Annotated in this window: 56 protein-coding genes (1 of these 56 running past the window's edge); 33 read left to right on the forward strand and 23 right to left on the reverse strand. The window is 66.7% G+C overall.

The window, feature by feature from the left end:
- Positions 1 to 21: 21 nt before the first annotated feature.
- Positions 22 to 390, reverse strand: a complete 369-nt coding sequence (locus HBE63_RS09965) for an XRE family transcriptional regulator (RefSeq protein WP_166904607.1) — start codon at positions 388 to 390, stop codon at positions 22 to 24.
- Between the two features lie 136 nt (positions 391 to 526).
- Between HBE63_RS09965 and HBE63_RS09970 the strand changes: the two genes are divergently transcribed.
- Positions 527 to 1093 carry a hypothetical protein gene (locus HBE63_RS09970; protein WP_166904608.1) on the forward strand — a complete coding sequence of 189 codons (567 nt, stop codon included), beginning with the start codon at positions 527 to 529 and terminating at the stop codon, positions 1091 to 1093.
- 288 nt (positions 1094 to 1381) lie between these two features.
- Complete coding sequence (gene ileS / locus HBE63_RS09975; protein ID WP_166904609.1) at positions 1382 to 4549, forward strand: isoleucine--tRNA ligase; 3168 nt, start codon at positions 1382 to 1384, stop codon at positions 4547 to 4549.
- Between the two features lie 10 nt (positions 4550 to 4559).
- On the opposite strand, the gene HBE63_RS09980 is transcribed toward ileS, so the two are convergent.
- Positions 4560 to 4778 (reverse strand): RNA-binding S4 domain-containing protein, encoded by a 219-nt coding sequence (locus HBE63_RS09980; protein WP_166904610.1) that lies wholly within the window; start codon positions 4776 to 4778, stop codon positions 4560 to 4562.
- 72 nt (positions 4779 to 4850) lie between these two features.
- Between HBE63_RS09980 and HBE63_RS09985 the strand changes: the two genes are divergently transcribed.
- Positions 4851 to 6194, forward strand: coding sequence for a DNA polymerase IV (locus HBE63_RS09985; protein ID WP_166909604.1), 1344 nt, complete (start codon positions 4851 to 4853; stop codon positions 6192 to 6194).
- Here HBE63_RS09985 and HBE63_RS09990 read toward each other — a convergent pair.
- From HBE63_RS09990 to HBE63_RS10000, 3 genes are read right to left on the reverse strand one after another with little or no spacing between them, the layout of a single operon-like run.
- Positions 6176 to 6622: a hypothetical protein gene (locus HBE63_RS09990; protein ID WP_371814944.1), complete on the reverse strand. Its 447-nt coding sequence runs from the start codon at positions 6620 to 6622 to the stop codon at positions 6176 to 6178. The genes HBE63_RS09985 and HBE63_RS09990 overlap by 19 nt on opposite strands.
- Before the next feature lie 54 nt (positions 6623 to 6676).
- On the reverse strand, positions 6677 to 7147 hold the full coding sequence (locus HBE63_RS09995) for a hypothetical protein (protein ID WP_371814945.1): 471 nt from the start codon (positions 7145 to 7147) through the stop codon (positions 6677 to 6679).
- Between the two features lie 23 nt (positions 7148 to 7170).
- Complete coding sequence (locus tag HBE63_RS10000) at positions 7171 to 8139, reverse strand: asparaginase (RefSeq protein ID WP_208301337.1); 969 nt, start codon at positions 8137 to 8139, stop codon at positions 7171 to 7173.
- 56 nt (positions 8140 to 8195) lie between these two features.
- On the opposite strand from HBE63_RS10000, the gene lspA reads away from it, so the two are divergent.
- The 5 genes from lspA (at position 8196) to dnaE (ending at position 15263) form a co-directional block, all read left to right on the forward strand.
- Positions 8196 to 8897, forward strand: coding sequence for a signal peptidase II (gene lspA / locus HBE63_RS10005; RefSeq protein ID WP_166904612.1), 702 nt, complete (start codon positions 8196 to 8198; stop codon positions 8895 to 8897).
- Positions 8897 to 9820 (forward strand): RluA family pseudouridine synthase, encoded by a 924-nt coding sequence (locus HBE63_RS10010; protein WP_166904613.1) that lies wholly within the window; start codon positions 8897 to 8899, stop codon positions 9818 to 9820. The genes lspA and HBE63_RS10010 overlap by 1 nt, the downstream gene beginning before the upstream one ends.
- 50 nt (positions 9821 to 9870) lie before the next feature.
- Entirely contained in the window at positions 9871 to 10770 is a 900-nt protein-coding gene (gene rarD / locus HBE63_RS10015) for an EamA family transporter RarD (protein ID WP_166909610.1), read from the forward strand.
- A 209-nt stretch (positions 10771 to 10979) separates the two neighbouring features.
- Positions 10980 to 11624 (forward strand): TetR/AcrR family transcriptional regulator, encoded by a 645-nt coding sequence (locus HBE63_RS10020; protein WP_166904614.1) that lies wholly within the window; start codon positions 10980 to 10982, stop codon positions 11622 to 11624.
- Positions 11625 to 11702: 78 nt separating this feature from the next.
- Positions 11703 to 15263: a DNA polymerase III subunit alpha gene (gene dnaE / locus HBE63_RS10025; protein ID WP_166904615.1), complete on the forward strand. Its 3561-nt coding sequence runs from the start codon at positions 11703 to 11705 to the stop codon at positions 15261 to 15263.
- On the opposite strand, the gene HBE63_RS10030 is transcribed toward dnaE, so the two are convergent.
- Positions 15260 to 15733 carry a PPOX class F420-dependent oxidoreductase gene (locus tag HBE63_RS10030; RefSeq protein ID WP_166904616.1) on the reverse strand — a complete coding sequence of 158 codons (474 nt, stop codon included), beginning with the start codon at positions 15731 to 15733 and terminating at the stop codon, positions 15260 to 15262. The genes dnaE and HBE63_RS10030 overlap by 4 nt on opposite strands.
- A gap of 55 nt (positions 15734 to 15788) precedes the next feature.
- On the opposite strand from HBE63_RS10030, the gene HBE63_RS10035 reads away from it, so the two are divergent.
- Complete coding sequence (locus HBE63_RS10035) at positions 15789 to 16178, forward strand: MerR family transcriptional regulator (protein ID WP_166904617.1); 390 nt, start codon at positions 15789 to 15791, stop codon at positions 16176 to 16178.
- Positions 16179 to 16190: 12 nt separating this feature from the next.
- Here HBE63_RS10035 and HBE63_RS10040 read toward each other — a convergent pair whose 3' ends face one another.
- Positions 16191 to 17024: a class I SAM-dependent methyltransferase gene (locus HBE63_RS10040; protein WP_208301338.1), complete on the reverse strand. Its 834-nt coding sequence runs from the start codon at positions 17022 to 17024 to the stop codon at positions 16191 to 16193.
- A gap of 137 nt (positions 17025 to 17161) precedes the next feature.
- Here HBE63_RS10040 and HBE63_RS10045 point away from each other — a divergent pair, with 137 nt between their 5' ends.
- Complete coding sequence (locus HBE63_RS10045) at positions 17162 to 17566, forward strand: SRPBCC family protein (RefSeq protein ID WP_166904619.1); 405 nt, start codon at positions 17162 to 17164, stop codon at positions 17564 to 17566.
- Here the strand turns inward: HBE63_RS10045 and HBE63_RS10050 are convergent.
- Positions 17560 to 17790, reverse strand: a complete 231-nt coding sequence (locus HBE63_RS10050) for a hypothetical protein (RefSeq protein WP_166904620.1) — start codon at positions 17788 to 17790, stop codon at positions 17560 to 17562. The two genes, HBE63_RS10045 and HBE63_RS10050, sit on opposite strands and share 7 nt — an antisense overlap.
- Positions 17791 to 17870: 80 nt before the next feature.
- Entirely contained in the window at positions 17871 to 18308 is a 438-nt protein-coding gene (locus HBE63_RS10055) for a lipoprotein LpqH (RefSeq protein ID WP_166904621.1), read from the reverse strand.
- Between the two features lie 138 nt (positions 18309 to 18446).
- Here HBE63_RS10055 and ilvA point away from each other — a divergent pair, with 138 nt between their 5' ends.
- A complete protein-coding gene (gene ilvA, locus HBE63_RS10060) occupies positions 18447 to 19739 on the forward strand; it encodes a threonine ammonia-lyase IlvA (RefSeq protein WP_166904622.1) in 1293 nt (430 codons plus the stop codon).
- Positions 19740 to 19764: 25 nt separating this feature from the next.
- Here ilvA and HBE63_RS10065 read toward each other — a convergent pair whose 3' ends face one another.
- Both HBE63_RS10065 and HBE63_RS10070 read right to left on the reverse strand, forming a co-directional pair.
- The gene (locus HBE63_RS10065) at positions 19765 to 21429 is read right to left on the reverse strand and encodes a M4 family metallopeptidase (protein WP_166904623.1); all 1665 of its coding nucleotides are present in this window, start codon (positions 21427 to 21429) and stop codon (positions 19765 to 19767) included.
- A 216-nt stretch (positions 21430 to 21645) separates the two neighbouring features.
- Positions 21646 to 22809, reverse strand: a complete 1164-nt coding sequence (locus tag HBE63_RS10070; protein WP_166904624.1) for an MFS transporter — start codon at positions 22807 to 22809, stop codon at positions 21646 to 21648.
- 82 nt (positions 22810 to 22891) lie between these two features.
- On the opposite strand from HBE63_RS10070, the gene HBE63_RS10075 reads away from it, so the two are divergent.
- On the forward strand, positions 22892 to 23350 hold the full coding sequence (locus tag HBE63_RS10075; protein WP_243858592.1) for a helix-turn-helix domain-containing protein: 459 nt from the start codon (positions 22892 to 22894) through the stop codon (positions 23348 to 23350).
- On the opposite strand, the gene treZ is transcribed toward HBE63_RS10075, so the two are convergent.
- From treZ to HBE63_RS10095, 4 genes are all read right to left on the reverse strand, one after another.
- Positions 23344 to 25077 (reverse strand): malto-oligosyltrehalose trehalohydrolase, encoded by a 1734-nt coding sequence (gene treZ / locus HBE63_RS10080; RefSeq protein ID WP_166904625.1) that lies wholly within the window; start codon positions 25075 to 25077, stop codon positions 23344 to 23346. The genes HBE63_RS10075 and treZ overlap by 7 nt on opposite strands.
- Positions 25070 to 27337, reverse strand: coding sequence for a malto-oligosyltrehalose synthase (treY, locus tag HBE63_RS10085; protein ID WP_166904626.1), 2268 nt, complete (start codon positions 27335 to 27337; stop codon positions 25070 to 25072). Before treY ends, treZ begins: the two co-directional genes overlap by 8 nt.
- A gap of 1 nt (position 27338) precedes the next feature.
- Positions 27339 to 29462 (reverse strand): glycogen debranching protein GlgX, encoded by a 2124-nt coding sequence (glgX, locus tag HBE63_RS10090; protein WP_166909613.1) that lies wholly within the window; start codon positions 29460 to 29462, stop codon positions 27339 to 27341.
- Between the two features lie 61 nt (positions 29463 to 29523).
- On the reverse strand, positions 29524 to 31695 hold the full coding sequence (locus HBE63_RS10095; protein WP_166904627.1) for an acyltransferase family protein: 2172 nt from the start codon (positions 31693 to 31695) through the stop codon (positions 29524 to 29526).
- 91 nt (positions 31696 to 31786) lie between these two features.
- Between HBE63_RS10095 and HBE63_RS10100 the strand changes: the two genes are divergently transcribed.
- From HBE63_RS10100 to HBE63_RS10115, 4 genes are read left to right on the forward strand one after another with little or no spacing between them, the layout of a single operon-like run.
- Positions 31787 to 33085: an adenosylmethionine--8-amino-7-oxononanoate transaminase gene (locus HBE63_RS10100; protein ID WP_166904628.1), complete on the forward strand. Its 1299-nt coding sequence runs from the start codon at positions 31787 to 31789 to the stop codon at positions 33083 to 33085.
- A 10-nt stretch (positions 33086 to 33095) separates the two neighbouring features.
- Complete coding sequence (locus HBE63_RS10105) at positions 33096 to 34295, forward strand: 8-amino-7-oxononanoate synthase (protein WP_166904629.1); 1200 nt, start codon at positions 33096 to 33098, stop codon at positions 34293 to 34295.
- Positions 34292 to 34969 (forward strand): dethiobiotin synthase, encoded by a 678-nt coding sequence (bioD, locus tag HBE63_RS10110; protein WP_166904630.1) that lies wholly within the window; start codon positions 34292 to 34294, stop codon positions 34967 to 34969. The genes HBE63_RS10105 and bioD overlap by 4 nt, the downstream gene beginning before the upstream one ends.
- A gap of 1 nt (position 34970) precedes the next feature.
- Positions 34971 to 35480 (forward strand): 2'-5' RNA ligase family protein, encoded by a 510-nt coding sequence (locus HBE63_RS10115; RefSeq protein ID WP_166904631.1) that lies wholly within the window; start codon positions 34971 to 34973, stop codon positions 35478 to 35480.
- Positions 35481 to 35489: 9 nt separating this feature from the next.
- Here the strand turns inward: HBE63_RS10115 and HBE63_RS10120 are convergent, their stop codons facing one another.
- Positions 35490 to 36107 (reverse strand): TetR family transcriptional regulator, encoded by a 618-nt coding sequence (locus HBE63_RS10120; RefSeq protein ID WP_166904632.1) that lies wholly within the window; start codon positions 36105 to 36107, stop codon positions 35490 to 35492.
- Between the two features lie 97 nt (positions 36108 to 36204).
- Here HBE63_RS10120 and bioB point away from each other — a divergent pair, with 97 nt between their 5' ends.
- The 3 genes from bioB to HBE63_RS10135 all read left to right on the forward strand — a co-directional run bounded on the left by bioB (position 36205) and on the right by HBE63_RS10135 (position 38200).
- Complete coding sequence (gene bioB / locus HBE63_RS10125; protein ID WP_166904633.1) at positions 36205 to 37212, forward strand: biotin synthase BioB; 1008 nt, start codon at positions 36205 to 36207, stop codon at positions 37210 to 37212.
- Between the two features lie 11 nt (positions 37213 to 37223).
- Positions 37224 to 37463, forward strand: coding sequence for a hypothetical protein (locus tag HBE63_RS10130; protein WP_166904634.1), 240 nt, complete (start codon positions 37224 to 37226; stop codon positions 37461 to 37463).
- Positions 37464 to 37627: 164 nt separating this feature from the next.
- On the forward strand, positions 37628 to 38200 hold the full coding sequence (locus HBE63_RS10135) for a DUF2567 domain-containing protein (protein ID WP_243858710.1): 573 nt from the start codon (positions 37628 to 37630) through the stop codon (positions 38198 to 38200).
- 31 nt (positions 38201 to 38231) lie between these two features.
- Here HBE63_RS10135 and HBE63_RS10140 read toward each other — a convergent pair whose 3' ends face one another.
- Complete coding sequence (locus tag HBE63_RS10140) at positions 38232 to 39566, reverse strand: lipase family protein (RefSeq protein WP_243858711.1); 1335 nt, start codon at positions 39564 to 39566, stop codon at positions 38232 to 38234.
- 39 nt (positions 39567 to 39605) lie between these two features.
- Positions 39606 to 40298 (reverse strand): NUDIX domain-containing protein, encoded by a 693-nt coding sequence (locus HBE63_RS10145; protein ID WP_166904636.1) that lies wholly within the window; start codon positions 40296 to 40298, stop codon positions 39606 to 39608.
- A 46-nt stretch (positions 40299 to 40344) separates the two neighbouring features.
- On the opposite strand from HBE63_RS10145, the gene nadA reads away from it, so the two are divergent.
- Genes nadA through nadC form a run of 3 tightly spaced genes read left to right on the forward strand, consistent with a single transcriptional unit; the run spans position 40345 to position 43843 of the window.
- Positions 40345 to 41388 carry a quinolinate synthase NadA gene (gene nadA, locus HBE63_RS10150; protein ID WP_166904637.1) on the forward strand — a complete coding sequence of 348 codons (1044 nt, stop codon included), beginning with the start codon at positions 40345 to 40347 and terminating at the stop codon, positions 41386 to 41388.
- A complete protein-coding gene (locus HBE63_RS10155) occupies positions 41385 to 42986 on the forward strand; it encodes an L-aspartate oxidase (RefSeq protein WP_166904638.1) in 1602 nt (533 codons plus the stop codon). Before nadA ends, HBE63_RS10155 begins: the two co-directional genes overlap by 4 nt.
- The gene (gene nadC, locus HBE63_RS10160) at positions 42986 to 43843 is read left to right on the forward strand and encodes a carboxylating nicotinate-nucleotide diphosphorylase (protein WP_166904639.1); all 858 of its coding nucleotides are present in this window, start codon (positions 42986 to 42988) and stop codon (positions 43841 to 43843) included. The genes HBE63_RS10155 and nadC overlap by 1 nt, the downstream gene beginning before the upstream one ends.
- Positions 43844 to 44090: 247 nt before the next feature.
- Here nadC and rhtB read toward each other — a convergent pair whose 3' ends face one another.
- Positions 44091 to 44726, reverse strand: coding sequence for a homoserine/homoserine lactone efflux protein (rhtB, locus tag HBE63_RS10165; RefSeq protein ID WP_166904640.1), 636 nt, complete (start codon positions 44724 to 44726; stop codon positions 44091 to 44093).
- A 21-nt stretch (positions 44727 to 44747) separates the two neighbouring features.
- On the reverse strand, positions 44748 to 45158 hold the full coding sequence (locus tag HBE63_RS10170; protein WP_166904641.1) for a nitroreductase family deazaflavin-dependent oxidoreductase: 411 nt from the start codon (positions 45156 to 45158) through the stop codon (positions 44748 to 44750).
- Positions 45159 to 45263: 105 nt separating this feature from the next.
- Between HBE63_RS10170 and hisD the strand changes: the two genes are divergently transcribed.
- Genes hisD through hisI form a run of 8 tightly spaced genes read left to right on the forward strand, consistent with a single transcriptional unit; the run spans position 45264 to position 51631 of the window.
- Positions 45264 to 46592: a histidinol dehydrogenase gene (gene hisD, locus HBE63_RS10175; RefSeq protein ID WP_166904642.1), complete on the forward strand. Its 1329-nt coding sequence runs from the start codon at positions 45264 to 45266 to the stop codon at positions 46590 to 46592.
- Positions 46592 to 47731, forward strand: coding sequence for a histidinol-phosphate transaminase (locus HBE63_RS10180; RefSeq protein WP_166904643.1), 1140 nt, complete (start codon positions 46592 to 46594; stop codon positions 47729 to 47731). The genes hisD and HBE63_RS10180 overlap by 1 nt, the downstream gene beginning before the upstream one ends.
- The gene (gene hisB / locus HBE63_RS10185; protein WP_077739389.1) at positions 47728 to 48336 is read left to right on the forward strand and encodes an imidazoleglycerol-phosphate dehydratase HisB; all 609 of its coding nucleotides are present in this window, start codon (positions 47728 to 47730) and stop codon (positions 48334 to 48336) included. Before HBE63_RS10180 ends, hisB begins: the two co-directional genes overlap by 4 nt.
- On the forward strand, positions 48333 to 48950 hold the full coding sequence (gene hisH / locus HBE63_RS10190; protein ID WP_166904644.1) for an imidazole glycerol phosphate synthase subunit HisH: 618 nt from the start codon (positions 48333 to 48335) through the stop codon (positions 48948 to 48950). The genes hisB and hisH overlap by 4 nt, the downstream gene beginning before the upstream one ends.
- Positions 48947 to 49681, forward strand: coding sequence for a bifunctional 1-(5-phosphoribosyl)-5-((5-phosphoribosylamino)methylideneamino)imidazole-4-carboxamide isomerase/phosphoribosylanthranilate isomerase PriA (gene priA, locus HBE63_RS10195; protein WP_064887213.1), 735 nt, complete (start codon positions 48947 to 48949; stop codon positions 49679 to 49681). Before hisH ends, priA begins: the two co-directional genes overlap by 4 nt.
- A complete protein-coding gene (locus HBE63_RS10200; protein WP_166909617.1) occupies positions 49678 to 50508 on the forward strand; it encodes an inositol monophosphatase in 831 nt (276 codons plus the stop codon). Before priA ends, HBE63_RS10200 begins: the two co-directional genes overlap by 4 nt.
- Positions 50505 to 51290 (forward strand): imidazole glycerol phosphate synthase subunit HisF, encoded by a 786-nt coding sequence (gene hisF / locus HBE63_RS10205; protein WP_166904645.1) that lies wholly within the window; start codon positions 50505 to 50507, stop codon positions 51288 to 51290. Before HBE63_RS10200 ends, hisF begins: the two co-directional genes overlap by 4 nt.
- Positions 51287 to 51631 carry a phosphoribosyl-AMP cyclohydrolase gene (gene hisI, locus HBE63_RS10210; RefSeq protein WP_166904646.1) on the forward strand — a complete coding sequence of 115 codons (345 nt, stop codon included), beginning with the start codon at positions 51287 to 51289 and terminating at the stop codon, positions 51629 to 51631. The genes hisF and hisI overlap by 4 nt, the downstream gene beginning before the upstream one ends.
- Positions 51632 to 51714: 83 nt before the next feature.
- On the opposite strand, the gene HBE63_RS10215 is transcribed toward hisI, so the two are convergent.
- Complete coding sequence (locus tag HBE63_RS10215) at positions 51715 to 52497, reverse strand: MBL fold metallo-hydrolase (RefSeq protein ID WP_166904647.1); 783 nt, start codon at positions 52495 to 52497, stop codon at positions 51715 to 51717.
- A 92-nt stretch (positions 52498 to 52589) separates the two neighbouring features.
- Here HBE63_RS10215 and HBE63_RS10220 point away from each other — a divergent pair, with 92 nt between their 5' ends.
- The 3 genes from HBE63_RS10220 to HBE63_RS10230 are packed head-to-tail and all read left to right on the forward strand — an operon-like array spanning position 52590 to position 55886.
- Entirely contained in the window at positions 52590 to 53192 is a 603-nt protein-coding gene (locus HBE63_RS10220) for a TetR/AcrR family transcriptional regulator (RefSeq protein WP_166904648.1), read from the forward strand.
- Between the two features lie 35 nt (positions 53193 to 53227).
- Positions 53228 to 54889, forward strand: coding sequence for an N-6 DNA methylase (locus HBE63_RS10225; protein ID WP_208301339.1), 1662 nt, complete (start codon positions 53228 to 53230; stop codon positions 54887 to 54889).
- Positions 54879 to 55886, forward strand: coding sequence for a hypothetical protein (locus tag HBE63_RS10230; protein ID WP_166904649.1), 1008 nt, complete (start codon positions 54879 to 54881; stop codon positions 55884 to 55886). The genes HBE63_RS10225 and HBE63_RS10230 overlap by 11 nt, the downstream gene beginning before the upstream one ends.
- Here the strand turns inward: HBE63_RS10230 and HBE63_RS10235 are convergent.
- Positions 55883 to 56680: an ABC transporter ATP-binding protein gene (locus HBE63_RS10235; protein ID WP_166904650.1), complete on the reverse strand. Its 798-nt coding sequence runs from the start codon at positions 56678 to 56680 to the stop codon at positions 55883 to 55885. The two genes, HBE63_RS10230 and HBE63_RS10235, sit on opposite strands and share 4 nt — an antisense overlap.
- Positions 56677 to 56944, reverse strand: the final stretch of a protein-coding gene (locus HBE63_RS10240; RefSeq protein WP_166904651.1) for a FadR/GntR family transcriptional regulator. The gene runs 404 nt beyond the window's last position; the window shows 268 of its 672 coding nt (coding positions 405–672); the start codon falls outside the window, past its right edge; its stop codon occupies positions 56677 to 56679. The genes HBE63_RS10235 and HBE63_RS10240 overlap by 4 nt, the downstream gene beginning before the upstream one ends.

Genomic DNA, 56944 nt, shown 5'->3' on the forward strand with positions numbered 1-56944 from the left:
GTTCAGCTGTGGTGCGGTTGCTTACAGCGGGGGAGCGTCGGAACGTAGGGTCAGTTCGGACATTCTCCTGGGCCGGTGAACGGCCGGTCGGACACGGGTGGCCGTGTCGGCGGGAGCCACCGTCACCGGCGACGATTCCATGTAGTGCCAGACCTCCTGACGGCTCATCAGCCCGAACCGGATCTGCAGGTCGGGGTAGCTGAGATGGAAGCGGTCGGCCACCTGCCGCAATTCTTCGGCATTCGGATAGTCGGCTTCTTTCACCCGCCGGTAATACGTGCTGCTGGACACGCCCAGCGCGCTGTACACGGCCTTGGCGTCGACCTCGCCATCCAGTAGGTAGTCGAGCAGGGCCTTGAGCTGCCTGCCGTTCTCGTCGGTTCGCGGCATCAGAACACCATAGACCCCTGACCCGGACGCGGTCACGACGAACCGCAGCAAAGCCAGCAACGGCGTTATTGACAATGGTGTCAGACTTTTGGCACAGCTCTCCCATTTTTGGGACTCACTGGCTACCGTTACATATATGTCTGTTTCCGTCCTGCCCGACACATATGCCACGAGTTCGTGGATTGCCGACTACGGCACCGCCGGACCTCCCGTCGCCGCAGATATGGCAACGGTCTCCAGTTCGCTGGACGAGGTGTTGTCCGCGGAACTGCGTGAAGCCCAGATCGCGATCGGTTGCAGCGTCGAGGAGCTGCTGTTGGCCGCACTGGGCCGGGCGGTCGCTCGCACGATCGGCGACGGGGTGCTGGTCATCGACGTCGTGAGCGGTCCCGAGCGGGTCGGACATCGCCGCATCGGCGTGGCCTGCATGTCGCATCGTGGACTGTCGGGGGCCGAATTGCTCGACGCGGCACGTGCGGGAGTCGACGGCGGTGACCATCCGTCGGCGGACATGGGCTTCGCCCATGGCGAGGAGACGCGCGCCGGCCAGCGTGAACATCCGCTCGCACTCCACATCCATCACGACAGCGCGACCACCATGCGTCTGGATTGGCGGTTCGACAGTCGCGGGTTCGACCATTGCACGGTTGACGAGCTGGCCGAGCAGTTCCCGCTGGCACTCATCGAGGTCACCTCCGGTTAGGTGTGGTTTCCAACGATTTGCAGTGCTCATTAGACTGGGCGCATCGGCGCTGATCCGGCCATCACCGGGGAGCCTTCGGAAGAACAGCTGCAGGATTCGAATGCATGAGATCCGCAGTCCAGTAGAACCGGACGGTTGGGCCCGTGATCGCCTGAAAGTTGAGCGGCGCGCTGCGGTGCAGCGCGCAAGCGGGGTGGTACCGCGGCGCTTGCGCAACCCGCGCGACGTCGTCCCCGTGCCTTGAGCGTGTTGAGCTGTTGAACTCGGCACCGGCACAGGAGACGAGACGTGAGCGCCTATCCCAAGCCCGCCGCACCGAATTTTCCGGAGCGCGAACTTGAGGTGCTGGACTACTGGGCCAGCGACGACACCTTCCGGGCCAGTATCGCGCGCCGTGAGGATGCCGAGGAATACGTCTTCTATGACGGGCCGCCGTTCGCCAACGGCCTGCCGCACTACGGCCACCTGCTGACCGGTTACGTCAAGGACATCGTGCCGCGCTACCGCACCATGCGCGGCTACAAGGTGGAGCGCCGGTTCGGGTGGGACACCCACGGTCTGCCCGCCGAACTCGAGGTGCAGCGCCAGCTCGGCATCGCGGACAAGGCCCAGATCGAAGAGATGGGCATCGAGAAGTTCAATGCGGCCTGCCGTGCCTCGGTGCTGAAGTACACCGATGAATGGCGTGACTACGTCACCCGGCAGGCCCGTTGGGTGGACTTCGACAACGACTACAAGACTCTCGACCCGACCTTCATGGAGTCGGTGATCTGGGCCTTCAAGCAGTTGTGGGACAAGGGTCTGGCCTACGAGGGCAACCGGGTGTTGCCGTATTGCTGGAACGACGAGACCCCGTTGTCCAACCACGAGCTGCGGATGGACGACGACGTCTACCAGAGCCGCCAGGATCCGGCGGTCACGGTCGGCTTCACTGTCACCGAAGGCCCGCTCAAGGGCGCGCACCTGCTGATCTGGACCACGACGCCGTGGACCCTGCCGTCCAACCAGGCCGTCGCGGTCAACCCGGACATCGACTACGTCCTGGTGCGGGGTGCCGACGGGCGGCGTTACGTGTTGGCCCAGGCCCGGCTCGCGTCCTACGCCCGTGAGCTCGGGGAGGAACCCGAGGTTCTCGGCAGTTACGCCGGCCGCGATCTGCTCGGGACGCACTACCTACCGCCGTTCGCGTATTTCATGGACGCGCCCAACTCGTTCCAGGTGCTGGCCGCCGATTTCGTCAGCACCGAGGACGGCACCGGCATCGTGCACATGGCCCCCGCCTACGGCGAGGACGACAAGGCCACCGCCGATACCGCCGACATCGTCGCGGTCACCCCGGTGGACTCGAAGGGCCGCTTCGATGCGACCGTGCCCGATTACGCCGGTCAGCATGTCTTCGAGGCCAACTCGCAGATCATCCGCGACCTCAAGAACGGCGACGGAGCTGCGGCAGCCAACGGTGCGGTGCTGCTGCGCCACGAAACCTACGAGCACTCGTATCCGCACTGCTGGCGGTGCCGCAACCCGTTGATCTACCGCGCGGTGTCGTCGTGGTTCATCAAGGTCACCGACTTCCGGGACCGGATGGTCGAGCTCAACCAGCAGATCACCTGGTATCCCGAACATGTCAAGGACGGGCAGTTCGGTAAGTGGCTCTCCAATGCACGCGACTGGTCGGTGTCGCGAAACCGATACTGGGGCAGCCCGATCCCGGTGTGGAAGTCCGACGATCCGGCCTATCCGCGGATCGACGTCTACGGCAGCCTCGACGAACTCGAACGCGATTTCGGCGTGCGGCCGACCGATCTGCACCGGCCGTTCATCGACGAACTGACCCGGCCGAACCCCGACGACCCGACCGGCAAGTCGACGATGCGCCGGATCGAGGACGTCTTCGACGTGTGGTTCGACTCCGGGTCGATGCCCTATGCCCAGGTGCATTATCCGTTCGAGAACCAGGAGTGGTTCGACGGCACCGTCGGCGGTGCCGACAGTCCGACTGGGGTCGGTGCTGACGCCCATTTCCCTGGCGACTTCATCGTCGAGTACATCGGCCAGACCCGCGGCTGGTTCTACACCATGCACGTACTGGCCACCGCGCTGTTCGACAAGCCGGCCTTCAAAACCTGTGTGGCGCATGGGATTGTGCTGGGCAACGACGGCCAGAAGATGAGCAAGTCGCTGCGCAACTATCCCGATGTCAGCGAGGTGTTCGACCGCGACGGCTCCGACGCCATGCGCTGGTTCCTGATGGCTTCGCCGATCCTGCGCGGCGGCAACCTGATCGTCACCGAGCAGGGCATCCGTGAAGGCGTGCGCCAGGTGCTGCTGCCGTTGTGGAACGCCTACAGCTTCCTGGCGCTGTACGCGCCGAAGAAGGGCGTCTGGCGGACCGATTCGGACAATGTGCTCGACCGCTACATCCTGGCCAAGCTCGCCCAGCTGCGCGACGATCTCACCGTCTCGTTGGACACCTGCGACATCTCCGGGGCCTGCGACGAACTGCGGCAGTTCACCGAGGCATTGACGAACTGGTATGTGCGCCGGTCACGTTCGCGCTTCTGGGAAGAGGACTCCAACGCCATCGACACCTTGCACACCGTGCTCGAGGTGACCTGCAGGCTGGCTGCACCCCTGTTGCCGTTGGCCACCGAGGTGATCTGGCGGGGCCTGACCGGTGAGCGCTCGGTGCATCTGACCGACTGGCCCGAAGCCGACGTGCTGCCCAAGGACGCCGATCTGGTGGCGGCGATGGACCAGGTGCGCGAGGTGTGCTCGGTCGGGTCGTCGCTGCGCAAGGCCAAGAAGCTGCGGGTGCGCCTTCCCCTGCCGAAGCTGACTGTGGCTTTGGACAAGTCGGTGAATCCGTCCGCCCTCGCGCCGTTCGCAGATCTGATTGCAGACGAACTCAACGTCAAGGCCGTTGAGTTGACCGACGACATCGATACCTATGGCAAGTTCGACCTGGCCGTCAACGCCCGCGTCGCCGGCCCGCGGATCGGCAAGGACGTGCAGGCCGCGATCAAGGCCGTCAAGTCAGGAGACGGCGTCGTCAACCCCGACGGCACCTTGACCGCGGGCCCGGTGGTGCTGCAACCCGAGGAGTACACCGCCAAACTGGTTGCGGCCGACCCGGAATGGACTGCGGCCCTGCCCGACGGTGCGGGCCTGGTGGTGCTCGACGGCACGGTCACCGAGGAACTCGAGGCCGAGGGCTGGGCCAAGGACCGCATCCGCGAACTGCAGGAACTGCGCAAGTCGAGCGGCCTTGAAGTGTCCGATCGGATCGTCGTGCAGATCTCGGTGCCGGCTCAGTACGAGCCGTGGGCCCAGACCCACCGGGTACTCATCGCCGGCGAAATCCTGGCCACCAGTTTCGAATTCGTCGATTCGGCCGCGCTCTCCGACGGCACAGTGATCGGGGACGGGGTACGGGTCGCGATCGCAAGGGCGTGAGGCGGCCGGTTCAGGGTCCGGCCACCCGCGCGGTGCGGCCGGCGAGCGTGACAATGTCGCCTGGGCGTAGCTGGCGGCCGCGGCGGAGTTCGACCTCGCCGTTGACACTGACCAGACCGTCGGCGATGACGGACTTGGCGTCGGCGCCGCTGTCGATCAGGGATGCCAGCTTGAGAAACTGTCCCAGGCGAATCGACTCGTCCCTGATCGGTACGTCATCCGGCGTCATGCTGGTCAGGCTAGCGCCATAGCATCAGCAGCTATGAACGGCGCCGAGGTCAAGGGCGCGGGCGGACGCTGGGTGCTGCACCTGGACATGGACGCGTTCTTCGCGTCGGTCGAGCAGTTGACCCGTCCCACCCTGCGCGGCCGGCCCGTCTTGGTCGGAGGACTGGGCGGGCGCGGCGTGGTGGCCGGGGCAAGCTACGAGGCGCGCCGGTGGGGCGCACGTTCTGCGATGCCGATGCACCAGGCCCGACGGCTCGTTGGCGCCCCGGCGGTGGTGCTGCCGCCCCGCGGGGCGGTCTACGGAGTGGCGAGCCGTCGCGCCCTGGATACCGTGCGCAGCGTCGTCCCGGTGCTCGAGCAGCTGTCTTTCGACGAGGCCTTCGGCGAACCGGTTGAACTGGCCGGCGCCACCGCGGCCGATGTCGAGGACTTCTGCCAGCAGTTGCGGGCCAAGGTGCTCGAGCGGACCGGGCTGGTGGCCTCCGTGGGTGCCGGATCCGGAAAGCAGATCGCCAAGATCGCCTCCGGGCTGGCCAAGCCCGACGGGATCCGGGTCGTCCGCCGCGACGAGGAGGCGCTGTTGCTCGACAGTCTCCCCGTGCGCAAGTTGTGGGGGATCGGGCCGGTGGCCGAGGAGAAGCTGCACCGGCTCGGCATCGAGACGGTGGGCGCGCTGGCCGCGTTGTCGGATGCCGAAGCCGCCAGTGTGCTGGGAACTGCGGTCGGTGCCGCGCTGCATCGTCTGGCTCGCGGAATCGATGACCGCCCGGTGACCGAGCGGGCGGAGGCCAAGCAGATCAGCGCGGAATCGACTTTTCCGGAGGATCTCACCACGCTTCGCCAGTTGCAGGATGCGATCGGCCCGATCGGCGAGCATGCACATCGGCGCCTGGAGAAGGACGGTCGCGGCGCTCGCACCGTGACGGTCAAGCTGAAAAAGTCGGATATGAGCACGCTGACTCGGTCGGCCACGCTGGCCTACGCCACCACCGAGGCCGCCATCCTGATCGGCGCCGCACGCCGGCTTCTGCTCGACCCCGTGGAGATAGGTCCCATTCGCCTTGTCGGCGTGGGGTTTTCGGGACTGTCCGACAGCAGGCAGGAATCTTTGTTTCCGGACCTGGAGCAACCTGACGAAAGCTTCGACTCCCACCATCAGGCCACGGAAGGCGTCCAGGTCACCCAAAGCGGTTGGCGCATCGGCGACGACGTGGCGCACCCCGAGCACGGTCACGGCTGGGTTCAGGGCGCTGGGCACGGCGTAATGACCGTGCGTTTCGAAACCCGGGCCAGCGGACCCGGCCCGGCCCGCACGTTTCCCGACGACACGCCCGGTTTCAGCCGGGCTGATCCGATCGCCAGCCTGGACTGGGGTGACTATCTGAGCGGATTGGCGGACTACCAGAGCACGCCATAGGTGGCGTTGAGGATGAAGCCGTGCTCGCCGTAGGTCTTGCACGTCACGGTGCCCTGATAGCCGACCCCGCAGCTGGCGCCCCAGTTTTCCAACCGATGCCCCTCGGGCAGCACGTCGACGTCGCGGGTGAACGACGCGGTGTCAGAGTGCCGGTAGGCGGCGGGTCCACCACTGTTGACGAAGATCTGGTTACTGCCCGGCGGTGCGTCGATCGGCACTGCGTCACAACCCACCGGACCGCCGTTGGGGCCGATACCGCAATGGCGACCATCCGGGGTCCGGAAGAACACGCCGTAGAAGTCGGTGGGCGAGCTGTAATGACCCTCCGCTTTGGGATAGCTGTCGATGTCGTCGGCGCCCGGCGGTGGCTCCGCCGTAGCCGTCGGCGCGGCGCCCAGCGCCAATAGGCCAACGGTGGCAACTGCCATGAAGTGATGGCGCATAGCTTCCATTGAACCGACGACGTCAACCCCCGCGGCCGACTACCAGAGCACACCAGACGCGGCGTCGAGCGAAAAGCCGTGCCGGCCGGACGTTTTGCAAGTCAGTGTGCCCTCGTGGGTGACAGCGCAGGCGGCTTCCCAGTTCTCCAGCCGATAGCCCGCGGGCAGCACGTCGACATCTCGGGTGAACAGTTTGCTCCCCGAATATCGGTAGGAAGCCGGTGCCCCGGCCTCGACGAAGGTCTGGTTCATGCCCTCGGGCGCATCCGCGGGCACCGCGTCGCAACCGACCGGACCGCGGTTGGGCAGGATTCCGCAGAACCGACCGTCCGGAGTCTGGAAATACAGCCCGTAGAAATCGGTGGGCGAAGTGTAGTTGCCCTCGGCGATCGGGTAGCCGTTGATGTCCTCGATACCAGGTGGCGGTGGCCACGGCCAAGCCTGCGCGGTCGGAAGCGGGCCGAACACCGATAGGCCGACGGCAGCTGCCGCCACAATGTGGAAACGCACGTTCTCTATTTCAGCACAGGCCGTCAACCCCAGGCGTCGATGACCTCCGAGACGGGCCGCGCGGCAGCCAGTGCGGCCATCAACAGGACCCGGGCCTGCGCCGGGCGCAGAGAGGGGGCCACGATGGCGCCGGCGTCGACCAGCCGCCGGCCCGGTCCATACTGCGCGGCGATCGGGCCGTCGGGAACCCGCGTCGATATCGCGATGACGATGCCGTTGCGGCAGTGCCTGCGGACCCCGTCGATCAGAGCGGTTCCCGCATTGCCCGAACCCATCGCCTGGAGCACCACGGCGCGCGCCCCGGCGGCGACGCAGGCGTCCAGGGCGGTCGCATCACCTCCCGGATACGCCGCGACGATGTCGACGCGCGGGGCCGACGCCGCGGCCAGAGCGCCGAGAAAAACACGGCCTTTGGCCGCAGTGATCTCACACCGCCCGTCGGTGGTAGTCCCGAGCGCGTGGCCGGTGAAGGCGTTCAACTCATGGGTGTGCCGCTTGCGCAGGCCGCGGGGCTGCCACACGGTGCCGGCGAAGCACACCGCCACCCCGAGACCCCTGGCCTGCGGACTGGCCGCGACGGCGACGGCGTTGCGGAGGTTGCCCGGGCCGTCGGCGTCCGGCGCGTCCGCGCTGCGTTGCGACCCGGTCAGCACCACGGGCACAGCTCCGGCGTAAGTGAGGTCAAGCCACAGCGCGGTTTCCTCCATGCTGTCGGTGCCGTGGGTGATGACGACGCCGTCGGCCCGGGCTGCGGCGGCGCCGACTGCCGCACCGATCTCATCCCAGTCCGCGGGTGTCAGCAGGGCGCTGTCGGTCGCCAGCACATCGACGATCTCGATGTCCGCGTCAAAGGCCAGCCCGGCCGTCAGCTCGGCCCCGGAGCGCGTCGGACGCCGGATTCCGGTGTCGTCGGTGCTGGTCGAGATGGTGCCGCCGGTGGTAATCACGACGATGCGGCTGGCCGGCACCACATGCCGTGTCACGGTCTCCATCACGGTCCAGATTGTCCCGCAATTGTCCCGGATCGACTGTTTGGGATGATGGGGGAGTGACTGATGAAACGTCAGGCCCGGTAGAGCCGGTGACCGACGCAACCGGGGATGCCAAACCGTCCCCTGTAACCGCTGCTCCGCCCCGGCGGCGGCTGCGTCTGCTGCTCACTGTCGCCGCGGTCGTGCTGTTCATCGACGTGGTGACCAAAGTGCTCGCGGTGCGCCTGCTGACCCCCGGACAGCCGGTGTCGATCGTCGGTGACACCGTGACCTGGACGCTGGTACGCAACTCCGGCGCGGCATTTTCGATGGCAACCGGATACACGTGGGTGTTGACGCTCGTCGCGACCGGCGTGGTGATCGGAATCGTCTGGATGGGTCGCCGATTGGTGTCTCCGTGGTGGGCGATCGGGCTCGGCATGATCCTGGGCGGCGCGACCGGAAACCTGATCGACCGTTTCTTTCGCGCGCCCGGGCCGCTGCGCGGTCACGTGGTGGACTTTTTCTCGGTCGGATGGTGGCCGGTGTTCAACGTGGCTGATCCGGCTGTGGTCGGCGGCGCAATCCTGTTGGTGGCGCTGTCGTTGTTCGGGTTCGACTTCGATACCGTCGGCCGGCGCCAGCCGGGCGACGAGACTGCTGGGGTCGGCCGGCGCCAGCCGGCCGACGACGATCAGGTCGCAGAAGCCGGTGACACCGAGCCGGCGACCCCATCGGACGAGCCGCGTGCGGTCGGCCGCCAGTCCGAGACGCCATAGTGGCCACCCGGTCGATGCCAGTGCCCGAGGGCCTGGCGGGAATGCGAGTCGACGCCGGCCTGGCCCGGCTGCTCGGGCTGTCGCGCACGGCGGTGGCAGCCATGGCCGAGGACGGCGGTGTCGATATCGACGGCGCGCCGGCAGCGAAGTCCGACAAGCTCGTCGCAGGGGCCTGGCTGGAGGTTCGGCTGCCGGCGGCGCCCGCCCCGGTCGAGAACACCCCGGTCGACATCGAGGGTATGGGCATCCTCTACTCCGACGACGACATCGTGGCGGTGGACAAGCCGCCGGGGGTGGCCGCGCACGCCACGGTGGGCTGGCACGGTCCGACGGTGCTGGGCGGGCTGGCGGCTGCCGGGTTCCGGATCAGCACCTCGGGAATCCACGAACGCCAGGGCATCGTGCACCGACTCGACGTCGGCACCTCCGGAGTGATGGTGGTGGCGTTGTCGGAGCGGGCATACACGGTGCTCAAACGGGCGTTCAAGGAACGCACCGTGGACAAGCGCTATCACGCGCTGGTGCAGGGGCACCCCGATCCGTCGAGCGGAACCATCGATGCCCCGATCGGGCGGCATCGTGGTCACGATTGGAAGTTCGCGGTCGTCGACGGCGGACGGCACAGCATCACCCACTACGACACCGTTGAGGCGTTCCAGGCTGCCAGTCTGCTGGACGTAGAGCTGGAGACCGGCCGGACGCATCAGATCCGCGTGCATTTCGCCGCACTACATCACCCGTGCTGCGGCGACATGACCTACGGAGCCGACCCCACGTTGGCGAAAAAGCTTGGGCTGGAACGTCAATGGTTGCATGCTCGCTCACTGGCCTTCGCCCATCCGGCTGACGGTCGGCGCGTCGAGATCACCAGTCCCTATCCGGCTGACCTGCAGGCCGCCCTCGACGTGCTGCGCCGCCACTAGCTGTGGGTGTGCAGACACCTGCGCCGCAGACCGGTGCCAGCCGCGCCGGGGTGCTCTACGGCGCGGGTGCCTACATCTGGTGGGGGTTGTGCCCCGGCTTCTTTCTGCTGTTGCTCCCGGCAGCGGCGCCGGAGGTGCTGGCCCACCGCATCGTGTGGAGCGCGCTGTTTCTCCTGCTGGTGCTTGCGGTCGCCCGACGCCTCGGCGACCTGCGCAGCTTGACGCTCAAAACCTGGTTACAACTGCTGGTAGCCGCGATATTGATCTCCCTCAACTGGGGGACCTACATCTACGCCGTCACCACGGGTCACGTCGTGGATGCGGCACTCGGCTACTTCATCAATCCCCTGGTGAGCGTGCTGTTGGGCGTGCTGGTGTTCCGCGAGCGGATCACCCGATGGCAGGCGGTCGCGTTGGTGCTCGCCTTCGTCTCGGTGGCGATCCTGACCATCGAGGTGGGCGCACCGCCGTACATCGCGGTCGTGCTCGCACTGTCCTTTGGCGTGTACGGCTTGATCAAGAAAGTCGTGCAGGCCGACCCACGGGTGAGCGTGGCCACCGAAACGTTGGTGGCACTTCCTCTGGCGGCCGGCTATGTGATCACGCTGGAGGTGCTGGGCCGGGGAAACTTCCTCAACCACGGCACTTGGCACGCGTTGCTCTTGTTGCTCGCCGGTCCGGTCACCGCGGTGCCGCTGCTGCTGTTCGCCGCGGCCGCACAGCGACTCCCGATGGTGACGCTGGGCCTGCTGTTCTATCTCAATCCCGGGTTGCAGATGGCCTGGGGCGTGTTCATCGGTCACGAGCCGATGCCGGTGGGCCGCTGGATCGGGTTCGCCCTGATCTGGGTGGCGTTGGTGATCATGACCGTCGGTGCGTTGCGCAGAAAGCCGGCCGAACTCCCGGCCAACTTTGTCGATCAGGTGGAACCGGAATCGTCATCACGGTGACAGGCTGAAAATCGAAACCGGGAAGGGCCGCGGCACACCGCCGCGCCATCGATTTGACCACCGACAATGCGGTCTGGGCGTACCTGTGCGGACGTCTGGCGAGTCTGCAATCGACCGGCCGTGCCGGACAGGGGCCGTGACCCGACCCGCGTGGATATTTGCAGACTCATCTTTTGACCTCATTCTGGCAATGCCATAGTGTTTGCTGAATGACTGGGCGTAGCAGGTCTCGGGCCGCTCGGCGGCCAGGTAGGCCGGTTGGCGCCGATGCTGCGCAAACCCGTGAGCGCATCGTGCAGGCGGCCTACGAAGTCATCAACGAACGCGGTTACGCGGCGACGACCTTCCAGGAGATCGCCAAGCGCAGCGGTCTGAGCCGTCCGACGCTGAACTACTACTTCGCCAGTCGTGAGGAGCTCTACTGCGCGCTGCTCAAGCAGGCGCACGACGTCGTCAGTTCGTGTATTCGCGTGGCGAAACAGCATGATGGAACGTTGGATCGGTTGCACGCCTATATCGATGCCGTGGTGGCGGTGTGGCATCGGGACCGTGCGGTCGTCGGGTTCCTGGCCAACGCGCGGCTGGAGGCCTACCGCCATCCGGATCTGCCCGCCGCTACCGTCGTGGCCACCCGCGGCTTCCTCGGCGAGGTGGTCACCGAGGCGATCGTCCGGCGCGAGCTGCCGCTGCACACCGAGCACGCCACGCTGGTCGAACTGTTGTACGCGATGCTGTGGGGAGTGGGTGCCTACAGTGGTTGCCAGCGCGGGCCTGTTGATGTACCGGAGATTGCCAAGCAACTACACCTCGTGATCGCGAACGGGTTGCTGTCGATCGTCGACCGTGGTCGCTGAAACACCGACAGAGACACGGGTAGCGACACGCCGGGAAGTACGAGAAGTGTCGGTGGGGCGCCATAGACTGGCACCCCTATGAGCGGTTCATCTTCGGGGTCCTCAGGATCTTTTGTTCACCTGCACAACCACACCGAGTACTCGATGCTCGACGGGGCCGCGAAGATCACGCCGATGCTGGCCGAGGCCCAGCGGCTGGGCATGTCTGCGATAGGTATGACCGACCACGGCAACATGTTCGGCGCCAGCGAGTTCTACAACTCCGCGACCAAGGCCGGTATCAAACCGATCATCGGCATCGAGGCGTACATCGCGCCGGTGTCGCGCTTCGACACCAAACGGACCCAGTGGGGCGACCCGAGCCAGAAGAGTGACGACGTTTCGGGTAGCGGCGCCTACACCCATATGACGATGGTCGCCGAGAATGCCACCGGTCTGCGCAACCTCTTCAAGCTGTCCTCGCTGGCGTCGTTCGAAGGCCAGCTCGGCAAGTGGTCGCGGATGGATGCCGAGATCATCGCCGAGCATGCCGAAGGCATCATCGCGACCACCGGTTGCCCGTCCGGCGAGGTGCAGACCCGGCTGCGGCTCGGCCACCGCCAGGAGGCGTTGGAGGCCGCCGCCAAATGGCGCGACATCTTCGGCCCCGACAACTTCTTCCTCGAGCTGATGGACCACGGCCTGGATATCGAGCGCCGCGTCCGGGAGGGCCTGCTGGAGGTCGGGCAGAAGCTCGGCATCCCACCGTTGGCCACCAACGACTGTCACTACGTCACGCGTGAGGCGTCACAGAATCACGAGGCGCTGCTGTGTATTCAGACGGGCAAGACGCTGTCGGACCCGAACCGGTTCAAGTTCGACGGCGACGGCTACTTCCTGAAGTCGGCCGACGAGATGAGGGCCCTGTGGGATTCCCAGGTGCCGGGCGCGTGCGATTCCACCGTGCTCATCGGCGAGCGGGTGCAGTCCTACGCCGACGTCTGGACGCCCACCGATCGCATGCCGGTGTTCCCGGTTCCCGACGGGCACGACCAGGGCTCGTGGCTGACCCATGAGGTCCAGGCCGGCCTGGAGGAGCGCAGGTTTCGCGGCGCGACTGTCCCAGCTGAGTACACCGACCGCGCGGCCTACGAGATCAAGGTCATCTGCGACAAGGGCTTTCCGTCCTACTTCCTGATCGTGGCCGACCTGATCAACTACGCCCGGTCGGTCGGGATCCGCGTGGGGCCGGGCCGTGGGTCGGCCGCCGGGTCACTGGTGGCCTACGCGCTGGGCATCACCAACATCGATCCGATCCCGCACGGGCTGCTGTTCGAACGGTTCCTCAACCCGGAACGGCCGTCGGCCCCCGATATCGACATCGACTTCGACGACCGTCGCCGCGGGGAGATGCTGCGGTACGCGGCCAACAAGTGGGGCAGCGACCGGGTGGCCCAGGTGATCACCTTCGGCACCATCAAAACCAAAGCGGCGCTGAAGGACTCGGCCCGCGTGCATTACGGTCAGCCCGGCTTCGCTATCGCCGACCGGATCACCAAGGCGCTGCCGCCGCCCATCATGGCCAAGGACATCCCGGTGTCGGGGATCACCGATCCCAACCACGAGCGGTACAAGGAAGCCGCCGAGGTCCGCGCCCTGATCGACACCGATCCGGATGTGCGGACCATCTTCGAGACCGCGCGTGGCCTGGAAGGCCTGGTGCGCAACGCGGGCGTGCACGCCTGTGCGGTGATCATGAGCTCCGAACCGCTCATCGACGCGATCCCGCTCTGGAGGCGGCCCCAGGACGGCGCGGTCATCACCGGTTGGGACTATCCGTCGTGTGAGGCCATCGGCCTGCTGAAGATGGACTTCCTCGGATTGCGGAACCTGACGATCATCGGTGACTGCCTGGAGAACCTCAAGGCCAACCGGGGGATCGACCTGGATCTGGACACGCTGCCGTTCGACGATCCGGCCGCCTACGAGCTTCTCGGCCGCGGAGACACCCTGGGCGTGTTCCAGCTCGACGGCAGCGCGATGCGTGACCTGCTCCGGCGTATGCAGCCCACCGGATTCAACGACATCGTGGCGGTGCTCGCGCTGTACCGTCCCGGTCCGATGGGCATGAACGCCCACAACGACTATGCCGACCGCAAGAACGGCCGTCAGGCGATCAAGCCCATCCACCCCGAGCTCGAGGAACCGCTCAAAGAGATCCTGGCCGAGACCTACGGCCTGATCGTCTACCAAGAGCAGATCATGTTCATCGCGCAGAAGGTCGCCTCCTACACCATGGGTAAGGCCGATGCGCTCCGTAAGGCCATGGGTAAGAAGAAGCTCGAAGTGCTCGAGGCCGAGTACAAGGGCTTCAAGGAAGGCATGACCGCCAACGGGTTCTCCGAGGCTGCGGTGAAAGCCTTGTGGGACACCATCCTTCCGTTCGCCGGGTACGCGTTCAACAAGTCGCACGCGGCCGGGTACGGGCTGGTGTCCTACTGGACGGCCTACCTCAAGGCGAACTACCCAGCCGAATACATGGCAGGACTGCTTACCTCGGTCGGTGACGACAAGGACAAGGCCGCGGTCTATCTGGCCGATTGCCGTCGGCTCGGCATCACCGTCCTGCCGCCCGACGTCAACGAATCGGTGCAGAACTTCGCCTCGGTGGGCGACGACATCCGGTTCGGTCTGGGCGCCATCCGCAACGTCGGCGCGAATGTCGTTGCATCGCTGATCGGTACGCGGACCGAGAAGGGCAAATACGCCGACTTCTCCGACTATCTCAACAAGATCGACATCGCGGCCTGCAACAAGAAGGTCACCGAATCCCTGGTGAAGGCAGGCGCATTCGACTCGCTCGGCCACCCGCGCAAGGGGCTGTTCCTGGTACACACCGATGCTGTCGACTCGGTGCTCGGCACCAAGAAGGCCGAGGCGATGGGCCAGTTCGACCTGTTCGGCGGCGCCGACGACGGGGGTGGCACTGACGCGGTGTTCACCATCCGGATTCCCGAAGAGGAGTGGGAGGACAAGCACAAGCTCGCGCTCGAACGCGAGATGCTGGGGCTGTACGTGTCCGGGCATCCCCTCAACGGGGTTGCCCACCTTCTCGCCAACCAGGTCGACACCCAGATCCCGGCGATTCTCGACGGAGATGTCGCCAACGATGCGCAGGTGGTGGTCGGCGGCATCCTGGCCTCGGTGAACCGCCGGGTGAACAAGAATGGCTTGCCGTGGGCGTCAGCCCAATTGGAAGACCTCACCGGCGGTATCGAGGTGCTGTTCTTCCCGCAGACCTATTCGCTGTTCGGCCATGAGATTGCCGACGACGTCGTGGTGCTGGTCAAGGCGAAGGTTGCCGCCCGCGATGACCGGATCTCACTGATCGCGCACGAATTGGTCGTGCCCGACTTCAGTAGCGCGCAAGCCGATCGCCCGCTGGCGGTCAGCCTGCCCACCCGCCAATGCACGATCGACAAGGTGAGTGCGCTCAAGCAGGTGCTGGCCAACCATCCCGGTACCTCCCAGGTGCATCTGCGGCTGATCAGCGGTGAGCGGATCACCACGCTGGAACTGGACCAGTCGCTGCGGGTGACACCGTCCTCGGCGTTGATGGGTGACCTCAAGGCACTGCTCGGCCCGGGGTGCCTGGGCTAGCTGTCCGCATCGGGTCCGGCGGCGTCCAGGTCGATCTTCACGATCGCGCTGTCGGGCCACAGCGCCCGATCCCGCGCCCGGCGTAGCTTTTCCCGCAATGGCAGGTCGGGGTGCACGTTGGTGACGCCGGGGATCTTCAGCAGCGGCACGATGTTCCACTGCCAGCCGTAGCGCCGGTGCAGTGCGCGGTTGGCTTGTTGGGCGTCCTCACCGCCCAGGACCGTCGCTCGGCCGTTCAGCCAGGTGTTGCCGGTGATTCGTCCCTTGTAGTCGCAGACCACCAGTTCGACGTCGGGCCGGGCGGTGAGTCGGCGGGTTTTCGGTCCGATCTTTGTGCGGAACACGGCCGTTGGGCCGTCGAGGAGGAACCAGATCGGGGTGTCGACAGCGGTGCCGTCGCGGCGAAAGCTGCGCAACAGGGCGTAAGAGGAGCGGCCGAGGGTTTCGAGTGTGGTGTCGGTATCCGGCATGTGGCCAGTCAACGACTTATAGTTGACTCTAAGTCAAGCTCGGCGAGGAGGGCAGATGGCCGCGACGCTGACCATTGGAGACGTCACGCAGCGGAGTGGGGTCGCCCAGACCGCGCTCCGCTACTACGAGCAGGTCGGGCTGTTGCCCCCGCCGCAGCGCCTGGGCGGGCAGCGTCGCTATCAGGAGTCGGTCCTGATGCGTCTGGAGGTGATCAGGTTGTGCAAGGCCGCCGGCTTCTCGCTGGCCGAGATCGGACTGCTACTCAAGGACGACACCCCGGGCCGGCCGGTGGCTCGTGAGCTGGGGCAGACCAAGCTTGCCGAGATCGATGCACAAATGGAGGCGCTGACCCAGGCGCGGGCCATCATCGAGTGGGGTATGCGGTGTAAATGTCCGTCAATCGAGTTGTGCACATGCGGAATTCATCACGAACTCCCGGCCTGACGCAGGAGCGGTTCAGAACCGGTACCGCAGGATGCGCGCCTTGCGGGCCGTGGCCTTACTGAGGCCGCTGGCTCGCGTGGCGATCCGCAGTACACCGGGGAAGAGGTCGACCTCGGGCTGGTGGGTCAGGCTGGACTCCTCGACGAGGTGCAGTTGCTGGTTCCAGGATTCTGGATGGTGGGCGTCCTTGAAACCCGGGTAACCCCACTGACTTCCGACGTCTTTGAACATCTTGGCCGGAAAGAACTTCAGCGCCGCCCTACTCATCCAGCCGATGCGGCCGTAGTCGTTGAACGCCAGTTCGCCGGCACCGAAGTGTTCGGTGATCGTCCGAAAGATGCCGGCGATCGTCGGTTCGGTGAGGAATGCGAACAGTCCGTCGGCCACCAACATGGTGGGGCGATCGGAGGGGATCGGGTCGGTCCAGTCCGGGTCGGCCAACGACGCGGATACGGTGTGCGCCTGGGGGAGTGAGGGCATCACCCGATCGCGCAGTTCGCTGATCCCGGGTAGGTCGACGCTGTACCAGTCGACCGTGGCCGGTGGGGCAATGCGGTGAACGCCGCTGTCGAGACCTCCGCCGAGGTCGACCACGACGGCGTCGGGATGGCCGGCGACAAACGCCCGGATCCGGTCGTCGAGCATCTTGGCGCGCAACGCCGACTGGCACGCCACGCTGGTCTGCACACCCAGACCGGCGAAGTCGTAGTCGAGTCTGGCCACCGTCTCGTCGGCCATCGTGTCGCCGAGGATGGGGCGCGCCCACCGGCTGTCGAGTGCCCTGGCATACAGGGTCAGGAATGCGGTCTCCTCCACAGGCGTCAGGCCTGTTGTTGCAATACCCACATGCCCGACGGTACACCCGGCCTGCGGCTGAACAGTTGGGCGAAAACGTTTACCGCCCTTTGGATCACGTGACATTGAAGCCGTGCCGGGGGGATGAGGGGTGGGCAGTGTGTCGTCGTCAGCCTACGGTGGGACCCATGCGCAGCACGCATGTGAGCGTCTGGATCGAGGTTGCCGCCGACGCGGTGTACGCCTATGCAGCGGATCCGCGGCATATGGCGAATTGGGCGGCGGGCCTGGCCAAGGGCGGGTTACGGCTCACTCCGCGAGGTTGGCTCGCAGATTCCCCGATGGGCGAGGTCGCCGTCGAGTTCGCTGCGCCGAACACGCTGGGAGTGCTCGATCACGTGGTGCATCTGCCCTCGGGTGACGCCGTTTACAACCCGATGCGGGTTGTTCCGGCAGGGGTCGACGGATCGTCGTGCGAAGTCGTGTTCACCGTCCGGCAGTGGCCAGGGGTGACCGACGAAGAGTTCGAGGCCGACGTGGCCGCGGTGACCGCCGATCTAGAGACGTTGCGGCAGCTGCTAGAAGGTCACTGATCAGCGGGTGAAATGTGGCCCAGTCCCAGCCACGTCACAATGGCGGCCGCGGCAGCCGAGAGCACTGCCGGCGCGGTGCTCATGGTTGCCACGCCGACGATCACCAAGACCAGGGCGCCGATCGCCAGGGCGATCAGCTTGTAGGTCGGCCAGGGCACCCCGGCGATGTCGACCCGATGATCGGCCCGGGAGGTGCCGCTACGAAAGTTCCCGGCGGTGGTCATGTATTGACGATAGCTCGTAACCATGATTTCGGCCACCCGAAACCTTAGATGTGGCGTGTCGCTTTATCGGTCCACAGTGCTCAACAGCGGGCTTCCACGCGGTACTGGACCTCGGCGGGTCTGCTGGGACGGTCCGCGAACGAGCCGCGCGCCGTGCCGCTGATATGGAACGTGGTGCCCTCGACGCCGGCATTGGCAGGAGATGCCACATTGGCCGAGCCCCCGGTGAACCCTTCTAAGTCGGTCAGGCGCATCACCTTCGGTTCGATGGTGGCGCCGGTCTGGATGATGGCCGCGAAGCCGGGCGCTTTCGGCTGTGTTTCGATGGTCCACAGCCAGGACTGTTGTGTGCACAGCACCGTGAACGTGGTCGGTATCTGCTGGCCGTTGATGAAGATCCGCGCCGTATACGCATCGGCCGGGACATTGGTGGCAGCCGCGCAGGCCGATGTTGCCAGCGCACCTACCAGAACGGCGTGCGCCGCCACCCGCCGCACCCGCTGCTGGATGTGCCGCATGACGGTTGTTTTCCCAGTTCGGGGTCCCTTCAACCCCGCGAAGTGGATTTCTTCGGTTCGGGGGCGCAGGTGGCGAGATCCCGGTGTGTGTCCCCACCCAGCTGCGGAGAAACGCCTGGCCAGTGGCACCATTGAACGGTGACTGCCGATCTGAGCAAGGGCTCCCGAGTCTCCCCGCTGGCTGCGCCGCTTTCCGCGGCCGACATCGACGAGGCCGCCAAGCGAATTTCCGGGGTGGTCACGCGCAGCCCGCTGCAGTTCAACGAGCGACTCTCGGAAGCCACCGGAGCCAACGTGTACCTCAAACGTGAGGACCTGCAGGCGGTGCGTTCCTACAAGGTGCGCGGGGCGTTCAACCTGATGGCGCAGCTCTCGCCCGAGGAGTTGGCAGCCGGCGTGGTGTGCTCCTCGGCAGGCAACCACGCCCAGGGCTTCGCCATGGCCTGCCGGTCGATGCGGACCCACGGCCGCGTGTATGTGCCGGCCAAGACTCCCAAGCAGAAGCGGGATCGCATCCGGTACCACGGCCGCGAGTTCATCGAGCTCATCGCGGTCGGGTCCACCTACGATCTGGCCGCTGCCGCGGCGCTCGACGATGTCGCGCGGACCGGGGCGACCCTGGTACCCCCGTACGACGATGTGCGGACGATGGCGGGCCAAGGCACCATCGCCGCCGAGCTGCTCGACCAACTCGACGGCGAGCCGGACCTGGTGATCGTCCCCGTCGGGGGCGGCGGCTGTATTTCCGGCATCACCACATATCTCGCCGAGCGCGCCTCGGACACCTCGGTACTCGGCGTCGAGCCGGCGGGTGCGGCCTCGATGATCGCCGCGCTGGCCGCGGGCGAGCCGGTCACCCTGGATCACGTCGACCAGTTCGTCGACGGTGCGGCCGTGGCGCGGGCCGGGGCGCTGCCCTACGCCGCGCTGGCCGCCGCCGGCGACATGGTCGCCCTCACCACGGTCGACGAGGGTGCGGTCTGCACCGCGATGCTCGACCTGTACCAGAACGACGGGATCATCGCCGAGCCCGCCGGGGCGCTGTCGGTGGCGGCACTGCTCGAAGCCGACATCGAGCAGGGTTCCACTGTGGTGTGTCTGATCTCCGGCGGAAACAACGACGTGTCCCGCTACAACGAGGTGGTCGAGCGCTCACTGGTGCACCTGGGGCTCAAGCACTACTTCCTGGTCGACTTCCCGCAGGAACCCGGGGCGCTGCGCCGGTTCCTCGATGACGTGCTCGGGCCGGGTGACGACATCACGCTTTTCGAGTACGTCAAGCGCAACAACCGTGAAACCGGTGAGGCACTGTGCGGTGTCGAGTTGAGCGCAGCGACCGACCTCGAAGGCCTGCTGGCGCGGATGGCGGACTCCGACATCCACGTGGAGTTGCTCGAACCCGGGTCGCCGACGTACCGGTACCTGACCTGAGAAACCGGATCTGAGGGTCGGGCCCTCAGGCGCTGATTCCGGTCGCCTCGTAACCTGCGCTCACCGCAGCGACTTTCTCATCCCGAACGCTTTCGGAGTCCCCGCGGAACAGGGACTTGGCGACCAGCTCGACGGCTCGGCGGCTGTCACTGAAGCCAGATGTTCGCGAAAGGTGAAGTGTCAGTGCGAGATAGAACAGGGCCGCCGCATCCTGCGGTGTGAAGAGGTGACCCTGGCCGTTCTTCGCGCTGATGATGTTGAACGCCGCCTTGTTGTGGATGCCGCTGTTGGTGTGCACACCGCCGTTGTCCCGGGTGGTGTGGACGTAGTCGCGCATGTGTGCGGGCTGGCCGAGCCGAGCCGGATCGCTCAGATCCCGCAGCGGCACCCCGGTGCCGTCGAGTTCTTCGCCCATCTCCCAGTTCCAGCTGTCGATGTCGGGTTTCTGGGAATTGGCGATGATGGTCCCCATGATGTCCGAAAAGGACTCGTTGAGTGCGCCGGACTCGTCCTTGTACTCGAGGCGGGCCGTGTTGTCCGTCAGTCCGTGCGTCATCTCATGGGCCACAACGTCCATGGCCACCGCATACGACCGCAGCTCGCCGCCGACGCTACGCTGGCCGTACACCATCTGGGTGCCGATCCAGGCGGCGTTGCGCCATTCCCCGGGCATCGGATCCTGGATGGACGTGCAGTTGATCGACGAGATGAACGGGCCGCCCTGGTTGTCGAGGCCGTTGCGCTGCAACGTGTTCACCAGATAGTCGGCGACCTCCTGGGCGTTGGCATGGGCGCTGATCGCGGCCGGGCTCCAAGGTGCCGGTGGATTGGAGATCGGCGCCGCGCCAGGTAGTGAGCGGAACTGCGATTCGATCTTGCGGAACCCGAAATCGTAGGTCTCGATGCGCCGGGTGGGGTCCACCAGTCGCTTGTTGTCGTTCTCATCGCGTTCGGCGCGGATACGCCGAGTCTGGCCGAGGGCATCGGTGGAGTCCAGTTCTTCCAGTGTCCACGAAATCGTCTGGGTGCGGGGAAGTTTGGCGACCAGGTCACCAGAATGAGCGTCGACGACGTAGTCGAAGAGCTCCGGCAGCGTTGCCGGGTGGCCGTCGGAGGTGCGCTTGCGGTGACGCTGTACGTTCTTGGCGATGTAGACCAGGCGCCACATCCCGGGGTCTGAGCTCTTGTCGAAGTAGAAATACAACCGGGGTGGCTCCGGCAATGGCAATGCATCTTTGCCTGCGTCCTTGACGATCGCATCCTGGGCTTGCGCCGGCGATATGGTCGCGACCGCGTCGACACCCTCGGGATTGCCGATCGCGGAATTGACGGCCAGCATGTTGTTCGCGTCATCCAACTCGATCGTGACCAGCGACCCGTATACGGGGATGCGTTGGCGGTATTGGGCGAACTTGACGACGGTGGAGTCGGTCAGCGGAATGGTTTCGGTGCCGAGGGCCAGGTACTCGGTCCCCGGACCCGCGCTGCTGTCGGTGATCGACGGCACCTCCGGGCTGGTGATCATCTGGTTGAGGTAGCGGCGCGCAGCCGATTCCGGATCGAGCGTCGCCACTTCGACCGCCGGCGCTGCGCCGGGCACGATTGCTTCGTCATTGATGGCCTGCACTGCCGGGCCCTGGAACTTGTCCGCACTGTGCAGTGCAAAGCTGTCTAACCCGTTGTCGTTCATCAGTTCTCACATCTCCTGCTCCGATGGGCTGGGCTGTCCGCCTCGGACCGGCCGGGTGTCGGCACCGTGGCATGGCCTGATCATGCGTCGAGAGCGACGCAGTTTGCGTGCGTAGTGACCTACTCGAATATCCCGACGATCGGGAGTCGCGGTGCCCGTGCGGTGCCGACACGGGGGCACGCGTTGTTCGCCTCGGCGCCGAACACAGGTAGTGATCTACGCGATGGCGTTCGCCGGTCGGCTGACGGCCCAGACGATGAGAGCGCACGCGGCGAAGGTAGCGCCGAGGACGCTGGATCCCGTCCAGCCCGCGGCCGAGAACGCAGCGGTCGTGGCGGTTGCCCCGAGGGCCGAGCCGAGTGAGTAGAAGAACATGTAGCCGCCGATAACGCTGCTGGTGCGGTGCGGGTGGGCTGTGGTGAGCAGATGTTGGTTGCTCACGTGTACGGCCTGCACCGCGAAGTCGAGCACGACGACACCGACGACGATCGGCAGCAGCGACCATGACACGTGCCCGATGGCCAGCCACGATACGGCCAGTAGTGCGAGCGCCCCGCCGGTGACCGTACTTGCGAACCCGGCGTCAGCCCAGTGTCCGGCCCGGGCGGCGCCGAGTGCGCCTGCGAGGCCGGCGATTCCGAAGAGTCCGATCTGAGCTGTGCTCAGATGCCACGGATCCGCTGCGAGTGGCAGCGCCAGGCCGCTCCACAGCGTTCCGAAGGAGGCGAACAGGAAGAACGCGATCAGTCCGCGTGAGACGAACAGGCGGTCACCGAACAGTTGGCCCAACGATGTCAGCACCTCGACGTAGGTGGTGTGCGCACGGGGCGGGTCGGGTGGCAGGAGTCGCGGGACGAGACATGCCAGCGTCAGCAACAGCACCGCCAGCGCCAGATAGACGCTGCGCCAACCCCAGGCCGCGGCAACGGCGCCCGCCGCCACGCGGGATCCGAGGATGCCGATGACGACTCCGGAGGTCACCACGCCGAGGGTGCGGCCGCGTTGTTCGGGTGTGGACAGGGCCGCAGCGTAGGCGACGGTGGTCTGAACGACGACCGCGAACAGGCCGGCGACCGCCAGGCCGGCGAGCAGCAGCCAGGACTGTGCGGCCGTCGCGGCCAGTGCCACGCCCACGGCGGCCAACAACAGGTGCCCGGTGATGAGGCTGCGGCGATCGACCATGTCGCCGAGCGGGACGAGAACGACCAACCCCACCAGATAACCCAGTTGTCCGGCGGTGACGATCGATCCCAGCTCGGCATCGGGCACGCCCAGGTCGTGGCCGATCAGGGCCAGCACCGGCTGTGCCGCATAGATCGTTGCGACGGCCACTGCGCACACGGTGGCGAGAAGTATCTTCAGGCCGACGGGCGGTTTCATCTACCCTCCAATTGGTTGCAAATTGCAACTGAACCGACGCTACGGCAGACTGGTTTCATTCAGCAACTCTTCAGGGAGAGTGATGGGCAAGGCGATGCCGCACAGCGATGACGTGACCTGGACCGATCCCGCATGTCCGGTGGCGCGGACCCTCGACCTGGTGGGGGATCGCTGGAGCCTGTTGATCGTGCGTGACGCCATGGACGGAGCCCGCGCCTTCACCGATTTTCAGCAGCGCACCGGCATCGCGCGCAACATCCTGACCGACCGCCTGCGCCGACTGGTCGACCGCGGCATCCTTGACCGGGAGACGGCCGCGTCGGGCCGGCGGCAGGTATACACGCTGACCCAGACCGGTCGTGACCTCTTCACGGTGGTGGTGGCGCTGCGCCAGTGGGGTGAGCGGCACGCGTTCGCAGCGGGTGAGTCGCATTCGGTACTGGTGGACCAGCGCGGTGAGCAGCTTTCCGAACTGCGGCCGACCAGCTCGCGCGGCGCCGCATTGGATCTCGACGGCACGTCCGTGCGGAAGGACTACTGATCCCGCTCGCTGCGCAGGACCGCGAAAGAATGCCCGGCCAATATCGTGGTGTCGGTGCCGACGTCGGGGTGATCCCAACCTAGGAGCAGCTCACCGGAGGCCGGTACCGCCAGCGCCCCGGGGCCCAGATTGCAGGCGATGGACACCGCGCCCCGATGCATAACGATCCAGCGCTGTTCTTCGTCGAAGTCGATCGACAAGTGGTCGAGCCAAGGGTCGGCGAGGTCGGGTTCGCTGCGCCGCAACGCGATCAGCGCGCGATAGGTGCGGTGGAGCCGACCATGATCACCCTCGGTGACCTCGCCCCAGTTCAGTTTGGAGCGCTGGAAGGTCGCTGGGTCCTGCGGATCGGGGATCTCGTCGGCGTCCCAGCCATGCTCGGCGAACTCGGCTTTGCGCCCCTCGGCAGTGGCGCGGGCAAGGTCCGGCTCGGGGTGTGAACTGAAGAACTGGAACGGCGAGGAAGATCCCCACTCTTCACCCATGAAAACCATTGCCGTATACGGTGACCCGAGTGCCAGTGCGGCCTTGACGGCCAGTTGGCCGAAAGTCAGGCGTTGCGACGGCCGGTCGCCCACAGCGCGGTTGCCGACCTGATCGTGGGTGAGCGTGTACGCCAGCAGTCGGGTGGCCGGAATGGTGGCGGTGTCCAACGGGCGACCATGCCGGCGTTGCCGGAACGACGAATAGGTGCCGGCGTGGAAGTAGCCGTGCTTCAACGTCTGCGCCAACGTCGACAACGATCCGAAATCGGCGTAGTAGCCCTGCCGCTCACCGGATACCGCGGTATGGATGGCGTGGTGGATATCGTCGTCCCACTGTGCGGTCAGGCCGTACCCGCCGCGGTCCCGCGGGGTGATCAGCCGGGGATCGTTGAGGTCACTTTCGGCGATGAGCGACAGTGGTCGGCCGAGTTCCTCAGCGAGGGCGTCGGTTTCGGCTGCCAATTCCTCGAGTAGATGGATCGCGGTGTTGTCGACGAGTGCGTGCACCGCATCCAGACGCAGCCCGTCGGCGTGGAAATCGCGCATCCAGCGCAAGGCGCAATCGATGATGTAGGTACGCACGGCATCGGCGTCGGCATCGGACAGGTTGATCGAACTGCCCCACGGATTGTGGCCGGACGACAGGTACGGGCCGAACCTCGGAAGGTAATTGCCGGACGGTCCGAGGTGGTTGAACACCGCGTCGATCAGCACGCCGAGACCACGTGCGTGGCACGCGTCGATGAGCCGAATGAGGCCGTCGGGACCGCCGTACGGCTCATGTACCGCGTACCAGAGCACCCCGTCATAACCCCAGCCGTGGGGCCCGTTGAATGCGTTGACCGGCATCAGTTCCACGAAATCGACACCGAGATCCACCAAATGGTCGAGCTTGTCGATGGCGGCGTCGAATGTGCCCTCGGGCGTGAAGGTTCCGGTGTGCAGTTCGTAGATCACCCCACCGCAAGTGGACCGGCCGGTCCAGGTGGTGTCGGTCCACGCATCGGCTGCGGGAGCCCACAGTTGCGAGCGGGCATGCACGCCGTCGGGCTGACGCGGTGAACGAGGATCTGGCAAGACCTCGGGATCCTCGTCGAGGACGAACCCGTACCTGGCGTCGGTGCGGCAGGCGACCTCGGCGCGCCACCATCCGTCTCCGGAACGCGCCATGTCGTGCAACGTTCCGTCCACGTCGACGCGCACCCGGTCCGGTAGGGGCGACCACACCTCGAATTCAGCCATCGGTGCGCTCCAACAAGGCCACCGGCGAATCGGCGAGCAGTTCGGACAGCTGCACCAGACCGGACCAGCGCCGTCCATTCAGCCGGTCCAGCCACTGGCCCTCGGGCAAGGGCAATGCCGTTTCTGCCCAGCCGGTTTCGGCGAGTTTCACAGTCCACCGGCACGCGGCCACCACCACATCCTGACCGCGCAGGTACGACACCAGATGTGTCGCGGCGCTACCGGTGGCCGGCAGCGGGGTGTAGCTGCCGGTCAGGAATGTGGACGGTCGGGCACGGCGCAGTGCCAGCGCAGTGGTGGTTACCCGTAGCTTCGCATCGTCGCCGCGTTCCAAGGCATCGCGCAGCGCCGCATAGTCGACCGGGCGCCTGTTGTCCGGATCGACCAGACTGTCCTCAGTCGTTTCGGTGCCCTGATAGATATCGGGAATGCCGGGGGCCGTCAGCTGGATGAGTTTCTGCCCCAGGCTGTCATTGCGGGCATGCGGGTCGAGCCGACTGACCAGCGCGGTCAGTTCGGCAGCGACCGGTCCGTCGAGTACGCGGTCCAGCCAGCCGTGTACTTCGTCCTCGAAGTCGTGGGTCGGATCATGCCAGGAGGTAGCGGTGGCGGCTTCCCGGATCGCCTTCTCGGTGTAGTCGTGTAGCCGGGTGCGAAGTTCGTCGGTGACGCTGCCGCAGACCGGCCAGACACCGAAGATGTTCTGCCACAGGAACAGTGCGGTGTCGCGGTCAGGGGGAGCGGAGGTTGCCGTCCACCGCTCGACGGACTCCGCCCACGTGTCCGGTACCTGGGACAACAGCCCGATACGGGCGCGAACGTCCTCGCTGCGCTTGGTGTCATGGGTCGACAGCGTGGTCATCGTCGACGGCCAGGCGCGCATCCGCGTCGTCGCCCGTTGGTGGAACTCGGCCGTCGTGACCCCGAACAACTCGGGTGCGCCGCCGACCTCGTTGAGTGAGACCAACCGGGCGTCGCGGTAGAACAGGCAGTCCTCGACAGCTTTGGCAGTCGCGGCGCCGCACAGTTGGTTGAACCGGGACCCCACCTCGGCGCTGTTGGACACGGCCACCGCGATCGTGGCCAGTGTATCGGTGAGTTCCGGTGCAGCGCAGGCAGTTTCCTGTAGCGCCACCGGCAGGACCGCGGCCAGCGCCGGATAGTCAGTGCGGTACACGCCGATCCCGCTGATCAGCGTGGCCACCGCCGCAGGCAACCGAGGGTCGTGCTGCGCGGTCACTGCGGCGATGGATCGGCACAGCCGGCCCAATTCGCTGGCGAGGGTGTCGACCACGGCGGCTGACTTGAGCGCGGATTCGGACCCGGGATCGGGACGGCCACTCACCGCGGTGAGTGCAGCCTCGCTGTCCGGGGCGATGAACAGTCCACCGACCTCGCGCAGCGTGTCATATCCGGTGGTGCCGTCGACCGGAAGTGACGGGTCGAGGGACTCGTCGGCGGCCAGGATCTTCTCCACCACGATCCAGGCGTCGGGGCCGGTGAGCTCACGTAACCACCGCAGATAGCCTGCCGGGTCCGTCAATCCGTCCGGATGATCGATACGCAGGCCGTCCACCAGCCCCTCGTCGAACCAGCGTTTGATCTCGACGTGGCTGCCGTCGAAAACGGCCCGGTCTTCCTGTCGCAGCGCCGCCAGGGAGGTGATCGAGAAGAAGCGACGGTAACCGCAGATCCCGCTGCGCCAGCCGGTCAACCGGTAATGCTGGCGGTCATGCACCTGGCCGCCGTTGCCCGTGCCTGTTCCGGGTGCGACGGGGAAGGCGAGATCGCCCAGTCTCAGCACGTCTCTCTCGACCACAAGGTCGGCCACGTCGTCGTCGGAACCCAGGACCGGCAACACAATCCGGCCGTCATCGAGTTCCCAGTCGATGTCGAAGTATTCGGCGTATGCAGACGCCCTGCCGTGCCGCAGCAGGTCCCACCACCAGGGGTTCTGTTCGGGGTGGGCGACCCCGACGTGGTTGGGCACGATGTCAACGATGAGACCTATGCCTCGGGATCGGGCGGCCTCGGAGAGCCGCCGCAACCCGTCCGGGCCGCCGAGGGCGGCCGACACCGTGGTGGGATCGGTGACGTCGTACCCGTGCGTGGATCCGTCTACGGCGGTCAGGATCGGGGACAGATACAGGTGTGACACCCCGAGGCGGTCGAGATAGTCCAGCAGGTTCACGGCGTCGTCGAATGTGCAGCAGTCGCCGCGCATCTGGAGCCGATACGTGGAAAGGACCGGGCGCGGCATGTCAGGCCGTCTTGCGCAGCACGAGCAAGGAGCGGGCTTGCAGCGAGATCTTCTCACCCGCGGCCACGATGAGATCGGAATCGCCTGTCGGACTGGCGGTATCGAGGTCGCCGGTCCACTCGGTGGCGTAGTCGCCGTTCGGGGTGACGAAATCCTGCTCGTGGTCGTTGGCGTTGAAGCACAACAAGAACGTGTCGTCGACGACGCGCTCGCCCCGGGCGTTGGGGGCCGGGATGGAGTCGCCGTTGAAGAACACGGCGACACACGTACCCAAACCCGTACCCCAGTCCTCCGGGGTCATCTCGGTACCCGCCGGGGTCAGCCAGGCGATGTCGCGAACCTGATCGCCGCTGCGGATCGGTTTGCCCTCGAAGAACCGGCGGCGCCGAAATGCCGCATGCCGCTTACGGAATGCCAGCACCTTGCGGGTGAACTCCAGGTGGTCGGCATTGGTCTCCAGCCGCGACCAGTCCATCCAGGACAGTTCGGAATCCTGGCAGTACACATTGTTGTTGCCCAGCTGGGTTCGGCCGATCTCGTCGCCGTGGGCGATCATCGGGGTGCCCTGGGACAGCATCAACGTCCCGGTGATGTTGCGCATCTGCTGGGCGCGCAGTGCCAGGATCTCCGGATCGTCGGTCGGCCCCTCGGCGCCACAGTTCCAGGACCGGTTGTGGCTCTCGCCGTCTCGGTTGTCCTCACCGTTGGCCTCGTTGTGCTTCTCGTTGTAGGACACCAGGTCGTTGAGGGTGAACCCGTCGTGACACGTGACGAAGTTGATGCTGGCGCCGGGGCGGCGCCCGGTGGCCTCGTAGAGGTCGGAGGACCCGGTCAGCCGAGACGCGAACTCGCCAAGTGTCGACGGCTCGCCGCGCCAGTAGTCACGCACGGTGTCGCGGTACTTGCCGTTCCACTCGGTCCACAGGCCGGGGAAATTGCCGACCTGATAGCCACCCTCACCGATATCCCACGGCTCGGCGATCAGCTTCACCTGGCTGACCACCGGGTCCTGCTGGACCAGGTCGAAGAACGCCGAAAGCCGGTCGACATCATAGAATTCGCGCGCGAGGGTGGATGCCAGGTCAAACCGGAACCCGTCGACGTGCATCTCCAGCACCCAGTACCGCAGCGAATCCATGATCAACTGCAGGGTGTGCGGGTGCCGGGCGTTGAGGCTGTTGCCGGTTCCGGTGAAATCCTTGTAGTACTCGGGTTGGCCGTCGAGCAGCCGGTAGTAGGCGGCATTGTCGATCCCGCGGAAATTGATGGTCGGACCGAGGTGGTTGCCCTCGGCGGTGTGGTTGTAGACCACGTCCAGGATCACCTCGATACCCGCATCGTGGAATGCCTTGACCATGGTCTTGAACTCGGCCACCGCGCCGCCGGCATGCCGGGTGGCCGCGTACTGAAAGTGCGGGGCGAAAAAGCCGACGGTGTTGTAGCCCCAGTAGTTTCGCAGCCCGAGGTCCAGCAGTCGGTGGTCGTGCATGAACTGGTGCACCGGCATCAGCTCGATAGCGGTGATGTTCAGCGACTGGAGATATTCGATGACCACCGGATGACTCAGCCCCGCGTACGTACCCCGGAGTTCCTCAGGGATACCGGGGTGAGTCTGGGTCATTCCCTTGACGTGTGCCTCGTAGATCACGGTGTCGTGATACGGCGTCTTGGGCGCCCGGTCCGAGCCCCATTGGAAGAACGGGTTGATCACCACGCTGGTCATGGTGTGGCCCAGAGAGTCGACTTCGGGCGGCGTGCCGGTTCCGGGCGGTTCGGCGGTCAGGTCATAGGAGAACAGGGCCTGACTGAAGTCGAAGTCGCCGTGAAACGACTTGCCGTACGGGTCCAGCAGCAGCTTGCTGGGGTCGCACCGATGTCCGGCACCGGGATCCCACGGGCCGTACACGCGATATCCGTAGCGCTGACCGGGTGTGACCGTGGGCAGATAAGCGTGCCAGACGTAGCCGTCGACCTCTTCGAGATTGATCCGATGCTCGGTGCCGTCCTTGGCGATGAGGCACAGTTCGACGCGTTCGGCGACTTCGGAGAATAGCGAGAAGTTGGTACCGGCACCGTCATAGGTCGCGCCGAGCGGGTAGGGCTCACCCGGCCAGACCGTCGACATCGGTGTTGGTGTCGGCGGCGGCACCGGAGACGACGGTGTTGGTGACGATGACGTCATGGTTTCACCACCAACCGGTGGCAACCGCCATCTGACGGCCGAGTTCACCTGTCATCGTGCGCATGTAGGTCGTGGAGAGATGGTGGGAATCGTGGTACAGCAACACATTTCCCTCCACCACGCGGCAATAGTCCTTACGGCACACTGCATTGCTCATGTCGAGTGGCTTGAGCAGAGGAAACCTCCCGACGAAATCCAGTGTGGGATTGTGGTCGGAGAGTACCTTGGACCGGTCGATGCCGCAGGAGATGGCATCGCCACCATTGGCCAGACAGTCGTACGGGAAGTACGGCTTGCCGTTTCGGGTGAGCCACGGGGTGTCGCGCATCGCCAGGATGGGAATGTTGTTCTCGGAGAGGGCTTCCCAGATTCCGATGTAGGTGCCGGGCATCACGTCACCAGGCTTGATGTTCCATGGGCGGGTGGAGGTGGTGAACACGAAGTTGGGGCGATCGGCGATGAGCTGGGACATCACCTTTCCGTTCCACTCACGGCATTTCGGGTACGGGCGGTTGTCGCCCATCACCAGCGGGTTTTCCTCTGTGGTCAGCGGACAACCCATCTTGAGGTAGGTGACCACCTTGAAGTTGTGCAGGCGACCCAGCAGATCCAGCGCGGTGATCCAGTGTTCGGCATGCGAACCTCCGGCCACCGCGATCGTCCGCGGCGAGTCCTTGTCGCCGTAGGTGCAGTTGATCACGTCGGTGTTGCCGAAATCGCTGATGCAGCCGTCGGTCGTGGACGCGGGCAGATCGTCCTTGGCCTCCAAAACCGTCGGACGCATCGGCAGCTTGGGCACCCGGGCGTGGTCGATGAGCGCGCGGGCTCCCGGATAGTCGCGGGCCGACAGCCCGGACAGTTCCTTGCCGTTGGCGCGCTGCACGGTGACGTGCTCGCGCCAGGTGAACGAGGTGGCCGTCAACGCGATGCCCAGCAGCCCGACGATGGAGCCGAGGACGATGGTGGGTCGACGCAGCCGGACCCGCCACGGAACGGCAGGTGCGGCGGTGGTGGCGGCCTTGGCCTTCTGCGAGCGCAGCGGCTCCTCGATGTAGCGCGTGGTGAGCCAGGCCAGGACCCCTGAGATCAGCAGCACGATGGTGCCCTCGAGGAAGTTGGCGTGGGCGTGGCCCGAGTAGGACAGCCAGAAGATCAGCAGCGGCCAGTGCCACAGGTACAGGGAATAGGCCATCGAGCCCAGCGACACAAACGGCTTTGTCGCCAGCATCCGGTTGGGTGCGGGCAACCGTTCGGCCGAGCTAGGGTCGTCTGTCCGGTTGGCGGCGGTCAGGATGAAGATGACGGTGGCTCCGACCGGCACCAGTGTCCACGGCCCGGGGAATTCCTTGACTCCGTCGATCAACCAGCCGCACGACACAATCGCGGCCAATGACACCGTCGCCAGGATGGTCCGCAGCCACATCGGCCAGCGCACCGCCGGGACCAATGCGCCGGCGAGTGCACCCAGCATCAGCTCCCAGCCGCGCGCAAAGCTGTTGTAGTAAGCGGTGGCCTGATCGGTGTTGTGGGCGATGATCGCGTACACGAAGGACGCGATGGTCAGGGCGCTCAGTAAAACGATGAACGCGGTGCGCAGGTGCCGTCCGAAGATCCGGCGGCCGAACAAGGCGAACCCGAAGACCACTGCCAGGAACGCCACATAGAACTGTCCCTGAACCGACATCGACCAGATGTGCTGCAGTGGACTGACCGCCTCACCGGCGCGAAGGTAGTCCGCGGCGGTGTTGGCCAGTTCCCAGTTCTGGTAGTAGCCGAGGCTTGCCAGGCTTTGGTCAGCAAACGTTTCCCAGCGGGTTTCGGGCTGCACGAGGATGGTCAGCACCGCACCGGCGGCAAGCACCACGACCAAGGCCGGCAACAGGCGCCGGACCAACCGGATCACCTCGGGAAGCAGCAACAGCGGCGCTTCCGGGTTGAGCGCGATGCGCAGCAGCTTGCCGCCGAAGAAGAATCCGGACAGCGCCAGGAAAACGTCGACACCACCGGAAACCCGGCCGAACCAGATGTGGAACATCGCCACCAGAGCGATGGCGATACCACGCAGTCCGTCCAGATCATGGCGGTAGAAGCCCGATTTTCGGGTGCCCATGACGGCGTGCGGAACGGAACCGGATTCGGTGCCGGGCTCCGTCCGGGGGGCGTCAAGGGTTTTCATGGTCGAGGCCAATTTACCTAACATCGGCCTGCAGCTCACATTTCGGATGCGTGCGTCACACTCTGTGAGCAAAGGGCTAGGCTGCCCGACTGTGGCTGAGCTGACCCCGGCGCAGATCAGCGCCATTGACGCAGCCCACATCTGGCACCCCTACAGCGCCATGGACGCGGATGCGTTGCCGCCGGTGGTTGCGGTCGGGGCCAAGGGCGCGTGGCTGACAGTGATCGACCCTACCGACGGCGCACCGATCGAGGTTCTCGATGCGATGGCGTCCTGGTGGACCGCCGTTCACGGACACGGACATCCGCTGCTGGACCGTGCCATCAACGACCAGCTCGCCACCATGAACCACGTCATGTTCGGCGGTCTGACCCACGAGCCGGCCGCACGGCTGGCCCAGCTGCTGGTGGACCTCACCCCCGCGCCCCTGGAGACCGTGTTCTTCAGCGATTCCGGGTCGGTGTCGGTGGAGGTGGCCGTCAAGATGGCACTCCAGTACTGGCGCAGCCTCGGCCGGGGCTCCAAACATCGCCTGATGACGTGGCGCGGCGGCTATCACGGCGACACGTTCACCCCGATGAGCGTGTGTGATCCGGACGGCGGCATGCACTCGCTCTGGAGCGATGTTCTGGTGGCCCAGGAGTTCGCGCCGCCGGTGCCCGGCGACTATCTACTGGCGTATAGCGACGCTTTCGAGCGGCAATTGGCCGAACATGCCGACGAACTCGCCGCGGTGATCGTCGAACCGGTGGTGCAGGGCGCCGGGGGTATGCGCTTTCATGACCCCCGGTATCTGGCCGACCTGCGGGCGATCTGCGACCGCCACGATGTCTTGTTGATCTTCGACGAGATCGCCACGGGATTCGGCCGCACCGGGAAGCTGTTCGCCGCCGAGCACGCCGGTGTCAGCCCGGACATCATGTGTGTCGGTAAGGCGATGACCGGCGGCTACATCACCTTGGCCGCGACGCTGTGTACCCGTGAGGTCGCGCGGACGATCAGTGCGGGGGAGCCCGGTGCGCTTATGCACGGGCCGACGTTCATGGCCAACGCGCTCGCCTGCGCCGTCGGCGTGGCTGCGGTGGAACTGCTGATCAGCGGTGATTGGTCGGCCCGGGTGGCCGAGATCGAGGGGGGCCTGCGGATGGGGCTGGAGCCGGCCCGCGCGCTGTCCGGTGTCGCCGACGTCCGGGTGCTCGGTGCCATCGGTGTGATCGAGATGTGCGAGCCGGTCGACATGCGGGTGGCGACGCTGGCGGCGTTGCGGCATGGGCTATGGCTACGCCCGTTCGGCAAGCTGATCTATGCCATGCCGCCCTTCATCTGCACGCCCGCGGAGGTGGAACAGATCACCGCGGGCATGGTCAGTGTGGCCCGTGCACTAACCTGAACGGTGTTCAATGGTCGGCACCGCCGACGTGTTCAATCGCCGGCCCACGGAGGAGCACCAGGTGACGCGCACAGACCTTTCACCGCTGGCCTGGCTGGCCGACGTCGAAACGCAGCGCCGGCAGGCCGGGCTTCGTCGCGAACTGCGCACCCGCCCCGCCGTGGCGACTGAACTGGATCTGGCCTCCAACGACTATCTGGGGCTGTCACAACACCCGGAGGTTCTCGACGGCGGCATCGAGGCGCTGCGCACCTGGGGAGCCGGTGCCGGTGGTTCGCGCCTGGTCACCGGAAACACCGAACTTCACGAGCTATTCGAGTCCGCCCTGGCGACGTTTGTCGGCGCCGAGTCGGCATTGGTCTTCTCGTCCGGCTACACCGCGAACCTGGGCGCCGTCGTCGCCTTGAGTGGTCCCGGCTCGCTGGTCGTCTCCGACGCTCTCACGCATGCGTCGCTGGTCGACGCCTGCCGACTGTCGCGCGCGCGGGTTGCCGTCACGCCGCACCGCGACGTCGATGCCGTCGAAGCCGCGCTGTCGTCACGCGCCGAGGAACGCGCGGTGGTGCTGACCGAATCGGTGTTCAGCACCGACGGGGCGCTGGCGCCGCTGCGCGAGTTGCACGCGGTCTGCCGCCGACACGGTGCACTGTTGCTCGTCGACGAGGCACACGGGCTTGGCGTTCGCGGGCCGGGCGGGCAGGGCCTGTTGTACGAGTCCGGCCTGGCCGGTGCGCCGGACGTGGTGATGACGACGACGCTGTCGAAAGCGCTCGGCAGTCAGGGCGGAGTGGTGCTCGGCCCTGAGCCGATCCGCGCCCATCTGATCGACGCGGCCCGCCCGTTCATCTTCGACACCGGACTGGCGCCTGCGGCCGTCGGTGCGGCCTTGGCTGCGCTGCGGGTACTGATCGCCGAGCCCCAGCGGGCGCAAGCCGTTTTGGACCACGCCGCCGAGCTGGCTCGGATTTCCGGCGACACCGCGGTGCCCGATTCCGCGGTGGTGTCGGTGATCCTCGGCGAGCCTGAGGTCGCCGTGGCTGCGGCCGCCGCGTGCCTGGAGCGTGGCGTCCGGGTGGGGTGCTTCCGTCCGCCGACGGTTCCTGCGGGCACCTCGCGGCTGCGTCTGACCGCCAGGGCCTCGCTGACCGCCGACGAGATGAGCCTGGCGCGTCAGGTGTTGACCGAGGTCCTGTCCGAGGCCCGGTTGTGAGCACGCTGGTCGTCACCGGGACCGACACCGGGGTCGGCAAGACCGTGACGACTGCCGCGTTGGCCTGTGCAGCCCGGCTTGCCGGGCTTGAGGTCGCGGTGTGCAAGCCCGTGCAGACCGGAACCGTCGACGGCGACAACGACCTCGGCGAGGTGAGCCGGCTGTCCGGGGTCGGCAATCTGCACGGGGGATGGCGCTACCCGGAACCGCTCGCGCCGGTGGCGGCCGCGCAGCGTGCCGGACTTCCATTGCCGACGAGTGCCGAGTTGGTGGACGCGGTGCGTGACGCCGAGGTTGCCGACGGGCTGACCCTCGTCGAAGGCGCTGGTGGCCTCCTCGTCGAGCTGGGTGCCGACGGCGTCACGCTGCGTGACCTGGCCTCCGAGCTCTCGGTATCCGTCCTGGTGGTGGTGTCTCCGGGGCTGGGAACGCTCAACCACACCGCGCTGACGTTGGAATCGCTTGCCGGACAAGGAATTACCTGTGCCGGCCTGGTGATCGGGGCCTGGCCGGAGAACCCCGGCGTCGCCGAGTTGGGGAACCGCGACGCGCTGGCACGGTTGGCGCCGGTGCGCGCAGCGCTCCCGGCAGGTGCCGGCAGCGTGAGCGCCGCGGAGTTCGAGAAGATTTGCGCCGACGCTTTCGACCAGGACTGGCTGACTGGTCTGGCCTGACATGGTCCACTCAGTCGAGCTGGTCTTCGACCCGGACACCGAAGCCACGGTCCGGCGAATCTGGGATGCACTGCGCGACGCCGACATTCCCAGCCAGGCGCCTGCCAGCCGGCCGCACTCGACGCTGACCGTCGCCCAACACATCGACGCCCAGGCTGACGCCGTGCTCACCGAACTCGTCGACCGCTTCCCGCTACCGTGCCGGCTCGGCGCGACACTGATCTTCGGGCGCTCGGCCGGGGTATTGGCGCGGCTCCTGGTGCCGACTGACGAGCTACTCGAAATCCAGGCGCAGGTGTATCGACTCTGCCTGCCGTTCATGGACCCGGCTCCGATGCCACACGCCGAGCCGGGGAGCTGGACCCCGCACGTCACGCTGGCCCGGCGGATTGCGCCGGCGAGGATGGCTGCCGCGGTGCGGGTCGCCGGACGTCCTGCGGAGATCGTCGGCCAGGTGATCGGACTGCGACATTGGGACGGCGACGCGCGCGCCGACTACCCGATCGGCTGACTGGGCCAGTCAGTCCTGGCGGCGCTGCAGGATGTCGCGCCCAGCGCTGAGTGTGCTCGCACCGCGCACCGCCAACCCGTCGACCAGCAATTGCAGGCCGAACGCGAACTGCCGCGACGCGTCGCGGTCAAGCACGGACTGCTCGTCGGCCAATGCTCCTGCGGCGTCCCACTGCAGCCGGGATTGCTCGTCGGCGGTGAAGCCGAGTACGTAATAGAGCACCGTCCGGGCGGCCAACTCGTCATCGGGTGACATCACACCGGCCTGCTGGACGGCGTCGGCGAGCTGCGCGACGATTCCACCGACGACCTGGGACTGCCCGGCCGCGAAGCTGGACGACACCAACTCGGCTCCGTCGGTGTGCGACAGCAGCGCGTCCCGCAATGCCACACAGATCTGGTGGATCCGACCCGGCCACGCCCTGGCGGTGTCCTCGATGCGGACAGGTTGCAGGATGCGGTCGGCGACAGCGCCGAGCAGTTCCTGCTTGTTGGCGAAATGCCAGTACAACGCGCCCGGGCTGACGTTGAGCTCACGGGCCAGGCGCCGCATCGTCAGGTCGGCGATGCCGTAGTTGTCCAGGATGGCGGTCGCCGCATCCACCACGTCGGGTTTGTGGAGTTGCACACCGTTACCCTAGCCTGAACGGTGTTCAATTGTCGGCCCGGCCGACGTGTTCAATTGTCGGCTCCGCCGGCCACATGATCCACAGGAGGACGTTTCGGTGACGCAGGCAGCTGTAGATGTACTGGGCGTAGCTCGCGAGCAGGTTCTGGAGCGTGGCGTCGGCCTCGACAAGGACCAGACGCTGCAGGTGCTGCAGCTTCCCGACGACCAGCTCGAAGAGCTGCTCGCCCTGGCCCATGAGGTCCGGATGAAGTGGTGTGGCCCCGAGGTCGAGGTCGAGGGCATCATCAGCCTCAAGACCGGTGGCTGCCCAGAGGACTGCCACTTCTGTTCGCAGTCGGGTCTGTTCGCCTCCCCGGTGCGTAGCGCCTGGCTCGACATCCCGAGCCTGGTCGAGGCGGCCAAGCAGACGGCCAAGACCGGTGCCACCGAGTTCTGCATCGTCGCCGCGGTGCGCGGCCCTGACGAGCGACTGCTGGCGCAGGTGGCCGCGGGCATCGAGGCGATCCGCAACGAGGTCGATATCCAGATCGCGTGCTCGCTGGGCATGCTGACCCAGGAGCAGGTGGACCGCCTCAAGGACATGGGCGTGCACCGGTACAACCACAACCTGGAGACCGCCCAGTCGTACTTCCCCAACGTCGTCACCACCCATTCCTGGGAAGAGCGCTGGGGCACGCTGGAGATGGTGCGCGAGGCCGGTATGGAGGTCTGCTGCGGCGGCATTCTCGGCATGGGGGAGACACTGGAGCAGCGCGCCGAGTTCGCCGCCAACCTGGCCGAGCTCGATCCGCACGAGGTGCCGCTGAACTTCCTCAACCCGCGCCCCGGTACGCCGTTCGGCGACCTGGAGGTGCTCCCCGCCGCCGACGCGCTGCGTGCCGTCGCCGCCTTCCGGTTGGCGCTGCCGCGCACCATGCTGCGGTTCGCCGGCGGTCGTGAGATCACCCTCGGTGACCTGGGCGCGAAGCAGGGCATCCTGGGCGGCATCAACGCAGTCATCGTCGGCAACTACCTGACCACGCTGGGCCGTCCGGCCGAGTCTGACTTGGAGCTGCTCGACGATCTGCAGATGCCGATCAAGGCGCTGAACGCCACCCTGTAGAACTGGTGGTGATGGTTCACGATCTGCCCGCGCCTGTCGGCGCCGGCCTATACAACGTCTACACCGGGGTCCAGGCGGACGCGGCGGACGGAAGTGTCATTCCGACCGCTGCTCAGCTCGGACTGGAACCGCCCCGGTTCTGCGCCGAGTGCGGCCGTCGGATGATTGTCCAGGTGCGGCCCACCGGGTGGTGGGCCAAGTGTTCGCGGCATGGGCAGGTGGATTCGATGGACCTGGATACGCGGCGATGAGCCTCTCGGGCGAAGAGCAGAAGGCACCGATGAGCCTCTCGGGCGAAGAGCAGAAGGCACCGATGAGCCTCTCGGGCGAAGAGCAGGTTGCCGAGGCCGGCCCGCGTCCCGCCAACCTCCCTGGCGCACCGCGGGTTTCGCGCGGGCGGGCAGTGCTGATCGTGATGGCCGCTCTCGTGGTGGCGGGTGCGGTGATCGGTGCGCTGTGGGCCTGGCTGGCGCCGGGGATTCACGGCGTGGTCGCTTTGACCCGCAGCAGTGAGCGGGTGCACGCGTATCTGGGCAGTGAATCCGACCATTTCTTCACGTCGGCATTCATGTTTGTCGGCATGCTTGTCGTCATGGCAGTCGTGGCCGCGGTGGCGCTGTGGCAGTGGACCCCGCATCGCGGGCCGGTTCTGGTCGCGGCATTGGCCGCGGGTTGTGCGTTGGCCACCGGGGTGGCTGCCGGCGTCGGTGTGGCGCTGACCCACTTGCGGTTCGGCTCGGTGGACATCGCCGGAGCTCCGGTGACCCCGGAACATCGGGTGCACTACATGTTGGAGGCGCCGTCGGTCTTTTTCGGGCACACACCGCTGCAGATCGCCGGCACGATCCTGTTCCCTGCGGCTGCGGCGGCGATGGTCTACGCGCTGATTGCGGTCTCGACGGTGCGCGATGACCTGGGTGCCTGGCCCCCTGTGGAGACGCCGACGTATCCGGTGATCCCGCCGGTGGTCACTCCGCCGGGGGCTTGATTCGATTCCCGTTCTGCCGGCGCCCGGCCGATCAGAGCGGGTGTCGCCGGACCGTCCGGCCCATAGCGACCTTGGCGGTGATTCCGGCCAGTCGCGCCATACCCATGTAGGTCATCGGGTTGAGCAGCGTCGGCCATTTGGACCGCACCAGGTTGGCGGTGAGCGGGCGGTCGGCGAACCGGTCGGTCAACCAGCGCAGCGCCATCGGCGCCGAGAACGGATGCAGCAGCAGATGTTCGCTGAACATGTCGCGGTGGTAAGTCACGTCGGCGCCACCGGCCAGGTAGGTATCGGCCAGTTTGTCGATGTCGTCGACCGAGATGATTTCGTCGTGCACCGCCTGCACGATCAGTACGGGTGGGACCGGTACCGCCACACCGAGTTTGGTGTCGTGGAACACCTCACTGACCTCGGGTCCGTCGAGGATCTCGTTCAGCGGCATGTCGACCAGATCAGCCATGTCGGTACGGAACATCCGCACGATGGCCTCCACGGTCGTCATCCGGTGTAGCCGATCGAGGACTTTGCGTCCCTCGGTGGTGGCGTGCTCGGCGATGACGCGGTTGAGGTTGGGGTAGATGTCGGCGAGGGCGGCCACGACAAGGGCCGGCAGCCCGGAGAACACGGTGCCGTTCAGCCGGCGGAATGTGTTTCCGAGATCGCCGACGGGTGAGCCGAGGACCGCGCCGACGATGTTCAGTTCGGAGGCGTAGCTGCCGGCCATCTCGGCGGCCCAGGCGCTGGCCAGTCCACCGCCGGAATAGCCCCACAGGCCGATGCGCGCGGACGGTGACAAGGACAGGCGCTCGCTGTTGATCGCCGCACGCAAGCCGTCGAGGACCCGGTAACCGGGCTCGTAAGGCGCGCCCCACATGCCGTTGACGCCCTCATGGTCGGGTACCGAGACCGCCCAGCCCTCGGCCAGTGCGGCCGAGATGAGGAGGAGCTCCAGTTGCGCCAGGGAACCGGTGGCCTTCGCGTGGCGGCGCAGCGCGTAGGACGGGAAGCAGCGGGCCGAGATGGCGTCGATGGCGCACTGGTAGGAGACCACCGGACAGTCCGGCGCGGCGTCGGGCGGGACGATGACGGTGGTGGCCGCCGCTTCGGGGATTCCGTTGCGGTCGGTGGAGCGATACAGCAGCTGCGTGGCCTGCTGGCGCTGCGGGATCAAGCCGAGAAAGGCCAGTTCGACATCGCGGCTGCGCAGGACGGTGCCTGGCTCGGCGTGCTCGAACCCCGCAGGTGGGACGTAGAACGCATCTCTGTGCGGAAGTTCGGGTCGGGCCGCCTGGTCGAGCGCCTCATGAGGTGCTCGACCGATCCATTCAGCTCCGGAGGCACGTGCCGCACTGCCCAAGTCCATCAGGGCATTCTTACTTAAGGAGGGTCTAAGAATCCAGTCGACTCACACAGGCGGGCGCAATGCGGCGAATTCGTCGGTGACGCGGTACCGGGATTCGGTGAAGCGGTATAGGGCTGCTGGACGCCCGCCGCTGCGGCCCGATCGAGCGGTGGTGCCGGTGCGGGTGATGACTTTGCGACGTTCCAGAACTCGCTGCAGGTTTGTCGCGTCGACTTGATAGTCGAGCGCGGCGCTGTAGATGTCGCGCAGCGTGGACAGGGCGAATTCTTTTGGTGCCAAAGCGAATCCGATGTTGGTATACGACATCTTGGCGACCAGCCGGTTGCGCGCGTGTTCGACCATCGGCGCGTGGTCGAAGGCCATCGGGGGCAGGTCGCTGACCGGATGCCACCGGGTGTCGGGCGGTAGAGCTGGGGTCGAGGGGGAGGGCATGAGGCCCAGGAATGTGGATGCGATGGTCCGCACGCCAGGAACCCGATGTGGATCGGAGAACACTGCCAGTTGTTCGAGGTGGGCAAGTTCACGCAGGTCAACCTTCTCGGCCAGCTGTCGCCGAACCGAGCTGATCAGGTCCTCGTCGTCATCGAGTTGACCGCCGGGCAGAGACCATTTGCCCCGCTCCGGATCCAGCGCCCGCTGCCAGAGCAGCACATTGAGGGCGGGTTGCCGGGTGTCGAGACCGCGAACCTGGAACACAGCGGCGAGTACTTCGTGCGCGGTGTTACGATGTGGCATGTTTTCGATTATAAGTCGAAAACCTGACGCAGTGGAGGAGGTCGGCGTGACCGCTCTCAATGACACCCTCTCGGGGGGCTTGGCAGAACAGATCGTCGATGGTCCCGGTGGCTATTCCGGCGTTGACGGCGACGAGAAATGGGCTGCTGAGATCCGCCGTTTGGTCGATCTTCGCGGCGCGACGCTGCTGGCGCACAACTACCAGCTGCCGGCCATCCAGGACGTCTCCGACCACGTCGGCGATTCCCTGGCGCTCTCGCGCATCGCCGCAGAGGCCCCCGAAGACACCATCGTGTTCTGCGGTGTGCACTTCATGGCCGAGACGGCCAAGATCCTCAGCCCTGCCAAGACGGTGCTGATCCCGGACCAGCGGGCCGGCTGCTCGCTGGCCGATTCGATCACCGCCGACGAGCTGCAGGCCTGGAAGGACGAGCACCCAGGCGCGGTCGTCGTGTCGTACGTCAACACCACCGCCGCGGTGAAGGCGCTGACCGACATCTGCTGCACGTCGTCGAATGCCGTCGAGGTGGTGGCGTCCATCCCCGAGGACCGTGAGGTGCTGTTCTGCCCGGATCAGTTCCTGGGTGCGCACGTGCGGCGCGTCACCGGTCGTAAAAACCTGCATGTCTGGGCCGGCGAATGCCACGTCCACGCCGGGATCAACGGCGACGAATTGGCGGCCCAGGCCCGGTCGCACCCCGACGCCGAACTGTTCGTCCACCCCGAATGCGGTTGTGCCACCTCGGCGCTCTACCTGGCCGGAGAGGGTGCGGTTCCCGAGGATCGGGTGAAGATCCTGTCCACCGGGGGCATGCTCGACGCTGCGCGGGAGACCCGGGCCCGGCAGGTTCTCGTCGCCACCGAGGTCGGCATGCTGCACCAGTTGCGCAGGGCCGCACCGGAAGTCGACTTTCTGGCCGTCAATGACCGGGCTTCGTGCGCCTACATGAAGATGATCACCCCGGCCGCCCTGCTGCGCTGCCTGATCGAAGGCGCCGACGAGGTGCATGTCGATCCCGAAACCGCCCGCCTGGGTCGTGCCAGCGTGCAGCGGATGATTGCGATTGGTCAGCCCGGCGGCGGCGAATGACCCCGACGGGCAGTGCCCGGGGCACGAGCCGTTTCGCCTGCGGCAGTTCAACGCTGTGGCAGCAGCGTGCTGATGTCGTTGTGGTCGGCACCGGGGTCGCGGGCCTGGTGGCGGCTCTGGCCGCGCATCGCCGTGGCCGCCGGGTGGTGGTGCTGAGTAAGGCCCGTGAGACGGCGACTTTCCATGCGCAGGGCGGGATCGCCGTGGTGCTGCCGCACACCGACGACTCGGTCGAGGCGCACGTCGCCGACACCATCGCCGCCGGGGGCGGACTGTGCGATCCGGACTCCGTGCGCTCCATCGTCGCGGCCGGCTATGACGCGGTGGCGGAACTGGTCGCCGACGGTGCACAGTTTGACGAAACCGCTCCCGGGCGCTGGGCACTGACGCGGGAGGGCGGCCACACCCGGCGCCGGATCATTCACGCCGGCGGCGACGCGACCGGGGCCGAGGTGCAGCGCGCCCTCGATTCGGCAGCGGCCAAACTCGACATCCGGCGTGACCATGTGGCCTGCGAGATCCTGCGCGACGACCGTGGTGTGACCGGAGTGCTGGTCCGCAACGAGGACGGCCTGGGTATCGTGCACGCGCCGTCGGTCATTCTGGCCACCGGGGGCCTCGGCCACGTGTATGCGGCCACCACCAACCCCACTGGCTCGACCGGTGACGGCATCGCTTTGGCGATGTGGGCCGGTGTCCCGGTCCGCGACATCGAGTTTGTCCAGTTTCATCCGACGATGCTCTATGCCGAGAACGGTGGTGGGCGGCGCCCTCTCATCACCGAAGCGCTGCGTGGTGAAGGCGCCATACTCATTGACTCGCAAGGAAACCCGGTCACTGACGGGGTTCACCCGATGGGGGACCTGGCCCCGCGGGACGTCGTCGCGGCAGCCATCAACGCCCGGCTGACCGTCACGGGTGACCCGTGCGTGTACCTGGATGCCCGCGGCGTCGACCGGTTCGCCGACCGGTTTCCCACGGTTGCGGCGGCCTGCGCGGCGGCTGGTATTGATCCGACCTGCGAACCCATTCCGGTGGTGCCCGGTGCGCACTACAGCTGTGGCGGCGTGGTGACCGACGTGCACGGACGTACTGAACTGCGGGGTCTTTTCGCCGCGGGCGAGGTGGCCCGCACCGGAATGCACGGGGCCAACCGATTGGCCTCCAACAGCCTTCTGGAAGGACTGGTCATCGGCGGCCGGGCGGGCCGGCTGGCAGCCGAGCACGCCGGCGAGGCGGGCTCGGTGCGCGCGCAGGCACCGCTGGACCGTCGCCATGATTCCGTTGAACGAGATGTCCTGCAGCGCACCATGTCCGACTATGCCTCAGTGGTGCGCGACGCCGATGGCCTGCGCCGTCTCGACTCGTTTCTGGCCGATGCGCGACCGGTCCAGCCTGCCACCCGCCAGAGCTTCGAAGATGCCGCGCTCACGGCAACCGCGCGGGCGATCGCCGTCGCAGCCCTCGCCCGTACCGAAAGCCGGGGTTGCCACCATCGTGGCGACCATCCCGAAACCGACCCCGCTCAGGAGCACTCTGTGACGATTCGTGCCGTAGCCGGCCGTCCCGCCCTCGACGCCCCAACGGCGGTGTGCTGATGACGCTTTCGGACACCGAGTTGGCGGAGGCCCGGGCCACGATTGCACGTGCGCTCGAAGAGGACCTGCGCTACGGCCCGGATGTGACGACCCTCGCCACCGTGGGCGCCGATGCGATGACCACGGCGTCGGTGGTGAACCGGGAGGCGGGCGTGGCCGCGGGTGTCGACATCGCGCTGCTGGTGCTCGACGAGGTACTCGGTGCTGACGGCTACCGCGTGATCGACCGCGTCGACGACGGTGCCCGGTTGGACGCCCGTTCGGCGATCCTGACCGTCGAGGCGCCGACCCGGGGTCTGCTGACCGCCGAGCGCACCATGCTGAACCTGATGTGCCACCTGTCGGGGATTGCCACCGCGACCGCGGCCTGGGTCGACGCGGTGGCCGGCACTCACGCCAAGATCCGCGACACCCGCAAGACGCTGCCGGGCCTGCGGGCGCTGCAGAAGTACGCGGTGCGGGTCGGCGGCGGCGTCAACCACCGGATGGGACTTGGCGACGCGGCACTGATCAAGGACAACCACGTCGCTGCTGCCGGGTCGGTGCTGGCCGCGCTCAAGGCTGTCCGGGCGGAGGCCCCTGACCTGCCGTGCGAGGTCGAGGTGGATTCCCTCGAACAACTCGATGACGTGCTCGCCGCCGATGTGGAACTGGTGCTGCTCGACAACTTCCCGGTGTGGCAGACCCAGATCGCGGTTCAGCGTCGCGACACGCGCTCGCCCAAGACACTGCTGGAATCCTCGGGAGGCCTGTCCCTTGACAGCGCTGCCGAGTACGCCGGTACCGGGGTCGACTATCTGGCGATCGGCGCCCTCACTCATTCGGTGCGGGTGCTCGATATCGGTCTGGACACCTAACCCTCAGGGATGTACCGAGTACGCGGCCGCGGGACCGAAAGGTGCGCCGACCTGGCCGGTTCGTTTGGGCCTGTCGGCGGGGCCAACCGTGCCTACTTTGGGGCCGTAGTCAACAAGGCGGCGAATTGCTGCTTGATACTGACCGCAATCCGCCGCGCAACGTGCCGACACTCTTGACGGCCTGGGCGGGCTGACGCTGTCGCGCGTAGGTGGGCAGCTCGACGCCTGAGTGACACTCAGCGGACGGCTAGGCAGTCGCGCCGCGGCGGACCAACGAGAGCACCACCGCAGCGGTGGCGAACAAGCCAGAGAACACCCGACCCAGGATCGTCTGCTGGCGCGGTGTCTGTAGCCAGGTGAGCAACCGCGCCGCCAATCCGGTGTAAAGGCTCATCACGATGATGTCGACGACGACCATCGTCGCCCCGATCGCCAGATATTGGGGCAGCAACGGCGCCGTCGGCACCACGAACTGCGGCAGCACCGCGACCAGGAACACCAAGCCCTTCGGATTGGTGGTGTTCACCAGGAATCCGCGCATCACCAGGGCTAGCCGGCCCCGCTCGTCCGCGCCGCCCATCCGGTCGCGCAGATCCTGCGCCGCACTACGCCATTGCTGGATCGCCAGGTAGATCAGATAGGCCACACCGATCCACTTGACGATGTGGAAGGCCAGCATCGACTTGGCGACGACGGCGCCCAAGCCGACGGCGACCAACACCAGTTGCGCAAGCAGCCCGATCTGGAGTCCGAGCACGCTCCATGACCCACGACGTACGCCATGGGTCAGGCCGGTCGCCATCGACTGGATGGCCCCGGCTCCCGGGGACACGCTGATGGCGATCGACGCGCCGAGAAACGCCAGCCAGATCTGCCAGGTCATGTATGCAGTCTGGCCATCGTGTCAAACGATATCTGCGACGAAGACGCCGGTCCGGCGGGCACCGATGCGGGCAATGCGGGGGAGGGTCGGATCGTCCGTGCCTGCCGGCAGCACCCGGGGGTTCGCGATCTTCACGTCACCGCGGAACAGGTGCACGTCCGCCTCGCCCGCGGCGATCACGTTCTTGACCCAGTTGGTCTTGCCGTGGGCCAGAAGAACCGCCAGCGTATCGCCCTTGCGGTAGCTGGTGACGATCGTCTCGTAGGGCGTTCCAGACGTCCGGCCACGGTGTTTGATCACGGTGAAACCGGGGAGGCGCTTGGAGAACGGCCTCAGAGCTGGGTTGATGTACTTGATCTGGAACCGCTCCAGCGCGGGCGGCACGAGCATCGGTACGCCGGGGGCGTGGTTCGGGTGGTCTTTCGCGGACATCTCAGGGCTCCATTCGACAGTCTGGAGCTACCCTACGGCGGGTTGTGCCGGCGGCAACCGGCGACGGATTTTTATCAACTGGACTGATCAGGGACAATTGAACCGATGGCCGAGTTTCAGATGTCCCGTATCGATCTGCGTAGCCGCGTGCTGAACGCCGCGCAGTTGCGATCCGCGCTGCCCCGCGGCGGAGTCGATGTGGACGCAGTGGTGCCCAAAGTCCGCCCGATCGTGGAGGCCGTCGCCGAGCATGGCGCCGAGGCCGCACTGGATTACGGGCATACCTTCGACGGCATCCGCCCCGACACCGTGCGGGTACCCGCGGCCCAGCTGGCAGCCGCCCTGGCCGAGCTCGATCCCGATGTACGTGCCGCCCTGCAGGTCGCGATCGACCGGGCCCGCAAGGTGCACGCCGATCAACGCCGCACCGACACCACCACCACGCTGGCCCCCGGTGCCACCGTCACCGAACGCTGGGTGCCGGTCGAACGGGTCGGGCTGTACGTGCCGGGCGGCAACGCCGTCTACCCGTCGAGTGTCGTGATGAACGTGGTTCCGGCCCAGACCGCAGGTGTCGACTCGCTGGTGATCGCCAGCCCGCCACAGGCCGAATTCGAGGGCCTGCCGCACCCCACCATCCTGGCCGCGGCAGCGCTGCTGGGCGTCGAGGAGGTGTGGGCCGTCGGCGGTGCGCAGGCAGTCGCGCTGCTGGCCTACGGCGGCACCGACACCGACGGTGCCGAACTCGCCCCGGTCGACATGATCACCGGCCCCGGAAACATCTACGTGACCGCCGCCAAGCGGATCTGCCGCTCGCAGGTCGGCATCGACGCCGAGGCCGGCCCGACCGAGATCGCGATCCTGGCCGACGACACGGCCGATCCGGTACACGTCGCCGCGGATCTGATCAGCCAGGCCGAGCACGACGAGATGGCGGCCAGCGTGCTGGTCACCGACAGTGAGGCATTGGCCGCGGCCACCGATCGCGAGCTCACCCGCCAGCTGGCCACCACGGTGCACGTCGACCGCGTCCGGGTGGCGCTCTCGGGCAAGCAGTCCGCGATCGTGCTCGTCGACGACATCGAGGCCGGGGTGCGGGTGGTGAACGCCTACGCCGCCGAGCACCTGGAGATCCAGACCAAGGACGCGCCCGGCGTGGCCGGCCGGATCCGTTCCGCGGGAGCCATTTTCGTGGGTGCCTGGTCTCCGGTCAGCCTGGGTGACTACTGCGCCGGTTCCAACCACGTGCTGCCGACCGCGGGCTGTGCGCGGCATTCCAGCGGCCTTTCCGTGCAGACGTTCCTGCGCGGCATCCACGTCGTTGAGTACGACGAGGCCGCACTCAAGGACGTTTCCGGGCATGTGATCACGTTGTCCAAGGCGGAAAACCTGCCCGCGCACGGCGAGGCGGTACGACGGAGGTTCGAAAGGTAATGGGCGCACGGGATGTGACGCTGGCCGATCTACCGCTGCGCGAAAACCTGCGCGGGAAATCGCCCTACGGGGCACCGCAATTGGTGGTTCCGGTACGGCTGAACACCAACGAGAACCCGCACCCGCCGACGCAGGCCCTGATCGACGACGTCGCCGCATCGGTCCGCGACGCCGCTGCCGAACTGCACCGCTATCCCGACCGGGACTCGGTGCAGTTGCGCACCGATCTGGCGGCTTACCTCACCGCGGCCACCGGTGTGCAGCTCACGGTCGACAACCTCTGGGCGGCAAACGGTTCCAACGAGATCCTGCAGCAGCTGTTGCAGGCCTTCGGCGGGCCGGGACGCACTGCGATCGGGTTCGTGCCGTCGTACTCGATGCACCCGATCATCTCCGACGGCACCCAGACCGAGTGGCTGCAGGCGGCCCGCGCTGCCGATTTCGGACTGGATGTCGACGCGGCTGTCGCGGCGGTCAAGGAGCGCACCCCCGATGTGGTGTTCGTGGCAAGCCCCAACAACCCGTCGGGACAAAGTGTTTCGATCGAGGACCTGCGCCGCCTGCTGGACGCCATGCCCGGCGGCATCCTGATCGTCGACGAGGCCTACGGCGAGTTCTCGTCGCAGCCCAGCGCCGTCACCCTGATCGATGAGTTCCCGGCCAAGCTGATCGTCACCCGCACGATGAGCAAGGCGTTCGCGTTCGCCGGTGGTCGGCTCGGCTATCTGGCCGCCGCGCCTGCGGTGATCGACGCACTGCTGCTGGTTCGTCTGCCGTATCACCTGTCGGTGCTGACCCAGGCCGCCGCGAGCGCGGCACTGCGGCATGCCGACGACACCCTGGCCAGCGTCGCCACCCTGGCCGCCGAGCGCGACCGGGTGAGCGCCGAACTGACCCGGCTCGGCTACCGCGTGATTCCGAGTGACGCGAACTTCGTGTTGTTCGGCGAGTTCGCCGACGCACCGGCAAGCTGGCAGCGCTACCTGGACAAGGGCATCCTGATCCGCGATGTCGGTATCCCCGGCTTCCTGCGCACCACCATCGGTCTGGCCGAGGAGAATGACGCATTCCTGGCCGCCAGCGCCGATCTGTCCGCCACCGAACTTCAGCCAGCCAACAGCCCGGTAGGAGCATCGTGACCCGTCGCGCGAAGGTCGAACGTAAGACCAGGGAATCCGACATCGTCGTCGAGATCGACCTCGACGGCACCGGTGTCGTCGACATCGACACCGGTGTCCCGTTCTTCGATCACATGCTGACCGCGCTGGGCACCCACGCCAGCTTCGATCTCACGGTGCACGCCAAGGGCGATATCGAGATCGAAGGGCACCACACGATCGAGGACACCGCGATCGTGCTGGGGCAGGCGCTCGGGCAGGCCCTGGGCGACAAGAAGGGCATTCGCCGGTTCGGTGACGCCTTCATCCCGATGGACGAATCCCTCGCACATGCCGCCGTCGACGTGTCCGGGCGGCCTTACTTCGTGCACACCGGGGAACCCGAGTTCATGGTGGAATTCACCATCGCCGGGTCCAGCGCGCCGTACCACACCGTGATCAACCGGCACGTGTTCGAATCGTTGGCATTCAATGCCCGCATTGCATTGCACGTGCGCACGCTCTACGGTCGCGACCCGCACCACATCACCGAGGCGCAGTACAAAGCGGTGGCCCGCGCGCTGCGACAGGCCGTCGAGTACGACGCCCGGGTCACTGGTGTTCCGTCGACCAAGGGCACTCTGTGACAAAGAAAGTCGTCGTTCTCGACTACGGATCGGGCAATCTGCGGTCGGCTCAGCGTGCCCTGGAGCGCGTCGGCGCCGACGTCGAGGTCACCGCTGATCCCGGCGCCGCTGCGGCAGCCGACGGGCTCGTGGTGCCCGGGGTCGGTGCGTTCGAGGCCTGCATGACCGGGCTCCGGGCGATCGGCGGCGAGAAGATCATCGCGGACCGGCTGCAGCATGGTCGCCCGGTGCTGGGCGTGTGCGTCGGTATGCAGATCCTGTTCGCCCGCGGCGTGGAGTTCGGTGTGGAGTCCACCGGCTGCGGGCAGTGGCCCGGCTCGGTGACCCGACTGGACGCGCCGGTGATTCCGCACATGGGCTGGAATGTCGTCGATGCGGCGGCCGGCAGCACCCTGTTCAAGGGACTCGACGCCGCCACCCGCTTCTATTTCGTGCATTCGTACGCCGCCCAGGAGTGGTCCGGAAACCCGGACGCACTGGTCACCTGGGCAACGCATCACGTGCCGTTCATCGCCGCTGTTGAAGACGGCGCGTTGTCGGCTACGCAATTTCATCCGGAGAAGAGTGGCGACGCCGGTGCGACGCTGCTCGCGAATTGGGTTGAGGGACTGTGAGTTTGATTCTGTTGCCGGCTGTCGACGTGGTGGACGGCAAGGCGGTGCGTCTGGTGCAGGGCAAGGCAGGCAGTGAAACCGATTACGGCTCGGCGCTGGAAGCCGCGGAGGCGTGGCAGCGTGACGGCGCCGAGTGGATCCACCTGGTGGACCTGGACGCCGCCTTCGGGCGCGGCAGCAACCGCGAACTGCTGGCAGATCTGGTCGGCAAGCTCGACGTGAAAGTCGAACTGTCCGGAGGGATCCGCGATGACGATTCGCTGAAGGCCGCGATGGACACCGGCTGTGCGCGGGTGAATATCGGCACGGCGGCGCTGGAAAGCCCCGAGTGGTGCCGCCGGGCCATCGCCGAATACGGCGATCGGGTGGCCGTCGGTCTGGACGTGCAGTTCGAGAACGACAGCTGGCGGCTCCGCGGCCGAGGCTGGGAAACCGACGGCGGCGATCTGTGGGAGGTCCTGGATCGTCTTGACCGCGAAGGGTGCTCGCGCTACGTCGTCACCGACGTCACCAAGGATGGCACCCTGACCGGTCCCAACCTGGAACTGCTGGCGGCGGTCGCCGACCGCACCGACGCCCCGGTGATTGCCTCGGGCGGGGTGTCCAGCCTCGATGATCTCCGGGCGATCGCCACCCTCACCGGACACGGTGTCGAGGGTGCGATCGTCGGAAAAGCGCTCTACGCAGAACGATTCACTCTGCCACAGGCACTGGCCGCGGTCAGCGGATAAGCGAGGTGGGTGACCTGGATCCGTCGAAACTGTCCGCACTGGTAGCTGCGGCCGCCGAGATCCTCGACGCGGCGTCGGTGCCGTTCATCGCGGGGCACCGCGCGGAATCCGCGGTCGCCAAGCAGGGCAACGACTTCGCCACCGAGGTCGATCTCGCAATCGAGCGGCAGGTGGTGCGGGCGCTGACCGAGGCCACCGGGATCGGGGTTCATGGCGAGGAATTCGGTGGTGAGCCCATCGATTCGCCGCTGGTGTGGGTGCTCGACCCGATCGACGGCACCTTCAACTATGCGGCCGGCTCGCCGATGGCGGCGATCCTGCTCGGCCTGCTCGCCGATGGTGAGCCGGTGGCCGGCCTGACGTGGCTGCCGTTCACCGGACAGCGGTATTCCGCGCTGTCCGGAGGACCGGTGCGCGACAACGGCACCGTGCTGCCACCGCTCGGTTCGCCGACGCTGACCGACTCGATCGTCGGCATCCAAACCTTCAACATCGACTCCCGCGGCCGGTTCCCCGGCCGCTACCGGGTCGAGGTGCTGTCCAACCTCAGCCGGGTGTGCTCTCGGGTGCGGATGCACGGCGCCACCGGAGTCGACCTGGCCTATGTCGCGGCTGGAATCCTGGGTGGGGCCATCAGTTTCGGCCACCACATCTGGGACCATGCCGCCGGCGTGGCGCTGGTTCGCGCGGCCGGGGGCATCGTGACGGACCTGGCCGGCGATCCGTGGACGGCCGAGTCGAAGTCGGCACTGGCCGCCGCGCCCGGTGTGCACGAACGCATGCTGGAACTCGTGAAATCCGCTGGCAATCCGGAGGACTACCTGTGAGCACCATCAGTGATGTCGCAACGAGGATCATCCCGTGCCTCGACGTCGACGCCGGCCGGGTGGTCAAGGGCGTCAACTTCGAGAACCTGCGTGATGCAGGCGATCCCGTCGAGCTCGCAGCGGCTTACGACGCCGAAGGCGCCGACGAGCTGACCTTCCTGGACGTGACCGCGTCCTCGTCGGGTCGGTCCACCATGCTCGAAGTGGTCAAGCGGACCGCCGAGCAGGTGTTCATTCCGCTGACCGTCGGTGGCGGTGTGCGCTCGGTCGATGACGTCGACGTGTTGCTGCGCGCCGGCGCCGACAAGGTTTCGGTCAACACCGCCGCCATTGCCCGGCCCGAACTGCTGGCCGAGATGGCCCGCCAATTCGGCTCCCAGTGCATCGTGCTCAGTGTCGACGCGCGCACCGTGCCGGCCGGCGATCAGCCGACCGCCTCGGGGTGGGAGGTGACCACCCACGGTGGGCGCCGCGGCACCGGAATCGACGCTGTCGAGTGGGCCGCCCGGGGTGCTGAACTCGGGGTCGGCGAGATCCTGCTGAACTCGATGGACCGCGACGGCACCAAGGCCGGGTTCGACCTGCCGATGCTGCGTGCGGTCCGCGCGGCGGTCGGCGTGCCGGTGATCGCCAGCGGCGGTGCCGGTGCCGTGGCCGATTTCGCGCCCGCCGTGCAGGCCGGCGCCGATGCGGTGCTGGCGGCCAGCGTGTTCCATTTCCGGGAACTGACCATCGGCCAGGTGAAGGCGGCGATGGCGGCGGAAGGGATCATCGTCCGATGAGTCTCGACCCGGCGATCGCGGCGCGGTTGAAACGCAACGCCGACGGACTGTTCAGCGCCGTGGCGCAGGAGCGGGGGACCGGCCAGGTGCTGATGGTCGCCTGGATGGACGACGACGCGCTGGCCCGCACCCTGGAAACTCGTGAGGCTACGTATTTTTCGCGGTCCCGCGGCGAGCAGTGGGTCAAAGGTCTGACGTCGGGGCACACCCAGTACGTGCACTCGGTCCGGCTGGACTGCGACGGCGACACGGTGTTGCTGGAGGTCGATCAGACCGGAGCTGCCTGCCACACCGGTGCCCACACCTGCTTCGACGCGGATGTGCTGCTGGCCGGCGATTGATCGGCGAACTGCTCAACCAACCGGCCACCTGTTCGCAATCGAACTGATCACTCACCGAACCCGTTGGCATGGAGAAGTTCCGGTCATCTGGCCAGGTCCAGCCATTCGCCGACGGATAGCAGGTGTGCGCACCGGCCGGCATGCGTACGCCATTCACTCTCGGGGTCGGCGACTTCGGCGTAGCCCGCAATCTTGACCGGCTGCTCCGGCTCATAGTGGATCGGTACCGCGTACCGGGCGTCGAGGATCTCCGCGGCCGCTGCGGCCTGCCGCGGGTCCAGTGCGGCGGGCAGCGGGCTCGGCGGCTGCAGGTGCGGCGCGTTGACCACGGCGCCATTGGTGGGTAGGAACACTGCGTCGAATGGGCCGAACCGACGCGCGATGAGCCACCAGTAGCCGTGGAACATCGTGTCCCCGCCATGGAACACCCGCTGCCCGTCGGCCTCCACCACCCAGTTCAACTGGGGATCGCCCAGCCCGTCGACGGCGGGGACCGCGGAGATGCGGAACGGTCCGATGTCCCGAGTGGACCAGGCATCCACGATCTCGACAGCCAGCCCGTGCCGGGCCAATTCGCTCTCGGCAAGCAGTGTCGTCATGTTGTCCGCGTCGTCGCCGTAGCCGGGCGCTGGTCGCAGCACCGGTGCCCCCGGAGTCAGCACTCCCGCGAGGGCGAGCGCATCGGTGTGATCCCGGTGTAGGTGGGTGACCAGCGCGCCTGAGACCTCCCCGCTCGGCGCTGCCAGCCATTCGCCGGGCTTCCACCCTGTGAACAGGGGGGAGAGGTCCCATACGTAGTCGATCACCAGCCGCTCGCCGTCCGCTTCGATCTCCAGTCCCGCCCAGCCCAGTCGTCGTACCCGCATCTCGGCTCCTTCGTCTCAGTGGATGCCCACGAAATTTAGCGTACGGACGTTCGCTAAGTAAATAGCGGACGCACGTACGCTATTCTCGTCGCATGTCACCGCGACGCTCGGCGGCCGAGGCGCAGGCCACCAGAGGCCGGATCCTTGACCGTGCCGCCGAAATCGCCTCCGTGGAGGGACTGGACGGCATCACCATCGGCCGGCTTGCCGAGGAGCTGGAGATGAGCAAGTCCGGAGTGCACAAGCACTTCGGCAGCAAGGAGATGCTGCAGATCTCCACGCTGGACAAGGCGTTCGTGGACTTTTGGCACCGGGTGGTCGAGCCCGCGCTGGCCGAGCCGACGGGTCTGCGCCGGCTGCGCGCGGTGTGTGCCAACTCCGTGGGCTATCTGGAAGCGCCGCTGCTCCCCGGCGGCTGCCTCATGACTGCGGCGCTCACTGAGTACGACGGTCGCCCAGGCCGGGTCCGCGACGCGGTGACCGAAGTGTGGTTGCGTTGGCAGACACAATTGCGCGCCGACCTGACGTCAGCGGTGGAAAAGGGCGAACTGCCAGTCGGATTCGACATCGACCAGGCGCTGTTCGAGATCGTCGCCGCCGGTCTGGCGCTGAACGCGGCCATGCAGCTTCAACACGACCGTTCGGCCGCGGGCCGGGCCCACCGCGCGATCGAACGGGCACTGGAACAGTCCTGACGAGACGCCAAACCGGTTCCGATATTCCCGTTGCGGTGTCCGAACTTGTCGGTGTCATCGGCAACAATGACGGGGTGACCGACACCGCCGCGACCCGCAAAGCGCGCGGTGCGTTCTTCACCCCGGCCCAGATCACCGATTACCTCGCCCAATGGGCCGTGCGGTCCGCCGATGAGCGGATCCTGGAGCCCTCGGCCGGGGACGCGGCCTTCTTGGTGGCCGCCACCCGCCGGCTCCAGCAGTTGGGTGTCGAGCATCCCGAGCTCGACGGCATCGAGATTCACCGGAGCAGCGCCAGCACCGCGCGCCGCCGCGTCACCGAGGCCGGGGGACGAGCGCACATACGGACGGCGGATTTCTTCGACATCGAGCCGCGGGCCGAATACACCGCGGTGATCGGCAATCCGCCCTACATCCGCTACCAGGACTTCCGGGGTGCCACCCGGGCACAGTCTCGCCGGGCCGCGCTCAAGGCCGGGGTGACGTTGTCAGGCCTGGCCTCGAGTTGGGCGGCGTTCACCGTGCACGCCGCGCTGTTCCTGCGGCCGGGTGGGCGCCTGGCGCTGGTGCTGCCCGCCGAGCTGCTCAGCGTCAACTATGCGGCGGCGGTGCGGAAGTTTCTCTTCGACCGGTTCGCCAGCGTCGAGTTGGTGATGTTCGACGAGCAGGTGTTTCCCGAGGCCGAGGCCGACGTGGTGCTGTTACTCGCCGACGGTTACGGCGGCGGACCGTGTGACCATGCCGTCATCCATCGGGCCCGCAATGCGGGCTCACTGACATCTGAACTCGCACAACGGCGTTGGTCACCGCGCGATCCCGCCGACAAATGGGTCAGCGGCCTGATCGGCAACGCGCCGGTCGATGCGCTCCATGGTCTGCACACTGACGGGCACTTCACGATGCTTGAGGCGTGGGGCGATACCACGCTGGGCATGGTGACCGGCAACAACAGCTACTTCGCGTTGTCCCGGGATCGAGTGCGTGAACTCGGGTTGGGGCACACCGATCTGCTGCCGTTGTCGCCGCCCGGCAGCGCGCATCTCCGCGGACTGACACTGACCGCCGAGCAGTTGGCGAGGCTGGGGGAGGACGGGCGTTCGATCCACCTGTTCCGTCCGACCGGGACGCCGTCGGCGGCCGCACAGCGCTACATCGACGCCGGCCACGCGGCCGGGGTGCATCTGGCCTACAAGTGCCGGGTACGCCGGCCGTGGTATCTGGTGCCACTGGTGAATCCGGCTGACCTGCTGCTGACCTGTATGAATGCCGACACTCCGCGGTTGGTCGCCAACCGGGCCAAGGCCCATCACCTCAACTCGGTGCACGGCGTGTACTTGCGCGACGGGGTGCGGACGCTGGGTCGCGATCTGCTGGGGTTTGCCGCACTGAACTCGGTGACGGTGCTGCACGCCGAGATCGTCGGGCGCTCCTACGGCGGCGGCATCCTCAAGATCGAACCTCGCGAGGCCGACCGGTGGCTGGTCCCGTCACCCGATCTGGTGACGGCTCGCGCCGATGAGCTGCGGGCGGTCCGCAGGCGGGTCGGATCGCTGCTGGAGCGGGGTGGGCTGCTCGAGGCGACTCGCATCGTCGACGACGCACTGGGGCTGGAGACCAGGATCGTCCTGGAACCCGTTCGGACCGCGCGCGATTCATTGGCGACACGCCGGACGGTAAGGTCTCGGCGTGCCCGCTGAACCGTCGACCAAGGCCACCGCGTGGGCCATCTTCGACCGCATTGTGGCCGACGCGGCGCCGGGCGGCGTGCACACCAACCCCTGGGTGCGCACTGCGGGCGAGTTGACCTTCGTCCCCGATTTCCGGGTGCTGCGCAAGCTGCTCGGTGTTCCTTTGTTCCTGGACGCGCCGTCCACCACCGGGGTTCCGGCGCTGGCGTTGGATGTATGGCTGGCCTACGAGTTACGGCGTGCCGGATTCGATCCGGATGCGGTGTGGCCCCGGGCGACGGATCCGCGGATCATGCCCAGCGCGATCGCCAGTCTGCTTGAGGCGCTGCCGCAGAAGGAACGGCACCTCATCGAGCAACGGCTGAAGCGATCGATGAAAGGCGTTGCCGCGTCGAGCGCCAGTGTGCTGGGCAAGCACTACATGAAGCAGGTCGATGTGGTGATGTCGGACTGGGACACCGGCCCGGAATTGCTGATCAGCACCAAACGGATGGATTCAAGCTTCGGTAAGAACGCCGCCAACCGCGTCGAGGAAAGTTACGGCGACGCCAAGAATCTGCGGCTGCGCCACCCCCTTTCGGCGCTCGGATTCGTCTATGGGCTGCGGTCGACGATCTTGAGCACCGAACCGGACAAGGCCGAGTGGCTCATCGATCTACTGGGCAAGCTCGGCACCGAGGACGACGCGTATCACGCGGTGGCACTGGTGATGATCGATTACGACGTCGAAGTCACCGAAACTGTTGGCGAGGAAGTCGACAGCATCGAAAAGGCCGAACCGGACACCCTGTTCGAGATCGTGGATGTGGCCACCGCCGCTGTCGAGGAGGCCATGGCAGCCCTGCCCGACATCGCCATCCGGCACGACGTCGTGCCACCTGAGCTGCAGCCGTCGCGGTTCCTGGCGACCATGGTCTCGCGCGTCATCGACACCACCCCGGTGACCCGGCACCGTGAGGCGCGTCGGCGTCGCAATACCCCGGCCGAGCCTGAGCCCGAAGCTTAGAGCACCCGCGAGCTGGCCTTGGCCCGCGCATTCCATCTGCCGTCCTGGTACCCGACCACCACCGGGTGCGCGAAAGCCTCGCTGACGTGTTCGGTGTTGACGACATCGCGGGCCGGCCCGCTGGCCACCGTGCGTCCCTGCGAGATCAGTAGGGCGTGCGTAGTGCTGGTGGGCAGCTCCTCGAGGTGGTGGGTGACCAGGATCGAGGCCATGTCGGGATGCGAGTCATCCAGTGTGTCAAGGGTTTCCAGCAGCTGCTCACGGGCCGCCACATCCAGGCCGGTGGTGGGTTCGTCCAGCAGGAGCAGTTGCGGATCGGCGATCAGTGCCCGCGCGATCAAGGTGCGCCCGCGCTCGCCCTGTGACAGGGTCGGCCAGATCGCGTCGGCACGGGCCGACAGCCCGACGGTGTCGATCAGTTCCTCGGCCCGGCGGGCCTGCTCGGCGGTGGGCGCCCAGTGCGCTGCGATGTCGATGGTGGCGGTGATGCCGGTGAGCACCACCTCACGCACGGTGAGCGGGTACTGCAGCCGATGCCGGGGATTCACGTGACCGATGGAGCGGCGCAGCACAGCCAGGTCGGTGCGGCCCATCTGACCGCCGAGCACGTGCACGGTGCCTGAGGTCGGAAACGTCACGGCGGCACAGAAACCCAGCAGCGTGCTCTTCCCGGCGCCGTTGGGGCCCAGCAGCGCCCAATGTTCACCGGACTGCACGGTCAGGGAGATGCCGTCGATGATCTGCTTGCCGTCACGGCGGAAGGTCACATCTGTGATGTCAAGGACCGGGGTCATGCGAAAGACTCCTTCAATGAGCTCAAATGGGTTCTGCTGGCCGCGGCGGCGGCCTCGGGGTCGCGGGCGATGATCGCGTCGGCCAGCTGCTGGTGCAGGTCGTGGTCGCAGGGTTCGGACGTGATCGGCCGGATCTTGAGCATGTCGATCATCGCCAGGCGCAGGCGAGGGAGGAACGCGTCGAACAACTGGATCAGCACCTCGTTGTGGGCCGCGGCGATCACCGTGCGGTGGAACGCCATATCCGCGTCGACGTGATCGGGT

The sequence above is a fragment of the Mycobacterium sp. DL440 genome (genome assembly GCF_011745145.1).
Classification (GTDB): domain Bacteria; phylum Actinomycetota; class Actinomycetes; order Mycobacteriales; family Mycobacteriaceae; genus Mycobacterium.

Coding starts and splice junctions, on each gene's coding strand:
- HBE63_RS10020 (WP_166904614.1), top strand. CDS start 10,980: ATGACTGGGCGTAGCAGGTCTCGGGCCGCTCGGCGGCCAGGTAGGCCG.
- HBE63_RS09990 (WP_371814944.1), bottom strand. CDS start 6,622: ATGGCAGTTGCCACCGTTGGCCTATTGGCGCTGGGCGCCGCGCCGACG.
- HBE63_RS10105 (WP_166904629.1), top strand. CDS start 33,096: ATGGTCGGCACCGCCGACGTGTTCAATCGCCGGCCCACGGAGGAGCAC.
- HBE63_RS10095 (WP_166904627.1), bottom strand. CDS start 31,695: ATGAAAACCCTTGACGCCCCCCGGACGGAGCCCGGCACCGAATCCGGT.
- HBE63_RS10155 (WP_166904638.1), top strand. CDS start 41,385: ATGACCCCGACGGGCAGTGCCCGGGGCACGAGCCGTTTCGCCTGCGGC.
- HBE63_RS10215 (WP_166904647.1), bottom strand. CDS start 52,497: ATGCGGGTACGACGACTGGGCTGGGCGGGACTGGAGATCGAAGCGGAC.
- HBE63_RS10135 (WP_243858710.1), top strand. CDS start 37,628: ATGGCCGCTCTCGTGGTGGCGGGTGCGGTGATCGGTGCGCTGTGGGCC.
- HBE63_RS10130 (WP_166904634.1), top strand. CDS start 37,224: ATGGTTCACGATCTGCCCGCGCCTGTCGGCGCCGGCCTATACAACGTC.
- hisI (WP_166904646.1), top strand. CDS start 51,287: ATGAGTCTCGACCCGGCGATCGCGGCGCGGTTGAAACGCAACGCCGAC.
- HBE63_RS10035 (WP_166904617.1), top strand. CDS start 15,789: ATGGCCGCGACGCTGACCATTGGAGACGTCACGCAGCGGAGTGGGGTC.
- HBE63_RS10070 (WP_166904624.1), bottom strand. CDS start 22,809: ATGAAACCGCCCGTCGGCCTGAAGATACTTCTCGCCACCGTGTGCGCA.
- HBE63_RS10050 (WP_166904620.1), bottom strand. CDS start 17,790: ATGACCACCGCCGGGAACTTTCGTAGCGGCACCTCCCGGGCCGATCAT.
- HBE63_RS10065 (WP_166904623.1), bottom strand. CDS start 21,429: ATGAACGACAACGGGTTAGACAGCTTTGCACTGCACAGTGCGGACAAG.
- HBE63_RS10220 (WP_166904648.1), top strand. CDS start 52,590: ATGTCACCGCGACGCTCGGCGGCCGAGGCGCAGGCCACCAGAGGCCGG.
- treY (WP_166904626.1), bottom strand. CDS start 27,337: ATGCCGCGCCCGGTCCTTTCCACGTATCGGCTCCAGATGCGCGGCGAC.
- HBE63_RS09980 (WP_166904610.1), bottom strand. CDS start 4,778: ATGACGCCGGATGACGTACCGATCAGGGACGAGTCGATTCGCCTGGGA.
- HBE63_RS10145 (WP_166904636.1), bottom strand. CDS start 40,298: ATGCCACATCGTAACACCGCGCACGAAGTACTCGCCGCTGTGTTCCAG.
- HBE63_RS10055 (WP_166904621.1), bottom strand. CDS start 18,308: ATGCGGCACATCCAGCAGCGGGTGCGGCGGGTGGCGGCGCACGCCGTT.
- HBE63_RS10235 (WP_166904650.1), bottom strand. CDS start 56,680: ATGACCCCGGTCCTTGACATCACAGATGTGACCTTCCGCCGTGACGGC.
- rhtB (WP_166904640.1), bottom strand. CDS start 44,726: ATGACCTGGCAGATCTGGCTGGCGTTTCTCGGCGCGTCGATCGCCATC.
- HBE63_RS10030 (WP_166904616.1), bottom strand. CDS start 15,733: ATGCCGGATACCGACACCACACTCGAAACCCTCGGCCGCTCCTCTTAC.
- HBE63_RS10170 (WP_166904641.1), bottom strand. CDS start 45,158: ATGTCCGCGAAAGACCACCCGAACCACGCCCCCGGCGTACCGATGCTC.
- HBE63_RS10075 (WP_243858592.1), top strand. CDS start 22,892: ATGGGCAAGGCGATGCCGCACAGCGATGACGTGACCTGGACCGATCCC.
- treZ (WP_166904625.1), bottom strand. CDS start 25,077: ATGGCTGAATTCGAGGTGTGGTCGCCCCTACCGGACCGGGTGCGCGTC.
- hisD (WP_166904642.1), top strand. CDS start 45,264: ATGGCCGAGTTTCAGATGTCCCGTATCGATCTGCGTAGCCGCGTGCTG.
- HBE63_RS10180 (WP_166904643.1), top strand. CDS start 46,592: ATGGGCGCACGGGATGTGACGCTGGCCGATCTACCGCTGCGCGAAAAC.
- HBE63_RS10000 (WP_208301337.1), bottom strand. CDS start 8,139: ATGGAGACCGTGACACGGCATGTGGTGCCGGCCAGCCGCATCGTCGTG.
- glgX (WP_166909613.1), bottom strand. CDS start 29,462: ATGTCGACGGTCTGGCCGGGTGAGCCCTACCCGCTCGGCGCGACCTAT.
- HBE63_RS10115 (WP_166904631.1), top strand. CDS start 34,971: ATGGTCCACTCAGTCGAGCTGGTCTTCGACCCGGACACCGAAGCCACG.
- nadC (WP_166904639.1), top strand. CDS start 42,986: ATGACGCTTTCGGACACCGAGTTGGCGGAGGCCCGGGCCACGATTGCA.
- HBE63_RS09970 (WP_166904608.1), top strand. CDS start 527: ATGTCTGTTTCCGTCCTGCCCGACACATATGCCACGAGTTCGTGGATT.
- dnaE (WP_166904615.1), top strand. CDS start 11,703: ATGAGCGGTTCATCTTCGGGGTCCTCAGGATCTTTTGTTCACCTGCAC.
- HBE63_RS09965 (WP_166904607.1), bottom strand. CDS start 390: ATGCCGCGAACCGACGAGAACGGCAGGCAGCTCAAGGCCCTGCTCGAC.
- HBE63_RS10045 (WP_166904619.1), top strand. CDS start 17,162: ATGCGCAGCACGCATGTGAGCGTCTGGATCGAGGTTGCCGCCGACGCG.